The organism is Sporanaerobacter acetigenes DSM 13106 (assembly GCF_900130025.1).
Taxonomy (GTDB): Bacteria; Bacillota; Clostridia; order Tissierellales; family Sporanaerobacteraceae; genus Sporanaerobacter; species Sporanaerobacter acetigenes.
The window spans coordinates 251,496-309,166 of the sequence record NZ_FQXR01000004.1; the positions used below are offsets into that span (position 1 = coordinate 251,496).

At 31.2% G+C, this 57,671-nt stretch carries 62 protein-coding genes, 4 tRNA genes and 1 other annotated feature (2 of these 67 cut by a window edge); of the genes, 12 read left to right on the plus strand and 54 right to left on the minus strand.

The features are described from left to right. The 5 genes from feoB (BUA21_RS05185) to BUA21_RS05205 form a co-directional block, all read left to right on the plus strand. A protein-coding gene (gene feoB / locus BUA21_RS05185) for a ferrous iron transport protein B (protein ID WP_072743728.1) crosses the window boundary here: on the plus strand, positions 1 to 888 show its final stretch. Its footprint begins 1,125 nt before the window's first position; only the last 888 of its 2,013 coding nucleotides appear in the window; the start codon falls outside the window, past its left edge; its stop codon occupies positions 886 to 888. A 204-nt stretch (positions 889 to 1,092) separates the two neighbouring features. Beyond that, positions 1,093 to 1,317, plus strand: a complete 225-nt coding sequence (locus BUA21_RS05190) for a FeoA family protein (protein ID WP_072743729.1) — start codon at positions 1,093 to 1,095, stop codon at positions 1,315 to 1,317. 15 nt (positions 1,318 to 1,332) lie between these two features. Further along, positions 1,333 to 3,342, plus strand: coding sequence for a ferrous iron transport protein B (gene feoB, locus BUA21_RS05195; RefSeq protein ID WP_072743730.1), 2,010 nt, complete (start codon positions 1,333 to 1,335; stop codon positions 3,340 to 3,342). A gap of 16 nt (positions 3,343 to 3,358) precedes the next feature. Then, positions 3,359 to 3,616 (plus strand): FeoC-like transcriptional regulator, encoded by a 258-nt coding sequence (locus BUA21_RS05200; protein WP_072743731.1) that lies wholly within the window; start codon positions 3,359 to 3,361, stop codon positions 3,614 to 3,616. Between the two features lie 462 nt (positions 3,617 to 4,078). Continuing rightward, positions 4,079 to 5,533, plus strand: coding sequence for a nicotinate phosphoribosyltransferase (locus BUA21_RS05205; protein ID WP_072743732.1), 1,455 nt, complete (start codon positions 4,079 to 4,081; stop codon positions 5,531 to 5,533). Between the two features lie 21 nt (positions 5,534 to 5,554). On the opposite strand, the gene BUA21_RS05210 is transcribed toward BUA21_RS05205, so the two are convergent. From BUA21_RS05210 to cobT, 23 genes are all read right to left on the minus strand, one after another. After that, positions 5,555 to 6,781 carry a hypothetical protein gene (locus BUA21_RS05210; protein ID WP_072743733.1) on the minus strand — a complete coding sequence of 409 codons (1,227 nt, stop codon included), beginning with the start codon at positions 6,779 to 6,781 and terminating at the stop codon, positions 5,555 to 5,557. Next, entirely contained in the window at positions 6,782 to 7,894 is a 1,113-nt protein-coding gene (locus tag BUA21_RS05215; protein WP_072743735.1) for a DUF58 domain-containing protein, read from the minus strand. It lies immediately after the preceding gene. A gap of 2 nt (positions 7,895 to 7,896) precedes the next feature. Then, positions 7,897 to 8,841, minus strand: a complete 945-nt coding sequence (locus tag BUA21_RS05220; RefSeq protein ID WP_084604162.1) for an AAA family ATPase — start codon at positions 8,839 to 8,841, stop codon at positions 7,897 to 7,899. Between the two features lie 80 nt (positions 8,842 to 8,921). Continuing rightward, complete coding sequence (locus tag BUA21_RS05225; protein ID WP_072743736.1) at positions 8,922 to 9,539, minus strand: V-type ATP synthase subunit D; 618 nt, start codon at positions 9,537 to 9,539, stop codon at positions 8,922 to 8,924. An 8-nt stretch (positions 9,540 to 9,547) separates the two neighbouring features. Continuing rightward, complete coding sequence (locus tag BUA21_RS05230) at positions 9,548 to 10,927, minus strand: V-type ATP synthase subunit B (RefSeq protein WP_072743738.1); 1,380 nt, start codon at positions 10,925 to 10,927, stop codon at positions 9,548 to 9,550. A 14-nt stretch (positions 10,928 to 10,941) separates the two neighbouring features. Beyond that, positions 10,942 to 12,702 carry a V-type ATP synthase subunit A gene (locus tag BUA21_RS05235; RefSeq protein WP_072743832.1) on the minus strand — a complete coding sequence of 587 codons (1,761 nt, stop codon included), beginning with the start codon at positions 12,700 to 12,702 and terminating at the stop codon, positions 10,942 to 10,944. A 4-nt stretch (positions 12,703 to 12,706) separates the two neighbouring features. After that, complete coding sequence (locus BUA21_RS05240) at positions 12,707 to 13,336, minus strand: V-type ATP synthase subunit E (protein WP_072743740.1); 630 nt, start codon at positions 13,334 to 13,336, stop codon at positions 12,707 to 12,709. 11 nt (positions 13,337 to 13,347) lie between these two features. Continuing rightward, positions 13,348 to 13,653, minus strand: a complete 306-nt coding sequence (locus BUA21_RS05245; protein WP_072743742.1) for a V-type ATP synthase subunit F — start codon at positions 13,651 to 13,653, stop codon at positions 13,348 to 13,350. Between the two features lie 2 nt (positions 13,654 to 13,655). Further along, positions 13,656 to 14,078: an ATP synthase subunit C gene (locus BUA21_RS05250; protein WP_072743833.1), complete on the minus strand. Its 423-nt coding sequence runs from the start codon at positions 14,076 to 14,078 to the stop codon at positions 13,656 to 13,658. Between the two features lie 14 nt (positions 14,079 to 14,092). Continuing rightward, on the minus strand, positions 14,093 to 16,045 hold the full coding sequence (locus BUA21_RS05255) for a V-type ATP synthase subunit I (RefSeq protein WP_072743744.1): 1,953 nt from the start codon (positions 16,043 to 16,045) through the stop codon (positions 14,093 to 14,095). Beyond that, complete coding sequence (locus BUA21_RS05260) at positions 16,045 to 17,103, minus strand: V-type ATPase subunit (RefSeq protein WP_072743746.1); 1,059 nt, start codon at positions 17,101 to 17,103, stop codon at positions 16,045 to 16,047. Before BUA21_RS05260 ends, BUA21_RS05255 begins: the two co-directional genes overlap by 1 nt. 12 nt (positions 17,104 to 17,115) lie before the next feature. Then, complete coding sequence (locus BUA21_RS05265; protein ID WP_072743748.1) at positions 17,116 to 17,433, minus strand: hypothetical protein; 318 nt, start codon at positions 17,431 to 17,433, stop codon at positions 17,116 to 17,118. Positions 17,434 to 17,649: 216 nt separating this feature from the next. Continuing rightward, on the minus strand, positions 17,650 to 18,219 hold the full coding sequence (locus tag BUA21_RS05270; RefSeq protein ID WP_072743749.1) for an indolepyruvate oxidoreductase subunit beta: 570 nt from the start codon (positions 18,217 to 18,219) through the stop codon (positions 17,650 to 17,652). 1 nt (position 18,220) lies between these two features. Next, on the minus strand, positions 18,221 to 19,984 hold the full coding sequence (gene iorA / locus BUA21_RS05275) for an indolepyruvate ferredoxin oxidoreductase subunit alpha (protein ID WP_072743750.1): 1,764 nt from the start codon (positions 19,982 to 19,984) through the stop codon (positions 18,221 to 18,223). A 197-nt stretch (positions 19,985 to 20,181) separates the two neighbouring features. Next, positions 20,182 to 20,649: an Hsp20/alpha crystallin family protein gene (locus tag BUA21_RS05280; RefSeq protein ID WP_072743751.1), complete on the minus strand. Its 468-nt coding sequence runs from the start codon at positions 20,647 to 20,649 to the stop codon at positions 20,182 to 20,184. A 187-nt stretch (positions 20,650 to 20,836) separates the two neighbouring features. Beyond that, the gene (locus tag BUA21_RS05285; RefSeq protein ID WP_072743752.1) at positions 20,837 to 21,190 is read right to left on the minus strand and encodes a DUF1622 domain-containing protein; all 354 of its coding nucleotides are present in this window, start codon (positions 21,188 to 21,190) and stop codon (positions 20,837 to 20,839) included. Positions 21,191 to 21,276: 86 nt separating this feature from the next. After that, positions 21,277 to 21,351: transfer RNA gene (locus tag BUA21_RS05290), tRNA-Glu, on the minus strand. A gap of 13 nt (positions 21,352 to 21,364) precedes the next feature. Next, positions 21,365 to 21,438 (minus strand) — tRNA-Gln (locus tag BUA21_RS05295). A gap of 100 nt (positions 21,439 to 21,538) precedes the next feature. Next, complete coding sequence (gene gltX / locus BUA21_RS05300) at positions 21,539 to 23,011, minus strand: glutamate--tRNA ligase (RefSeq protein ID WP_199228851.1); 1,473 nt, start codon at positions 23,009 to 23,011, stop codon at positions 21,539 to 21,541. Between the two features lie 32 nt (positions 23,012 to 23,043). Then, positions 23,044 to 23,607 (minus strand): alpha-ribazole phosphatase, encoded by a 564-nt coding sequence (cobC, locus tag BUA21_RS05305; protein WP_072743754.1) that lies wholly within the window; start codon positions 23,605 to 23,607, stop codon positions 23,044 to 23,046. Next, positions 23,598 to 24,335: an adenosylcobinamide-GDP ribazoletransferase gene (cobS, locus tag BUA21_RS05310; RefSeq protein ID WP_072743755.1), complete on the minus strand. Its 738-nt coding sequence runs from the start codon at positions 24,333 to 24,335 to the stop codon at positions 23,598 to 23,600. Before cobS ends, cobC begins: the two co-directional genes overlap by 10 nt. Further along, a complete protein-coding gene (gene cobU / locus BUA21_RS05315) occupies positions 24,332 to 24,868 on the minus strand; it encodes a bifunctional adenosylcobinamide kinase/adenosylcobinamide-phosphate guanylyltransferase (RefSeq protein WP_072743756.1) in 537 nt (178 codons plus the stop codon). Before cobU ends, cobS begins: the two co-directional genes overlap by 4 nt. A gap of 4 nt (positions 24,869 to 24,872) precedes the next feature. After that, complete coding sequence (gene cobT / locus BUA21_RS05320; RefSeq protein ID WP_072743757.1) at positions 24,873 to 25,940, minus strand: nicotinate-nucleotide--dimethylbenzimidazole phosphoribosyltransferase; 1,068 nt, start codon at positions 25,938 to 25,940, stop codon at positions 24,873 to 24,875. Between the two features lie 176 nt (positions 25,941 to 26,116). Here cobT and BUA21_RS05325 point away from each other — a divergent pair, with 176 nt between their 5' ends. From BUA21_RS05325 to BUA21_RS05335, 3 genes are read left to right on the plus strand one after another with little or no spacing between them, the layout of a single operon-like run. After that, positions 26,117 to 26,998, plus strand: a complete 882-nt coding sequence (locus BUA21_RS05325) for a DUF5685 family protein (RefSeq protein WP_200796518.1) — start codon at positions 26,117 to 26,119, stop codon at positions 26,996 to 26,998. Beyond that, positions 26,995 to 27,555 carry a J domain-containing protein gene (locus tag BUA21_RS15205; protein ID WP_072743759.1) on the plus strand — a complete coding sequence of 187 codons (561 nt, stop codon included), beginning with the start codon at positions 26,995 to 26,997 and terminating at the stop codon, positions 27,553 to 27,555. Before BUA21_RS05325 ends, BUA21_RS15205 begins: the two co-directional genes overlap by 4 nt. Further along, positions 27,546 to 28,049 (plus strand): hypothetical protein, encoded by a 504-nt coding sequence (locus BUA21_RS05335; protein WP_072743760.1) that lies wholly within the window; start codon positions 27,546 to 27,548, stop codon positions 28,047 to 28,049. Before BUA21_RS15205 ends, BUA21_RS05335 begins: the two co-directional genes overlap by 10 nt. Before the next feature lie 9 nt (positions 28,050 to 28,058). Here the strand turns inward: BUA21_RS05335 and BUA21_RS05340 are convergent, their stop codons facing one another. Then, on the minus strand, positions 28,059 to 29,438 hold the full coding sequence (locus tag BUA21_RS05340; protein ID WP_072743761.1) for a sodium-dependent transporter: 1,380 nt from the start codon (positions 29,436 to 29,438) through the stop codon (positions 28,059 to 28,061). A 283-nt stretch (positions 29,439 to 29,721) separates the two neighbouring features. On the opposite strand from BUA21_RS05340, the gene BUA21_RS05345 reads away from it, so the two are divergent. Beyond that, positions 29,722 to 30,642: a DUF2935 domain-containing protein gene (locus tag BUA21_RS05345; protein WP_072743762.1), complete on the plus strand. Its 921-nt coding sequence runs from the start codon at positions 29,722 to 29,724 to the stop codon at positions 30,640 to 30,642. Between the two features lie 43 nt (positions 30,643 to 30,685). Here the strand turns inward: BUA21_RS05345 and BUA21_RS05350 are convergent. The 27 genes from BUA21_RS05350 to yedF form a co-directional block, all read right to left on the minus strand. Further along, positions 30,686 to 30,777, minus strand: a tRNA-Ser gene (locus BUA21_RS05350). Between the two features lie 5 nt (positions 30,778 to 30,782). Beyond that, positions 30,783 to 31,241 (minus strand): tRNA adenosine(34) deaminase TadA, encoded by a 459-nt coding sequence (gene tadA, locus BUA21_RS05355; protein WP_327198036.1) that lies wholly within the window; start codon positions 31,239 to 31,241, stop codon positions 30,783 to 30,785. Between the two features lie 14 nt (positions 31,242 to 31,255). Further along, positions 31,256 to 31,332: transfer RNA gene (locus BUA21_RS05360), tRNA-Arg, on the minus strand. A gap of 49 nt (positions 31,333 to 31,381) precedes the next feature. Further along, positions 31,382 to 32,542, minus strand: coding sequence for a D-alanyl-D-alanine carboxypeptidase family protein (locus BUA21_RS05365; RefSeq protein ID WP_072743764.1), 1,161 nt, complete (start codon positions 32,540 to 32,542; stop codon positions 31,382 to 31,384). Positions 32,543 to 32,773: 231 nt separating this feature from the next. After that, positions 32,774 to 34,273 carry a M1 family metallopeptidase gene (locus BUA21_RS05370; protein ID WP_234973680.1) on the minus strand — a complete coding sequence of 500 codons (1,500 nt, stop codon included), beginning with the start codon at positions 34,271 to 34,273 and terminating at the stop codon, positions 32,774 to 32,776. Positions 34,274 to 34,377: 104 nt separating this feature from the next. After that, positions 34,378 to 35,652 carry a serine--tRNA ligase gene (serS, locus tag BUA21_RS05375; RefSeq protein ID WP_072743765.1) on the minus strand — a complete coding sequence of 425 codons (1,275 nt, stop codon included), beginning with the start codon at positions 35,650 to 35,652 and terminating at the stop codon, positions 34,378 to 34,380. A gap of 51 nt (positions 35,653 to 35,703) precedes the next feature. After that, positions 35,704 to 35,872: a binding site (T-box leader), on the minus strand. Between the two features lie 48 nt (positions 35,873 to 35,920). Continuing rightward, positions 35,921 to 36,949, minus strand: coding sequence for a PTS transporter subunit IIC (locus tag BUA21_RS05380; protein WP_072743766.1), 1,029 nt, complete (start codon positions 36,947 to 36,949; stop codon positions 35,921 to 35,923). A 66-nt stretch (positions 36,950 to 37,015) separates the two neighbouring features. Further along, positions 37,016 to 37,537 (minus strand): transcription repressor NadR, encoded by a 522-nt coding sequence (locus tag BUA21_RS05385; RefSeq protein ID WP_072743767.1) that lies wholly within the window; start codon positions 37,535 to 37,537, stop codon positions 37,016 to 37,018. Between the two features lies 1 nt (position 37,538). Beyond that, positions 37,539 to 38,528 (minus strand): ATP-binding protein, encoded by a 990-nt coding sequence (locus BUA21_RS05390; protein WP_072743768.1) that lies wholly within the window; start codon positions 38,526 to 38,528, stop codon positions 37,539 to 37,541. A gap of 2 nt (positions 38,529 to 38,530) precedes the next feature. After that, positions 38,531 to 39,631, minus strand: coding sequence for a DnaD domain protein (locus BUA21_RS05395; RefSeq protein ID WP_072743769.1), 1,101 nt, complete (start codon positions 39,629 to 39,631; stop codon positions 38,531 to 38,533). A 33-nt stretch (positions 39,632 to 39,664) separates the two neighbouring features. Then, positions 39,665 to 40,873, minus strand: coding sequence for an HD-GYP domain-containing protein (locus BUA21_RS05400; protein ID WP_072743770.1), 1,209 nt, complete (start codon positions 40,871 to 40,873; stop codon positions 39,665 to 39,667). Beyond that, positions 40,863 to 41,480: a GNAT family N-acetyltransferase gene (locus BUA21_RS05405; RefSeq protein WP_158281599.1), complete on the minus strand. Its 618-nt coding sequence runs from the start codon at positions 41,478 to 41,480 to the stop codon at positions 40,863 to 40,865. The genes BUA21_RS05400 and BUA21_RS05405 overlap by 11 nt, the downstream gene beginning before the upstream one ends. A 55-nt stretch (positions 41,481 to 41,535) precedes the next feature. Continuing rightward, on the minus strand, positions 41,536 to 42,747 hold the full coding sequence (locus BUA21_RS05410) for an FprA family A-type flavoprotein (protein WP_072743772.1): 1,212 nt from the start codon (positions 42,745 to 42,747) through the stop codon (positions 41,536 to 41,538). A 58-nt stretch (positions 42,748 to 42,805) separates the two neighbouring features. Beyond that, entirely contained in the window at positions 42,806 to 44,152 is a 1,347-nt protein-coding gene (gene dnaB / locus BUA21_RS05415) for a replicative DNA helicase (protein WP_199228855.1), read from the minus strand. 4 nt (positions 44,153 to 44,156) lie between these two features. Beyond that, on the minus strand, positions 44,157 to 44,606 hold the full coding sequence (gene rplI, locus BUA21_RS05420; protein WP_072743773.1) for a 50S ribosomal protein L9: 450 nt from the start codon (positions 44,604 to 44,606) through the stop codon (positions 44,157 to 44,159). Beyond that, positions 44,603 to 46,606 (minus strand): DHH family phosphoesterase, encoded by a 2,004-nt coding sequence (locus BUA21_RS05425; protein ID WP_072743774.1) that lies wholly within the window; start codon positions 46,604 to 46,606, stop codon positions 44,603 to 44,605. Before BUA21_RS05425 ends, rplI begins: the two co-directional genes overlap by 4 nt. 19 nt (positions 46,607 to 46,625) lie before the next feature. Then, positions 46,626 to 47,576: a YybS family protein gene (locus tag BUA21_RS05430; RefSeq protein WP_072743775.1), complete on the minus strand. Its 951-nt coding sequence runs from the start codon at positions 47,574 to 47,576 to the stop codon at positions 46,626 to 46,628. An 11-nt stretch (positions 47,577 to 47,587) separates the two neighbouring features. After that, complete coding sequence (locus BUA21_RS05435) at positions 47,588 to 47,908, minus strand: MazG-like family protein (RefSeq protein WP_072743776.1); 321 nt, start codon at positions 47,906 to 47,908, stop codon at positions 47,588 to 47,590. A gap of 124 nt (positions 47,909 to 48,032) precedes the next feature. Beyond that, positions 48,033 to 48,548 (minus strand): ECF transporter S component, encoded by a 516-nt coding sequence (locus tag BUA21_RS05440; RefSeq protein WP_084604165.1) that lies wholly within the window; start codon positions 48,546 to 48,548, stop codon positions 48,033 to 48,035. A gap of 81 nt (positions 48,549 to 48,629) precedes the next feature. Then, positions 48,630 to 48,857: a 30S ribosomal protein S18 gene (gene rpsR / locus BUA21_RS05445; protein ID WP_072743777.1), complete on the minus strand. Its 228-nt coding sequence runs from the start codon at positions 48,855 to 48,857 to the stop codon at positions 48,630 to 48,632. Positions 48,858 to 48,872: 15 nt separating this feature from the next. Then, the gene (locus BUA21_RS05450; RefSeq protein ID WP_072743778.1) at positions 48,873 to 49,304 is read right to left on the minus strand and encodes a single-stranded DNA-binding protein; all 432 of its coding nucleotides are present in this window, start codon (positions 49,302 to 49,304) and stop codon (positions 48,873 to 48,875) included. A gap of 20 nt (positions 49,305 to 49,324) precedes the next feature. Then, complete coding sequence (gene rpsF / locus BUA21_RS05455) at positions 49,325 to 49,609, minus strand: 30S ribosomal protein S6 (protein ID WP_072743779.1); 285 nt, start codon at positions 49,607 to 49,609, stop codon at positions 49,325 to 49,327. Positions 49,610 to 49,750: 141 nt separating this feature from the next. Beyond that, positions 49,751 to 50,932 carry an aminotransferase-like domain-containing protein gene (locus tag BUA21_RS05460; RefSeq protein ID WP_072743780.1) on the minus strand — a complete coding sequence of 394 codons (1,182 nt, stop codon included), beginning with the start codon at positions 50,930 to 50,932 and terminating at the stop codon, positions 49,751 to 49,753. 156 nt (positions 50,933 to 51,088) lie between these two features. Continuing rightward, complete coding sequence (locus BUA21_RS05465) at positions 51,089 to 51,301, minus strand: DUF951 domain-containing protein (protein ID WP_072743781.1); 213 nt, start codon at positions 51,299 to 51,301, stop codon at positions 51,089 to 51,091. Between the two features lie 12 nt (positions 51,302 to 51,313). After that, a complete protein-coding gene (locus BUA21_RS05470) occupies positions 51,314 to 52,165 on the minus strand; it encodes a mechanosensitive ion channel family protein (protein WP_072743782.1) in 852 nt (283 codons plus the stop codon). Positions 52,166 to 52,179: 14 nt separating this feature from the next. Beyond that, positions 52,180 to 52,446: a DUF3343 domain-containing protein gene (locus BUA21_RS05475; RefSeq protein WP_072743783.1), complete on the minus strand. Its 267-nt coding sequence runs from the start codon at positions 52,444 to 52,446 to the stop codon at positions 52,180 to 52,182. Positions 52,447 to 52,458: 12 nt separating this feature from the next. Next, entirely contained in the window at positions 52,459 to 53,055 is a 597-nt protein-coding gene (gene yedF / locus BUA21_RS05480; protein ID WP_072743784.1) for a sulfurtransferase-like selenium metabolism protein YedF, read from the minus strand. 296 nt (positions 53,056 to 53,351) lie between these two features. Between yedF and BUA21_RS05485 the strand changes: the two genes are divergently transcribed. The 3 genes from BUA21_RS05485 to BUA21_RS05495 are packed head-to-tail and all read left to right on the plus strand — an operon-like array spanning position 53,352 to position 55,348. Further along, positions 53,352 to 53,723 carry a DUF2089 domain-containing protein gene (locus BUA21_RS05485; RefSeq protein ID WP_072743785.1) on the plus strand — a complete coding sequence of 124 codons (372 nt, stop codon included), beginning with the start codon at positions 53,352 to 53,354 and terminating at the stop codon, positions 53,721 to 53,723. A gap of 12 nt (positions 53,724 to 53,735) precedes the next feature. Continuing rightward, complete coding sequence (locus BUA21_RS05490) at positions 53,736 to 54,956, plus strand: DUF4097 family beta strand repeat-containing protein (RefSeq protein ID WP_072743786.1); 1,221 nt, start codon at positions 53,736 to 53,738, stop codon at positions 54,954 to 54,956. Between the two features lie 11 nt (positions 54,957 to 54,967). Beyond that, positions 54,968 to 55,348 (plus strand): SHOCT-like domain-containing protein, encoded by a 381-nt coding sequence (locus BUA21_RS05495; RefSeq protein ID WP_072743787.1) that lies wholly within the window; start codon positions 54,968 to 54,970, stop codon positions 55,346 to 55,348. Positions 55,349 to 55,369: 21 nt separating this feature from the next. On the opposite strand, the gene BUA21_RS05500 is transcribed toward BUA21_RS05495, so the two are convergent. The 3 genes in view from BUA21_RS05500 to BUA21_RS05510 are tightly spaced (at most 15 nt apart) and all read right to left on the minus strand, a layout consistent with a single transcriptional unit that may run on beyond the window. Beyond that, positions 55,370 to 55,999: a hypothetical protein gene (locus tag BUA21_RS05500; RefSeq protein WP_072743788.1), complete on the minus strand. Its 630-nt coding sequence runs from the start codon at positions 55,997 to 55,999 to the stop codon at positions 55,370 to 55,372. A 13-nt stretch (positions 56,000 to 56,012) separates the two neighbouring features. Beyond that, positions 56,013 to 56,609 carry a CvpA family protein gene (locus BUA21_RS05505; RefSeq protein ID WP_072743789.1) on the minus strand — a complete coding sequence of 199 codons (597 nt, stop codon included), beginning with the start codon at positions 56,607 to 56,609 and terminating at the stop codon, positions 56,013 to 56,015. Positions 56,610 to 56,624: 15 nt separating this feature from the next. Further along, a protein-coding gene (locus BUA21_RS05510) for a DUF5711 family protein (protein WP_072743790.1) crosses the window boundary here: on the minus strand, positions 56,625 to 57,671 show its 3' portion. It continues 12 nt past the right edge of the window; the window shows 1,047 of its 1,059 coding nt (coding positions 13–1,059); the start codon falls outside the window, past its right edge; it ends in the stop codon at positions 56,625 to 56,627.

Genomic DNA, 57,671 nt, shown 5'->3' on the forward strand with positions numbered 1-57,671 from the left:
GCAAGGGCTGCTTATGTTATGGATAGAATCATGAGAGCCTTAGGACTACATGGAAAAACTTTTATTTCAATGTTAGTTGGTGCTGGATGTAATGTCCCAGGAATCATGGCTACAAGAACTCTTGATAGCAAAAAAGATAGGATGATTGCAATACTTATAAATCCCTTTATATCTTGTGGAGCTAGACTTCCAATATATTTAGTATTTATATCTGCTTTCTTCCCTAAACACAAGGCACTTGTATTGTTCTCAATATACGTCATAGGTTTCTTGATTGCCATACTTATGGGTAAAATTTTCAGTAAAACACTATTTAAAGGTGAATCTTCTTACTTTGTAATGGAGCTTCCTCCTTATAGAGTTCCAACAGTAAAAGGCGTACTTATACACATGTGGGATAAAGTAGGTTCTTTCTTGAAGAGGGCTGGAACAATAATATTTGCCGTTGTAACTGCCCTTTGGGTGTTGTCTGTATTACCTTTCGGTGTAGAACCTTATAGTGATGCAAGTATACTAGGCAAAATAGGCAATTTTATAGCACCTATATTTAAACCTGCTGGATTTGGAACTTGGCAAGCTTCCGTAGGATTGTTTGCAGGTATAGTTGCAAAAGAAGCTGTAGTAGCTACATTGGGTATGGTATATGCTGGTGTGGAAGAAGGGGCAAAACTCATAACTGCTGTACAAGGAGCTTTTACGCCATTGAGTGCTTTCTCCTTCATGATTATGACTCTTCTATATACACCATGTGCTGCAGTCATTGGTACAATAAGAAAAGAAACCAATTCAAGAAAGTGGGCCCTCTTCGCAGCAGTTTATACTTTTCTAGTAGGATGGATAGCAGCAGTTTTAATTTATCAAATTGGAAGATTGTTTGGATTTAGTTAAAAATTTTATTGATTTTAAAAGCATCCTTTTAAAAGGATGCTTTTGTTTTTTCAAGTTTTTCAACAAAACTATTGATTTTTAATTGATTATGTAATATGATTATATTGATAATGATTATCAGTTTCATATTTGTAATTATATTTCATTTAACCCAATGAATTTAAATATTTCTAATATGTTTTTCAATGTAGGGGAGGAATAGACATGGAAAATGCATCTTTAACTCAATTAAATCCTGGTGACAGTTGTACAATCAAAAAGATATATGCAGGAAATTATGCTACTAAACGTCTATATGAAATGGGTTTAAACACAGGAGCTGAACTCAAAGTCATAAAAAATGATACTGGACCTGTAATAGTTTCCTTATTTGGAAATAAAATTGCTGTAGGTCGTGGGTTGGCAGAAAAAATAATGATTGCTATTTGATTTAGGAGGGATATCTTGGACACATTAGCTTTGGTAGGTAATCCAAATAGCGGTAAAACCACGGTCTTCAATGCTCTCACAGGATCAAACCAGCATGTAGGCAACTGGCCCGGTGTTACTGTAGAAAAAAAAGAAGGAAAAATTAAATTTAATGAAAAAACATACAATGTAGTAGATTTACCTGGAACTTATAGCCTTGGAGCTTTTTCAGAAGATGAAATAGTTGCAAGAGATTTTGTTCTTAAAGGCAATCCAGATGTAGTCATAAATGTAGTAGATGCAACAAATATCGAAAGAAATCTATATTTAACTACTCAACTATTAGAAATGAATGCTAAAGTAGTTGTTGCGCTAAACATGATAGATGAAGCAGAGAAAAGAAATATCAATTTCGATATTGAGGCTCTTTCAAAAGAACTAGGTGCCCCTATTATTCCAACTATTGCTTCCAAAAGAAAAGGTATTGATGAATTAATTAAAAAGTCCATTGAATTAATTGATAAAGATATAGAACCTAAAGCTAAAATAAGCTATGGAGAAGATATCGACAGAGAAATAAAAAATTTAGAAAAACTTTTAAATGATAAGAATTTTGAATATCCTTCCAGATGGATTGCTATAAAACTTCTAGAAGGAGATAAATATTTATATGAGCTATTAAGTAATGATAAGTCCTTAAATTCCTCTGATGAATTTAAGGATACTATTGGTAAAATAAAGGACAATATAGATGATTATGAATTGAAAATTGTAGATAAAAGATATGAATTTGTAAACAATGTAGTGAGAAAAGCTGTAAAAAGACCCGAAGAAGCTGTAGAAACTAAGACAGATAAAATAGATAAAATCGTTACAAACAAATGGCTGGGCCTCCCTATTTTCGCATTAATCATGCTACTAGTATTTCAGTTGACTTTTGCTATAGGACAAGATTTGCTTGGAGGACTTATGTCTGATGCCGTTGGTGCTCTAGGTGAAGTCATAAAAAATTCCCTTGTTAAAGCCAATTCTCCAGAATGGCTCATTTCTTTTGTTTCCGAGGGAGTCATAGGTGGAGTTGGAGCAGTTTTGGAATTCATTCCATTGATAGTGGTTTTATATATGCTCATGGGAGTATTGGAAGACAGCGGATATATGGCTAGAGCTGCTTATGTGATGGACAATATCATGAGGGCACTTGGTCTTCAAGGCAAAACTTTTATTTCCATGATAGTAGGTTTTGGTTGCAATGTGCCTGGAATCATGGCTACAAGAACTTTAGACAATAAAAAAGACAGAATGATTGCCATTCTTATAAATTCCTTTATGTCTTGTGGTGCTAGAATTCCCGTTTATTTAATATTTATCGCTGCCTTTTTCCCAAACAAAGGTGGATTAGTTTTGTTTTCACTTTATTTTTTGGGAATACTTGTAGCATTACTTATGGGTAAAATTTTCAGCAAAACTTTATTTAAAGGTGAAGCATCTTACTTTATCATGGAACTTCCCCCTTATAGATTACCTTCTTTTAGAAATGTATTAAGAAATATGTGGGACAATGTATCAGGATTTCTAAAAAGAGCTGGAACTACTATATTTGCCGTAGTAACAATACTTTGGATTCTAGCAGTTCTACCTCTTGGAGTTGAGCCTTATAGTAAAAATAGTATACTAGGACAAATAGGTCTTTTTATTGCACCAATATTTAGACCTGCTGGGTTTGGAACTTGGCAAGCAGCTGTAGGATTGTTTGCAGGACTAGCAGCTAAAGAAGCTGTCATAGCTACTCTTGGTATGGTGTATACCGGCGTAGGAGAAGGTACAGCCCTTGTATCAGCAATACAAAATGCTTTTACTCCTCTATCCGCAGTGTCTTTTATGGTCATGACTTTACTTTACACACCTTGTGCAGCTACTATAGCTACTATAAAAAAAGAGACCAATTCAAGAAAATGGGCCCTATTTGTTGCCCTATATACCTTTCTAGTAGGATGGACAGGAGCAGTTCTTGTTTATCAAATAGGTACACTATTGGGATTTAGCTAATAAAGGAGCTGATATTATGTTGCTTGAAACACTAAGAGAAATAAAAAATCAACCTATATTTTCAAAAAAATCCTTAGCTGATAAATTAAACATCAGTGAAGACATGGTAGGAAACGCTTTAGAACAATTAAAAAGAATGGGCTATATTGAAGAAGAAAAGCCAAATGCTCATTGCAGTGGAAATTGTAAGTTTTGTAGTTTCAACTGTAGCAGTTCTTCACTCAATACTATGACTATAACACCAAAAGGAGAAAAACTGCTTTCCTCCAATTGATTTTATTGTAGAGAATAGCTAAACAGCTATTCTCTTTCCGTTTTTGAAATTGTTTGAAAAATATTTAAAATTTTCTGAAAAAGGTCTTTACATTTGCTTTAGTATGGTATATAATTAAAGCAAATAGAACTAGTGGATTTATCCCAACCATTGTTTGTTCATTCAAGTTCACAATTTATTTCTGTCGTTGGTAGTAGTTCGATTTTTAAGCATTATGTCCATTTTCAAATGGTTTTAACCTAAAAATAAATTGCAAAAGGGAGAGTTGATAAGAAGTTTGGAAAGTATAGCTTTTGGTTTTTTAAATGGTTGGGATAATTTCTATAGGTTCTATTCTAAATAACAGGTGGCTTCAATAAGACAATATTGAGGTCACCTGTTTTATATATCAATTGTATTGAAATTTTTCACAATTAGAAATATAATGAATGTAATATTATAATTATAAAAGGAGAATTCACAATGACCAATATTGATTGGAAAGACAAAAAGAATTTGTCCATGCTGGCTGACTTTTATGAATTCACTATGGCAAACGGTTACCTTGAATGTGGAATGAAAGACAGAATAGCCTATTTTGACATGTTTTTCAGAGACATCCCAGATGATGGCGGTTTTGCAATAATGGCTGGAGTAGAGCAACTAATTGAATACTTAAAAAATTTAAGATTTGATGAAGATGATATTGAGTATTTTAAGAGCAAGGGCATATTTAGTGAAGATTTTCTAGAGTATTTGAAAAATTTCAAATTTGAATGTGATGTGTGGGCTATTCCTGAAGGAACTCCTATTTTCCCTCAAGAACCTATAGTTACAGTAAGAGGCCCCATCATTCAGGCGCAGATAATAGAAACTATGGTGCTATTGACTATTAATCACCAAAGTCTTATTGCAACAAAGGCTAATAGAATAGTTAGAGCTGCCAATGGAAGAGCTGTAATGGAATTTGGTTCTCGTAGAGCGCAAGGATATGAAGGTGCTATTTTAGGAGCTAGAGCAGCTTATATAGGAGGTTGCGTAGGCACAGCTTGTACTATTGTAGATAGAGATTTTGATGTTCCAGCACTGGGAACTATGGCGCACAGTTGGATTCAAGTATTTCCTTCTGAACTAGATGCTTTTAAAGCTTATGCAAGACTTTATCCCGATAATTGTGTATTGTTAGTAGACACATACAATGTATTAAAATCAGGAATTCCAAATGCAATAAAGACATTCAATGAAGAGCTTATCCCAAAAGGATTTAGACCAAAGGGAGTTCGTATAGATAGTGGAGATATAGCTTATCTGTCAAAGAAAGCTAGAAAAATGTTAGATGAAGCAGGTTTTGAAGATTGTTCCATTGTAGCCAGCAATGCTCTTGATGAATATGTCATAAGGGATTTATTAAACCAAGGAGCAAAAATAGACTCCTTTGGAGTAGGTGAAAGGCTCATCACAGCTAAATCTGAACCAGTATTTGGCGGAGTATATAAATTAGCTGCTATTGAAGAAAACGGGCAAATTGTACCTAAGATTAAGGTAAGTGAAAATGTAGAAAAAATAACTGTACCAGGATTCAAACAAGTGCAAAGATTGTATGACAAAAAAACTGGCAAAGCCATTGCTGATGTAGTGACTTTACATGATGAGGAAATTGACAATTCAAAACCCTATGAAATATTCCATCCTCTATATACATGGAAGCGAAAAACAGTTACAAATTTTTATTCAAGAAAACTATTAGTTCAGATTTTTGACAAAGGAGAACCTGTATATACAAATCCAAATATAAACGAAGTAAAAAGTTATTGTAGTGAACAAATAGATAGTTTATGGGAAGAAGTCACTCGTTTAGAAAGTCCTCACAATTATTTTGTAGATTTGTCCAAACCTTTATGGACAATCAAACATAATTTGTTAGAAGAACACAAATAAAGCACCGCCTTGCGGTGCTTTTCATATTTTCTTATAATTTTCTTTAAATTCCTTTACTATATCTTTACTGACTTCTACTTCTCCATATCTTACATCTATATAGGTATTTCTCAAATTTTCAAGGGATTCATGAGCATAATAGGTTTCAGCTTTTTTATTTATTTCCTTAGTAGTATCATGACTTTCTACAGCAATATCATCTTTTAAGCATTTATTCAAAAATTTTCCATAATAATATCTTATAGCTTCTTTCTCATTTTTAGGTCTAAATATACTTTTTTTCTTTTTGCTTTTCTTCTTTTCTCCAATATACTCTCTTTCCTCTGTATATTCTTCCTCTATGATATTTTTAGACATATTTCTCTTAAATACTCTCCATATTATATACAGTATCAAAGCTATAAACAATATTTTAAATATCCAGTCTATTATTGCTAAGAATACAGGAGAAATTTCACCTTGATTTGTTTTCATAAATTCTTCTAAAGTTTCCTCAGGAGGTTTTTGTTCCCGCATTTCAAATTTGCCATTCCTTAAAAGCTTTTGAAATATCCTTGTCAAAAACATAGCCATATATCCTGCAGCAATAAAAACCCAATAAAACAATTTAAATATCATATCTACTAAAAAGTCATATGTAATTTTCAAGCCATGTAATATTCCATTTAAAACTTTCTCTGTGCTCAATATGAAGGAAAACACTATTATAAAAACTGAATATTTCATGTTTTGTCTATTTATTTTTTCCATATCCTTATTATGCTCCAAATGTCTCAAACTTCTAATCAATACGACTCCAGTCATAAAGTATATAACCATGAAAAAACCTGATACTCTATTTATAAAAGAATAAGTCATTGTCACCAGAGATAATGCAATTATGGCAGTAAAAACCCCAATTCCCCTTTTGAAATTTAATTTTATAGAAGAAGATGAGGATAAATCTTTATATTCATACAGATAAAAACCCATAGCAATAGATGTAAGTATTGTGAATATTATAGAACCTTCATTCTTGTAAAATAGAGGAATGGGCAACATAATAAAAATAACTAAAAAATAAAACTTCTTCTGTTCCTTTAATTTGCATCCTATATATGTCACAAATACAGTCCATATATACATGAGCATATAATTAAAAAGAGCATTGGAATTCTCCACAAGAGTGCTATAAGGCAAAAAATATGTAATTATAGCAAATACAAAAGAAATATTCATTATGATTTCTAAAATTTTAAATCCTAACATCTATTTTCTCCTCACATACTTGATAATAGACTCACTTAAACAATCCAAATTTTCTTCCTCTAAAGAAATTATAATCAATCTATTTACTTGTCTATTGAGGCTTTCTATTGGCTCTATATATGATTTAAATACTCTTGGAGTGACAATTACATAGGTAGTATATTTTTCACTTCTATTCATAATGTTTTCAACCAGTTCTTCTAAGGGTACTGTTATACTGTAAGAAACTCTCCCCAACATTTCCAACAAATATTGCAAATGACTTGTGCCTACTCCCGGATATGTTATGTTTTCTCCATTATAAAAACCATATATTTGAGAATTAGTAGTAAATCCATAAGGTATTTTAGCTTCTTCAATTTCTTCAAGTATTCCTCTAGACAGTGATATACACTCTTCTATACCCTCTTTGTCTATAAAAGACCAGAAAGGTTTATGAGATTCTGTATTTAAAATAAACACTAAACTATTGTCTGTAGTAAAATCAAAATTTTTAACCATGAGTTTCCCATATTTAATAGACGAATTCCAATGTATATGTTTTTGAGGTTCTCTTCCAGTGTATTCTCTAATTCCTAGAGTCATCAATGGATCATCAATTATCCATCTTCTAACGGAAATATCCCCCATATAATTCCCATAAGGAACCAAAGAATCTTCTAAATAAAGAGGTTTTGGAAGAACTACCAACTCCTGCAGGTATTCCACTTCCTTGTCTTTACTTTCAAAACCTATAAAATCTCCTAAAGACAAAGAAGCGTTTCTAAACATATATACACCACGTTGTGTCGATAGCATAGTATAAGTCTTCTTTACTCTTTGATAAGGCATAAGAAAAAAGTCTACTGTATGAGCTACATATCCTGGTGTTTCTGTAGAATTGGTCTTGAACTTAAAGCAAAAACTTTCAGGAAACCTTTCATTTACCTGTAAGAATGTAACTGGAAGTCTCTTGTTGTTTTCCACTATTGTAGTTATATCAAATTCTTCATCTATTTCTACATTTTTCTTAGATATTTCTCTTTTATAATTGATTTTATCAAATCCATATTTTATAGTTAACTTATTTAATGAAAAAGTCAAAACTACCAATATAATATAAAACCAAATCATGATTAAATCTCCTCTGTAGGGACATTTATCTTTCCAAGTATATCTTTTATCACTTTTTCTCCATCTTCCATTCTACTTATTCCTTTTACAAGTATTCTATGGTTGAATACATGAGGTGCCATTTTCTTTATATCTTCTGGAATTATATAGTCCCTTCCATTTATAGCTGCATAAGATTGACAAGCTTTGTATAGTGCTATTGTTCCTCTTGGACTTACTCCAAGCTGAATTTTTGCATCATTTCTAGTAGACTCTACTATATCCATGATATAGTTTAAAACATCCTCTGTGATGGTTACTTTGCTATAATTTTCTAAAATATATTCGAGCTCTTCTTCTTGAACCACTTTAGAAAGACTATCTACAATATTAGATGAAGTATTTTTATATATAACTTGCTTTTCTTCTTCTCTAGTGGGATATCCCATACTTATTCTCATGAAAAATCTGTCCAATTGAGCTTCTGGAAGCGGAAAAGTTCCATAAGATTCTATTGGATTTTGAGTAGCCAATACCATAAAAGGAATGTTTAACTTTCTAGTTTCCCCATCCACCGTTATTTGTTTTTCTTCCATGGCCTCTAGTAAACTTGATTGAGTTCTTGGAGTAGCCCTATTTATTTCATCCGCCAATACTATGTTTGCAAACAATGGTCCTTCTCTGTATTCAAATTCATTTATCTTTTGATTGTAGAAATTTATCCCTGTAAGATCTGATGGAAGCAAATCTGGAGTAAATTGAATTCTTTTGAAAGGTAATCCCAATGTCTTTGAAAAAGATTTGACAAGCATGGTCTTTCCTACTCCAGGAATATCTTCTAGTAGTACATGACCTCCTGATATAAGAGATACTATCAAAAGTTCAATGACATCACTTTTCCCTACTATTACTTTTGAAACATTTTCTATTACTTTTTCTTTGAAATTCACAAAAACACTTGTATCCACACAACCACCCCTAAATGCAATAATATATATATAAATTCGACAAGGGAAAATTTTTTCCTTGTCGAATTTATTAAATTTTCTTAATATTTTTTCTCTTTCACTTTCTTCATTCTGAAAAAGTCTTCTCTTTCTTTTTCTTCCAATACTTCTTGTATGAATTTTATCTCTCTTGTATATTTAGGAATTTGAATTTTCTCCAGGGCATTGGCTCTTTTTTGAGTTTTTTTTATTTCCACAGCCAATTTATAAACTGAGTTTTCTATTTCTGCCAATCTATAAACTAAATATCTTATTTTTATAAAATTTAGTACTGCCATATCAAATGTTGGATTTGTTCTAAAAAATCCATACTCTGTGAAAAATGGCCTCTCTTCATATTTTATATAAGGAATTTCCACTCCCATGACACTTTTAAACAGTATTTCAAATTCCTCTTCTTTTTCTAAAGACATAGCTATTTCTTCTACAGTTTCTGATCCCATAGTTATATTCGTATATTTGAGCCTGTCATATGCTTCTTTGAATCCTTCACTTATTTCTTCTTGCACTTTATTTGCTTCATCAATTAAAGCCATCATTTCTCTTATGAGAACAGTCCTTTTTTTGTCTAAAAGATCATAGCCTTTCTTGGAAAATTCAAGGAAATTTTTAGCTTTCATTAGATTAGCTTTTGTAGGAGTCATTTTATATACAGCCATAGTATCACCTATTTCTCCAGATATTTTTCTATAAATTTTAAATCCAATCTATCTAATTCTTCTTGAGGAAGTATTTTTAGCATCTTCCATCCTAGATTCAAAGTATCTATTATATCTCTGTTTTCATTAAATCCTTGAGTTATAAATACCTCTTCAAATTGCCTTCCAAATTCTAAATATTTTTTATCGCTATCCGATAGATCATCTTCTCCTATGATTTGAGCAAGTGATCTTACTTCTTGAACCTTTGAATAAGATGAAAAAAGTTGATTTGCTACATCCGGATGATCTTCCCTCGTAAATCCTTCCCCTATTCCATCTTTCATAAGTCTTGAAAGGGAAGGCAAAACGTTTATAGGAGGATAAATGTTTTTTTGAAATAGTTCTCTTGAAAGAACTATTTGTCCCTCTGTTATATATCCTGTCAAATCTGGTATAGGATGAGTAATATCATCATTAGGCATAGTAAGAATTGGTATAAGAGTTATGGAACCTTCCTTGTTTTTCAACATCCCTGCTCTTTCATATAGACTGGCCAAATCTGAATAAAGATATCCTGGATATCCTCTTCTACTTGGAACTTCTTCTCTCAAAGATGAAATCTCTCTTAAAGCTTCTCCATAACTTGTAATATCCGTCATTATGACTAGGACGTGCATATTTTCTTCAAAAGCCAAATATTCAGCTGCAGTCAATGCACATCTAGGAGAAATAATTCTCTCCATAATAGGATCATCAGCATAGTTTATATACATAACTACCCTATCTAACACATGAGATTTCTTAAATGTCTCACTGAAGAAATGAGCTTCATCATGTTTAACCCCCATGGCAGCAAATACTATGCAGAAATTTGCCTTTCCTCCATCTTTTGATTTTATCTTTGCCTGTCTTACAATTTGTGATGCCAATTCATTGTGAGGAAGCCCGCTTCCTGAAAAAATAGGAAGCTTCTGCCCTCTTATCAATGTTATAAGACCATCTATAGACGAAATTCCTGTCTGTATATAGTCCCTTGGATATTCCCTTGCTACTGGATTTATAGGTCTTCCATTTACATTAAAAGTTTTCTTTGAATATATTTCTCCTCCACCATCAATGGGCCTTCCAACTCCATTAAAGGTTCTTCCTAAAACGTCCTTTGACAAAGGTATTTCAAAAGGCTTACCTTGAAAACTAACTTTAGTACCATGTGTAGACATTCCTACAGTAGAACCAAAAACTTGAATTATAACACTTTCATTTTCAATTTTTACAACCCTGCCTAATTTTTTGTTTCCTCTTTCATCTTTTACTTCTACTACTTCTCCATATCCAACATCATGAATATTTGAAAGTTCTATTAAAGCTCCTTTTAACTTATCTAATTGTAAATACTCTTTTCTCATATATATCTACCTCTCTATTTAGAGTATTTTTCCTCTAATATATCATAATAATTATCTATTTTATTGTTAAGAACTTTTATTCCATCTAAATCATCATTTGGAATATTATATTTCATCTTTATAACTTCTTCAAAAAGTTCATTATCTTTAACTTGAGAAACAGGGATTCCCTTTTTTATACAGGCAAAACCTCTTTCATAAAGGTGATCTATGAGTTTTAACATTTCAAATTGTTTTTTTAGCGGAACAAAGGTATCTTCCTTGTGAAAAGCATTTTGCTGTAAAAATCCAATCTTTATTACTTTGGCAATTTCAAGTACAAGTCTCTGCTCATCTGGAAGTACATCTTCCCCTACCAGTAAAACCAAATCCTTTAATTTATTTTCTTCATATAATAATTTCAACATTTTGCCACGTAAATCCACTACATCTTCTTCCAGTTCTCTTTCATAAAAATCTCTAAGAACTTCTACATATCCACTGTAGCTTGTAAGCCAATTTATAGCAGGATAGTGTCTTGAATAAGCCAGTTCTCTATCAAGGGCTAAAAATACATTGACAAATCTTTTAGTATTTTCCGTCACTGGTTCTGAAAAATCTCCTCCTGCTGGAGATACAGCTCCTATAATAGTTACAGAACCTTCTTTCCCATTCAATGCAGTCACATATCCTGCTCTTTCATAAAATTCAGCAAGTTTTGTAGGAAGATAAGCAGGATATCCTTCTTCTGCCGGCATTTCTTCAAGTCTACCTGATATTTCCCTTAATGCTTCAGCCCATCTAGATGTTGAATCTGCCATTATAGCCACATGATATCCCATATCCCTAAAATATTCAGCTATAGTTATACCTGTATAAATACTAGCTTCTCTTGCAGCTACAGGCATATTGGATGTATTTGCTATCAAAACAGTTCTTTCCATAATAGACTTATTGGTTTTAGGATCTATAAGTTTTGGAAAATCTTCAAGAACTTCTGTCATCTCATTTCCTCTTTCCCCACAGCCAATATAAACTATAATATCTGCGTCAGACCATTTTGCCAATTGATGTTGAGTCATAGTTTTTCCTGTACCAAATCCTCCTGGAATAGCTGCTGTTCCGCCTTTAGCTATAGGAAAAAACACATCTAATACTCTTTGACCAGTGACAAGTAATCTATCTATAGGAAGTCTTTCCTTTACTGGTCGTGGACTCCTTACTGGCCATTCTTGATACATGTGAAGTGAGTGCCTATCCCCATTTTCTCCTTCAACTACCGCCAACTCTTCTTCTATAGAATACATTCCACTTTTCTTCACTTGAACGATTTTCCCACCAATTCCAACAGGAACCATTACTTTATGAGTAATAAGGGAAGTTTCTTCTACAGTAGCAAAGACTTCCCCTTCTTTCACAAAATCTCCTATATCAATTAAAATATTCGTAGACCACAATTTTTCTTCATCAAGAGAAATAAGACCAATTCCTTCTGGTATAAAACTTCCAAACTCATCATTCATCTTTTTTAGAGGTCTTTCTATACCATCAAATATATTTTGAAGAATTCCTGGACCTAATTTCAAGCTCAAAGGCTTCCCTGTAGAATATATAGTCTCTCCTTTTTTTAACCCTTCGGTTTCCTCATACACCTGTATGATGCCGTGATTTCCTTCTATTGAAATAACTTCACCTATAAGCTTTTTTTCCCCAACCAATACCATTTCTCTCATCTTAAATCCCGACATCTCTTCTCCTCTGATGACAGGACCATTTATCATATTCACCTTACCCATTATATCAGTCAAGTATATCACCTGCTTTTTCTAATGTCTCATACAACTTTTCTCCAACCAAGTATTTATTTTCTTCTATCTTTATCTTAAAAGTCTCATCTATTAAATAAGTTTTATCTTCATCAAAAATCAGAAATCCCCCAACTATATTTTCATTTGCTTCTTTAAATGTAATCTTTATATTTAACTTATTTGCCAAGTTTATGATACTATCACCATACTTTTTATTGTCTTCTAACTTTAAATAAAGTACTATATTTTTTCCTTCTACTTCATTCAATATACTTTCCAATTCTCTCAACAAGTAATTTTCATACTCTTTAGAACAAACAAAAACCTTGCTTTTTTCTTTTATACTTAAAAGTAGATCCTCTAGTAATTCTTCTTTTTTTCTAAATATCTTCTGCCTAGTTTCTACTATGGCTTGAGATATTTTTTGTTCCTTCATAATTTTCCCACTTTTTTTCTTTTTCTCAATCATTTCATCTCTTTTAAGAGAAACTTTATTTTTATGCTCATCTAAAGCAATTTTATTTTTTTCTTCGATTTCATCAAGAATCTTTTCAAAACTTTCTTTTTCTCTTTCCAAAACCATTTTATAAAATATATTTAACTTATCTTCTACTGTAATCAAAGTTCATCACCTCAAATTTTAATACCTATGGATTCTCTTATATATTTAGTGATAAAATCTTTTTCCCTAATTCCATGTCTATCCGGGATAGTCACTATAAGTGGAATACTTTCTTTTAATTTTATCTTGAACACTTCTTCTTTGACTTCGTTTAACACATTTTCTGTTAAAAGTATTATGCCTATTTCCTTATTTGCTGTTACCTTTTGTAGTTCTCTTAATATATCTTCTCTTTCTTTTGCCACAACTCCAGCTATTCCAGCTAATCTCATACCTACTAGAGTATCTTTGCTATCACTTATCAAAAAAGACTTCATGACTATAATCTCCCCAATATAAGTATTGAAACTATAAGACCATATATAGCAATACCTTCAGCTAATCCGACAAATATAAGGGTTTTCCCCAATATTTGAGGCTCTTCGGAGACTGCTCCCAATGCTGATGAACCTACTACACCTACTGCATAACCTGCACCAATAGTTGCTAATCCTGTTGAAAGGGCAGCCGCTATAAATCCTAATCCTGAAGCAGCTTGTGGACTAGCAATTTCTGCCCGTGAAAAATTTGGGACTAGTAGAATTATAGCCGAAACTAATAGCGGTATAAAAGCGTATAAATTAAACCTAAGTACCTTTTTAAGCTTTTTCTTATTTGTATCTGTCCCCTTATCTAAAAAATATACTCCCGCTCCAATAGTCATTAAAACCAAAATTATAGTTGATACCATTATAAAATTCATTTTTTCTCCTCCTATCATTGAAATCTTATTGGCTTAAATTCAATACCTTCCCCTTCATAATACCTGCTAAACAATTCATAATATTCAAGTCTCAATCCTTGAATAAAAACTATCAATCCTTCAAGACCAATTATGATGACATTTCCTAAAAGTAAAACTATTATATTGCCTACCTGTGTTCCTATCATTTTGCCTATAGTCTGAAAAGCTATAAATAGCCCTACGTGAGTAAGAGCAAATGCTCCAACCCTTATGAAGGAAACTGTACCACTAAGCATACTTAAAAGAGTTTCCAGTATAGAAAAACCACTTTCAATATAATAGCTTGAAACATCTTCATCATAAAGAGGTCTTTTCTTCAAAAGAATATTAGAAAGAGGTTCTTTAAAAACCATAAGCCCTATAAAAACTACAGACAATATGCCTCCAAGTTTCCTAGGAATAATCGTTTTATTTAAAAGTTTTCCTCCTAAAAGGGAAAGTAACAATATATAAAACGCAAAACCTACAACTCCATTTTTACCAAATAATCCCTCTTTCAAATTCTTTCTCTTTATACTATTTAAAATACTGTATACATAACTTATAAATATAAGAAATATTCCTATAATTACTGCACTTTTCAAAATTGTATTTATGTTTTCAAAAGGTCGAATTAAAAGGGCCGGAATCACGTTTTCAAATCCAAAAAACGCCCCATAAAGTACTCCAAAAATCATTGAACTTAATCCAAGTCTTATAAGTATCTGCCCAAATACTTTCTTGTCTTGTTTCTTTGAAAGTAAAAGCCCGCCAATCAACAATATCATTCCCTGACCTAAATCTCCAAACATAGCACCAAATAAAAACATATAAGTAATACTTAAAAACGGTGTTGGATCCAATTCATTATAGGATGGTATCCCATACATATTCACTAATGTTTCAAATGGTTTAAATAATTTGTTGTTTCTCAACTTCGTAGGAGTTTTCATCTTATGCATTCCATTTTCTGCATTAAATATAACTAACAATCCTTCATAATTAGATAAAATATCTTCTATTTCATTCCTATCCACATCTGGAATCCAAGCAGAAAGATAAAAGAAATTGTTAGAGCAGGCCATCTGTTCTTTAGCTTGTTTTATTTTTTCTGCTACATAAACTTTCCCTAAAAAACACTCAACCTCTTCTAAAGAATCCTTCTTAAATTTGTTCAAAAAATCTTCTAATTCCTTCATCCTATTTGCAATTTCGCTTCTTTTTCTTTCAATACTTTTTAATATTTCTTCTGGGGTCCCTGAAAAATATTCAGGAATATCTATATTTTTAAAATTTAAAGATCTTAAAACCCTCTCACATTCTTCTCTTACATTATTAGGATATATGATTAAATAAACTTCTCCATTTTCACTACTACCTGTATGAAATACTGCTGCTAATATATTTTCATAATTTTTTCTAAGTTTTAACCTGTCTTCTTTAGAAAGCACACCGAAAGTATAGCTAAAATATTCCAATTTTCTCAAATCTTCAATATTTACATTTACATCTTTTATATAAATAAAATTTTTATAAAATTCATCTATATGATTTATTTCCTCTTTTGCAGAATTGAATTCCCCGTAGAGCTTTGTCAATTTATCATATATAGTGTGAAAAGACTCAATTGATTCGTCTAAATTATATTTTTCATTCAAACAATTCATATTTGGAAGTAATTTCTCACCATATATGCTCTTCAGTTCATTTATTTTCTCTGAGCAATCTTCACAATACTCTCTATTTGTAAAAGATGTAATAGAATTTAATTCTATAGCCTTTTCTACATTCTTAGCCTCTACATTGAACATAAAACTGTTTTCTTCTATTTGTTTTAGAGAGTTTACAAGGCTTACTTTCCCTGAAAGAATCAAATCTTTTACCACATTGTCAACTTCATTTATATTTCCTACAACATTCAGCATAGACATTTTTTCAACTGCCATTAGATATCACTTCCTTCGATTTTCCTTACAAGATACTTTTTCCCCTCATCTAAATTAAGTCCATATCTTATAGCTTCTATGGTTGAATAAAGATCCCTTATTTCATATTCTAAAAGATGAATATAGGCCATAGACACTGTAATATTCATTTTCCCCTTCCTATATAGTTCTATAAACTGAAAATAAATATATCTTTCAATTCTTCTTTCCATGAACAAATCTACATCTTGTTCAGTATCAAATAAAAAATTGTATTTTGAATTGAGCACTTTTTCTACAAATTCATCTTCCTCAGAATAGCAATATTCTTTTATATCACTGTAATTGTATTCATGACCACCTTCAATAGTATAATTTATCAGTTCTTCTGGAACTAATTGATAATATTTAATTCCCCTGTATATCCATTCTAAATTAAGTAAATCAATATTTTTCCCAAGAAAGTCTTGAAACAGTTTCAAATCTTCTTCATCTAATTTTAATCCTTGCTTCTTGATAATTTCAAAATAAAGCCTATCTAAATTCATCTCCATATAAAACAATAGTCTTCTATTTTCCTCATTTAAATAAGGCTTTAATATTTGATAATATGGTGTATCATTTAAGTTTTCAACAAACTCTTCAATATTTTTAGAATTAGATAATTTTTTATAATCCAAAGTTCCATGTTTCACAGGATATGCAGTGTGATCTACTATATTTTCTATATCTTCACCTCTTGAAATAACCCTTAAATAGATTTTCAAGTCCTCTATGTCGTATCTCATGAATATTACTTTAAATAGCCTTTTATATTCTCCAGTAAAATAATGAAAAAGCTTTTCATATTGAAAAATCATATACTTTTTAATCAACTGCTCTAATTCTCTTCTATGAATATTCTTTATATTTACATCTTCTAAAATCATTTTATAATTTGTATGCTCTTTTAAGTAAGAAGCAATTTCTTCTATAGATTTGCATCTAAAGAGATTTATAAAATCTTCATCTGTAAGAAGATTTCTGCTTAGTGCTCTTATTTTAGTATTTATTGCTGCAAATCTTCTTTCATTTCCCATAATTTCAACTCCTTACTTTCTAATAGCAAATATTTGTGTAAAAAGTTCCTCTTCTAATTTCCCTTTTTCATTTTCATAAATCTTTTCAATTTCCTCACATATAGAGTCTCCCTTGTCTACAATCTTTTTTACTTCTACTTCGCCTTCATCTGCAATACTTTTATAAATATACTCGCTTTCTTTTTTAGCATTTTCTATAATGTCTACTTCTATATTAGTCATTTCTTCTTTTAATTTTTTCTCATTTTCCTTTTTTATCTCTTCTGTCTTTTTTTTAATTTTTAAAGCATCTTTATCAATTTTAATTATCCTATTTATTATGTTTTCCACTTTCATCACCTCACGAATAACTAATTATACTCTTAATATAATTGTTGTAAAATTACATTTTATGTATTAATTAACCTCTATAAAGGATTTTATACCAATTAATCTTATTCTTTGAAATAAAATATATATTATTGCAATAAATCTTCAATTATCAAAATGAATTGCAATTTCTTATTTTTAGAAAAAAAAATACCCTCTTTCGAGGGTATTTCAAAACTAAAGATTCATTCCGTTTTCAAATGCTTTGATATTTATCTCATGAACTCTTTCAGGTAAATTTTCTTTAATAAGTTTTATCCAGTCTATGTTTTCAAGTTCCAAGGCCTTTACAAGACAACCTAGCATTACAATATTTTGAGTTTTTATTTCTCCTAAATCTTCTGCTACCTTTCTTGCATTGACAACTTTTACATTTTCAACTTCCTTTTCCAATGCTTCTATGACCCCATCTGGATATTTTTCTTTGCCAGTAAGCACTGGCAGTGGATACATTTCTACGTCATTAACTATAAGTCTTCCACCTTTTTTTAGTTGATTTAAATATCTTGCAGCTTCTACCTTTTCAAAGGCTATCATGACATCTGCTTCGCCTTCTCCGATAGATGGTGAATATACTTTTTCCCCAAATCTTATTTGAGTAGTTACACTTCCTCCTCTTTGAGCCATACCATGAATTTCTGACATTTTCACATCATAGCCTTCATTTATCAGACCTTGAGAAAGAATTTTTGATACCAATATAGTTCCTTGCCCACCAACTCCTACCAACAATAAACTCTTAACCATATTATTCACCTACCCTTTCTATAGCATCAAATGGACAAACTTGCTTACAAATAGTACATCCATTGCAAAGGGATTTGTCTATGCTCACTACATTGTCCTTCACAGATATAGCTGGACAACCGATCTTTAGACAAGTCTTACACTTTTTACATTTTTCTTGATTTACTTCACAATACATATCTTTTCTTCTTCTTTGAACTTCCTTGATAAGTGCACAAGGTTGTTTTGTAATGATAACAAAAGGTTCTGTAGCCTCATAAGCATCCTTTACAGCAGCATTTGTTTGTTCTAAATTGTAAGGATCTACCACCCTTATGTTCTCTTCTTTTATACCTACAGCTTTAACTATGGATTCAATATCTACTATTTGAGTAGGATCTCCCATCAAAGTCTTTCCTGTTCCTGGATTTTGTTGGTGTCCAGTCATAGCTGTAATTCTATTGTCAAGTATTACCATTACCATGTTTGTCTTGTTATAAACTGCATTTACAAGACCAGTCATTCCTGAATGGAAGAAAGTTGAATCTCCGACAAATCCAAATACCTTTTTATCTCTTCCTGCTATCTTAAAGGCCTTCTCAAATCCCAATCCTGCACTTATTCCTGCACCCATACAGATAACTGTATCTCCAACATTTAATGGTGGTGCCATACCAAGAGTATAGCAGCCTATATCACTTGTAACTACTACATCCTTAAGTTTGCTTACAGCATAGAACATTCCCCTGTGAGGACATCCAGCACAAAGAGCAGGTGGTCTAGAAGGAACTTGTACATCTGCATGATAAGTTTCTCTTTTCTCTTCTTTAACTAGTGCCTTTCTAATAATATCTGGGCTCAATTCCCAACATATTGGAATAAAGTCTTTTCCTATACACTCTATTCCAAGTGCTTTTACAGTATTTTCAATATATGGTTCGTTTTCTTCTATTACATATAATTTATCTACAGCTTTTGCAAATTTAACTATCATTTCCTCTGGAAGTGGATAACTAAATCCTATCTTTAGATAAGATGCATTGTCTCCAAATACTTCTTTTGCGTGCAAATAGGAAATTCCACTTGTTATAATTCCTATTTTTTTATCTCCCCATTCAATTCTATTTAAAGGAGTATTGTTTGAATACTGTCTCAATCTTGGAAGTCTTTCAGTTTCTATCTCCATATGTTTTGTTTTAGAGTTTGCAGGTACCATGATATATTTCTTTATATTTTTTACATATTCTTTAACTTCTACTTCTTGTCTTTCGCCAAGTTCTACCAATCCCTTGCTATGACATACCCTAGTAGTCACTCTAAATAATACTGGCGTATCAAAAGTCTCGCTTATTTCAAAAGCATATTTCATAAAATCTTTACACTCTTGACTGTCTGATGGCTCTAACATAGCTACTTTTGCATGAGGAGCATATAATCTATTGTCTTGTTCATTTTGAGAGCTATGAAGTCCTGGTTCGTCTGCAGTCACTACAACAAGGCCTCCATTTACTCCTTCATAAGCCATTGTGAAAAGTGGATCTGCTGCTACATTTAGTCCTACATGTTTCATAGTCACCATTGACCTAGCTCCGCCTATCGAAGCACCACTTGCTACTTCTAATGCTACTTTTTCATTCGTCGACCATTCTGAGTATATTTCTTTGTATGTGGAAACGTTTTCTAATATTTCAGTACTAGGAGTTCCTGGATAAGCACAAGCTACTTGGCACCCTGCTTCATAGGCACCTCTTGCAATAGCTTCATTGCCTGTTAAAAGCTTTTTCATATACTTTCCCCCTATCTATATATATACTTCTTATTCTATTATAACAAATATAACTTAAGAATTGAAAAAATATGAAGAATATTTAACATAGTTGTAAAACATAATAAAAAAGGCTTCTAATAGAAAATTAGAACTTTCCTATGAACTATAGAACATTGAATAAATAAAAGGTAGGTGTTTATGCACCTACCCTTTATTTATTCAATGGGGATTTGATTGTTTTTAGGTGAACTATGTTCTGCTTTAGGTAATTTTACAGTAAGAATTCCATCTTCAAATTTAGCCTTTACATTGTCTTGTTCTATATCATCTACATAAAAACTTCTACACATACTGCCAAAATGTCTTTCTCTTCTAATATAGTTTTCTTTTTTCTCTTCTACTTCTTCTTTCCTTTCTACTGAAATTGTCAACATGTCATCTTTAAGTTCTAGTTTTATATCTTCTTTGCTTACTCCTGGAAGTTCTGCTTCCAATATATATTCATTGTCATTTTCAGCTATGTCTACCCTAATTCCACTATTATCCATAGGGAAATACTTTGGAAACCCTGAATCAGTGTAAAAATCCCCTAACATCACATCAAACATTTTGTCAAAATTCCAAGGTTCCCTAATCATATCTAAATCTCTTCTGCCTCTTCTATATGGAGTCAAGCCAAACATAGTATCGCCTCCTAATATTTTTTATTTATTTGACTTTGACTTTCTTTGACCTTCTATTTATACTTTATCATCTACTTTTTATATATTCAAGTATTGATAAAAGGTGATTTTATGTGATGATGCCTATTAACCAAATTTATTTGAATATTTCTCCATTTTTCTCATTCTTTCTTCACATATCTGCTTTTTAATTATGTTCTTTTACTTGCTCACCCTCATCTTTCATTCCCGTTTTGATTTCCCAATGTATTACGAAAGTTAAAATAACTCTTAATATAACTACAGCTGAAAGTATTATAAATTCATCAATAGTCCTTACTATGACTGTTTTTAAAATTTCTGCAGCCAATTTAAATTCCAAACTTAGAGCTAGAGCTTTTGCCAATTCAATTTTTAACTTTTCATCGCTAAAATTAAATCCACCTTTAATAAAAGCTATAAAAGTCTTTATTGTTGACAAAACTATTATAAATACTCCTATTGACTCTAATATTCCAGTTATATAAGGAATTATCTTTTCTAGAAACATTTCTATCTCCATTATTTTCCCCCTTGTCTCTGTATGAAGTTATACTATTTAAGTGTAACTTTAAAGTAAAATTAAAAGCACCTAAAAAGTGCTTTTTATGGTAGCCCCAAGGAGAATCGAACTCCTGATTCTGCCGTGAGAGGGCAGCGTCTTAACCGCTTGACCATGGGGCCACGTATATTTAAATGGCTCCGGGACTAGGACTCGAACCTAGACAATGTGATCCAGAGTCACATGTGCTACCATTACACAATCCCGGATCGACATCCGACAAAGTATATTATACAACTTATTTTTAAATATATCAACCATGATTTTTGGTGAAAATGTTCCCAATGAATAAAACTCCCTAGAGGAGTTTTATTCATCTATATTACTTATATATTCTATTGCCTTATCCATTCTTTTTATGCATTCTTCCCTGCCCAATATAGAAATGATATCAAATAATCCAGGGCCTACAGTTTTTCCTGACAGTGCAAGTCTAGTAGGATGAATTATATCTCCACCCTTTATTCCAAGCTCATCAATTAAATCTCTATACTCTTTTTCTACTGTCTCCACATCAAAAGCTGGAGCATTTCTAAGGGTTTCCCTACCCTCTTCTAGAAGTTCTACTACTCCTTCTTTTTTAAATCTCTTTTTTACGCCTTTTTCATCATATTCTTCAATATCCTTGAAAAAATAAGTACTAGCTTCAGCTATTTCAGGAAGCAATTTTACCTTTTCCCTAACTGCCTCAACTACTCTCTTCATATATTCGTATTTTTCTTCTACTTCATCTTCCTCTATTAGTCCTTTTTCTATAAAATATGGAATAGATTCTCTCACAATATAATCTAAATTAAGCTCCCTTAAATATTGGCTATTCATCCAAGTAAGCTTATCTACATCATATATCGCTGCAGTTTTTGAAACTTTATCAAGTTGAAATTTTTTCAATGTATCCTCTACAGAAAATATTTCTTCATCTTCTCCAGGAGACCAGCCCAATAGAGTTAAATAATTGACTATTGCTTCTTTTAGATATCCTCTTTCTCTAAACTCCTCTACACTTGTAGCTCCATGCCTTTTACTTAATTTACTTCTATCTGGAGCAAGGATCATGGAAATATGAGCAAATTGTGGTATTTCATATCCCAAAGCTCTATATATATGGAGTTGTTTTGGTGTATTGGATAAATGTTCTTCTGCCCTTATGACATAATTTATCTTCATCATATGATCATCTACTGCACAAGCAAGATTGTATGTAGGCATTCCATTTGACTTCATGATTATATAGTCATCTAATTGAGTATTGTCAACACAAACCTTTCCTCTAATTAAATCTTCTACTTCAGTAGTTCCTTCCCAAGGAATCTTTATCCTTATGACATAAGGCTTTCCTTCTTTCAAATTTTTCTCTACTTCTTCCTTTGAAAGATGGCTACATTTTCCTGAATACCTAAACGGAAGCTTTTTCTCCTTTTGTTCTTCTCTTTCTTTTTGAATATCCTCTTCCGTACAAAAACAATAATATGCTTTCCCTTCTTCTACAAGTCTCATTATCTCTTTAGTATACAATTCTCTTCTCTCTGATTGAAAATATGGTCCATAATCTCCTCCAATTCCTGGACCTTCATCCCAATCCATCCCAAGCCATTTCATACTGGATATTATTTGAGATACTGAATCTTCCTTAAGTCTCTCTGTGTCTGTATCTTCTATTCTCAAAATAAACTTTCCATTATTTTTCTTTGCAAAATAATAATTAAATAGAGCTGTTCTTGCACCTCCTATATGTAAATATCCTGTAGGACTTGGTGCAAATCTAACTCTTACATCCTCCATAATAAAGCTCCTTTCAAATAAACTAATAAGTTTTATTTATTCACATTCTTTATATACTTATAACCTTCATCAACAGATATAGTTGTAAGACTGCCATTATTTACTTTAAATCTATAAAAATATTCTACATTGTCAAATACCCAGCATAGAGCACATCTTATGACTCCTTCATGAGTTATAACCAATGTATTTTTATCCTTCGACACAATATCTTCTAAAAAGTTTGATGTCCGATTATAAAGATCCATCAAACTTTCCCCGTTTGGTATTCTGTAATATATATAGTCATTTGTCCACGCATAGGTTTCTTCAGGATAATTTCTTTTTATTTCCTCATAAGTTTTTCCTTCAAATATACCAAAATCTATTTCTTGTATTCTTTTATCTAAATCGCCTTTTAATCCTAGCAATGCCGCAGTTTCCATTGTTCTCATTAATGGGCTTGTATATACCTTTTCAAAAGAAATACTTTGTATGGGTTCTTTTGCCTTAAATATCTGTTCTCTTCCCATTTGAGACAATGAAGTATCAGAACTTCCATATACACCCCTTTTATTTTCTCTTGTTTCTCCATGGCGAATAAATATTATATCCACAACATTACCCCCATAAAAACTAATAAAGACACTATTTCTGTAAGTTCTATACTAGCTCCATATACATCTCCTGTAAAACCACCAATAGTTTTGTAAGTCTTCAAAGTTATCAAACAAGCTCCAAGCAACGAAAATCCCAATGGTATAAGATACAGCGGATTTATAAAAAAAATAACTAAACCATATATTATAGTTCCCGTCAATGCATATTTTTTAGGTTTGCTTTTAGCAAACATGTCTCCTATTCCACCAGGTCTAGCTATCTTGGTGAAAGACATGAGAACAGCTGCTATAAGTCTTCCATTTCCACAAGAAAGAGCAAGTACGAGAGGAACATTTTTACTTATATTGGATAAAAGTATGTATTTTAAAAGTATATCTAATATTATGGCTACTACACCATAAGTACCAGCTCTACTGTCTTTCATTATTTCAAGTATTCTATCCTTGTCCCTGGCAGAAAAGAATCCATCAAAAGTATCCCCCAATCCATCTAGATGAAGTCCCCCGGTGACAATTATAATAGTGGTTATAGCTAAAAAAGAGGCTATATCAGTATTTATATAGGAAAACAGATAGTATACAAGTCCTGCCAGCCCTCCAATAATCATTCCAGTCAATGGGAAAAAAAGTGTACTTTTAGATAAGTTCTCGCCATTGAAATCTATAGGTATATTTATAGGTATTCTTGAAAGAAATTGAATGGAAAGTATAAGTCCTTTTATCATTTTATCTTCATCGGTATGCCACAACATACCAAATATACTTCATGAGAAATTTGAGCTATTCTCTGATTTACTCTTCCTTGAATATCTCTAAACACTCTACCTATATGATTTTCTGGCACTAGCGAATCCCCAACTTCATTGGTCACCATGACAAGATTGTATCCTCTTTTGTTTATTTCATCTATAAGGGCTTTCAATTCATTGTAAACAGCATCTTCTACAGTTTTCTGAAGTTCTATGGATATTCTCTCTTTATCCTTTGTCATGTCATACATAATATTTGACGTGAGAACAGTTATACAATCTAGTAAATAATACCTTTCTTCTCCCAATGCACTTTGTAAGTCATAGTTTCCTTCAAAAGTTCTCCAAATACTTGGCCTGGAGTCTCTATGGAGCTTTATTCTATCTTCCATTTCCCTATCAGTTATTTTAGATGTAGCAATGTATACTACATCTTTTTTCCCTTCATATATTTTTTCAGCAAAGGAGCTTTTTCCGCTCCTTGCTCCGCCTGTCACTAAAACAATCATTTCATCACCTTATATCTATTAATGTATCCCCATCAAGAGTAGCTTCATCAAATGTAGCCATATGATCCATCACATATAGTGCTGAGTCTATTACTTGAAAAGCTAAAGGACATCCTGAACCTTCACCAAGTCTCATTTCTAAATCAAGCATAGGTTTAACGCCGATTTCCTTTGCCATATACAAAGCTCCTGGTTCTTTTGAAAGATGAGATGGAAATACATATTCTTTAACTAATGGATTCAATCTTACAGCACAAAGAGCTGCTGCAGAAGAAATAAACCCGTCTATAACTATTGGTTTTCTATTTTTAGCTGCGGAAAGAAAACAACCGCACATTCCAGCTATATCAAAGCCGCCTACTTTAGATATAACATCAATTGGGTCTTCACTATTTGGTTTATTCACTTCAATAGCCTTTTTTACACAATTTATCTTATTTTCATATTGTTCTTCTGTAAGTCCTGCTCCCTTTCCACAAGTAATCTTTGGATCAAGACCTGAAAAAACACTCAATACCGCACCACTAGTAGTAGTATTTCCTATACCCATTTCTCCTGTTCCAAGTATACTATATCCTTCACTGTAAAGTTTATCCGCAACTTCTATTCCCACTTCTATAGCTTTTATAGCTTCTTCACGAGTCATACTGGACCCTTTTGTCATATTCTTAGTTCCATAGTTGACTTTTCTATTAAGAATTTTGGGATTGTCTATTTCTCCATTAACCCCAATATCCACTATCGTCACATCTGAATTTGCCAATTTAGAAAGAACAGATACCCCTGTAAGACCTTTTGTCAAATTTTCAGTAAGAATCTTTGTAAAGATTTGTGGAGGAGCACTTACTCCTTCTTCTACTACTCCATTGTCTGCACACATGATGACTATATTTCTTTTTTCAATACTATTGTGAGGCTTTCCTGTGATACCAGCCATCTTTATAACTATATCTTCCAATACTCCTAGACTACCTATAGGTTTTGCTAAACTATCCAATCTTTCACTAGCCAATTTTTTTGCCTTTTCATCTGGCGGTGTTATAGCTTTTAAAGTTTCTTTAAAAAGTTCCATTTTATCCCTCCATTATTGTTATTCGTAATCATACACAATAGTAGATACTACAACGGATTGTCAACAATTATTATATTCTTCTTATGTAGTCTAGTCAAACAGTTTATACCAGATGAGAATTACAGATTTCATTGAAACGACAATGCCTTTATGATATATTAAAACTAAAATATAGTATGGAGAAAAATATGTTTGGATATGTAATACCATGCAAAATGGAATTAAAAATTAAAGATTATGAAAAAATAAAGGCTTATTATTGTGGATTATGTAGAGCTATAAAATATAACTTTGGAAACATACCAAGACTTACAATAAACTATGATATGACTTTTTTAGCCATATTTTTAGATGCACTAGATAGTCATAAAAATGAATATATAAGTAGCAATTGTATTCTTCATCCATTTAAAAAAAGAAACTTCATTGTCAACAGTTCTCCATTAGAATATGCAGCATTTATGAATGTGATATTGGCTTATCATAAGCTGCTGGATGATGTAGATGATGACAATTCTTTTAAAAGTAAAATTTTTTCAGCTTTAATAAAAAGATATTTTAAAGAAATTCCCAAAGAATATCTAAAAATAGAAGAGCATATGGTAAAACAACTAGAAAAACTATATTCTTTAGAAAAATCGGGAAATATAGATAATTTAGATGAACTCAGTCATCCTTTTGGAGAACTTACAGCTGATAGTATACTTAATTACTGCAATGATGAAAAAAACAAAGAAAGCTTGTATTATTTGGGATATAATTTAGGAAAATGGATTTATATAATAGATGCTTTTGATGATTTAGAAAAAGATTTAAAACACAACAAATTTAATGGTATAAATGCCGCTTTAAATAAAGACAATTTACCTTATAATGAATTTAGGGAATCTGTTCAAAACAGAATAAACTTTATTTTGACTTCTTATGCCAGAGAATGTTCGGAAATATTAAATTCACTGCCCATAGAAAAAAATTATGATATTCTATACAATATATTCAACTATGGATTGCTAGAAAAAATGGAATTTGTATTTAAAAAGGAGGAATCTGCCAAATGAAGGACCCATATGAAGTACTTGGTGTAAATAGAAATGCATCTCAAGAAGAAATAAAAAAAGCTTATAGAAAACTTGCCAGTGAATATCATCCAGATAAATATATAGATAATCCTCTTAGGGATTTGGCAGAAGAAAAAATGATAGAAATCAACGAAGCCTATGAATATCTCATGAAAAACAATGGAAAATATATTTCTGAAGAAGAACTATTACATAATGTGAGAATTGATATTCAAAGGGGAAATTTCTCTGAAGCTGAAAGAAAATTAAGTTCAATAAATAATAAATCAGCAGAATGGTTTTTCTTAATGGGAATCATAAATCAACAAAAAGGTTGGTATGATAGAGCTTATGATTGTTTTCAAAGAGCTCATTCCATGGAACCTGACAATAGTGAATACAATCAGGCTTTCAATGCATTGAATAGAAAAAATGACAATTATAGAGAACCTTATAGAAAAGATAAGGATCATGATCTTTGTCAAATTTGCACAACTCTATACTGTTTAGATTGTCTATGTGAATCTATGGGAGGCGACTTTATACCATGTTGCTAAACAAAAGCAAAGCTGTTGCATATGGAGGAATATTGACTGCTTTGGGAGTCATATTTATATATTTAGGAACTATTCTCGCCTATAACAAATTAGCCATGCTTTTTTTTGCTTCTCTTATGATACCTATAGGAATACTTCTTATAGGAACTAAGTATGGTATATACATATATATTTCCACTTTAATATTATCTCTTTTGCTTGTAGGATTCAGAGAAATAACACTATCTTATATGATTTTTTTTGGCCCATACGGAATTATAAAGAACTATATAGAAAAAATAGGCAAAACTCCTTTTGAAATAATTCTAAAACTTTTATATTTTAATTTAGCATTATTTATATCCTACAAGATATATGGGCTTTTTATTTCTACTCCTATAAATATGCAAATGCCTATAATGCAAATATTTATCTTTATTCAACTTGTCTTTTTAGTTTTAGACTATGCTATGACACTATTTATATATAAGTTTAGAAAAAAATATAAGACCTAATACTAGGCCTTATATCACTCCTATTCCAGCTAAAAATACTATGATTATTGCAATAGGTGCAATAAACTTTATCATAAATTTGAAAATTCCCATATATCCTGCATTTATAGTGCCTTCATTAGTCAATTGATTTTTTATAATTTTCTTGTCCAATTTCCATCCTACAAACAAGCTAGTTATAAATGCTGCAATAGTCAAAAAATAATTAGCTGTCAAATAATCTAAAAAGTCAAAGAAATTTTTACCAAAGAATACTTCCCCTGATAATGGCCCATTGGAAAGAGAGGCAAACACTCCTAATACTGTTATAAGAAGCGTACAAATAGCTACCGCTTTCTTTCTATCCATATTGAATTTCTCTATTGTATAAGATACAACAACTTCTAACAAAGACATAGTACTTGTAAGTGCTGCTAAACCTAGCAACAAGAAGAATAATATTGAAAAAGCATATCCTCCTGGCATTTGAGCAAATACATTTGGTAATGTAATAAATACTAATCCAGGTCCACTATTTGGTGCAATTCCAAAAGCAAAAACTACTGGAAATATTGCTATACCAGCAAGTAATGCAATCAAAGTATCTGATATTGCTACCTTTATAGACGTTTTCCCAAGCCCTTCTTCCTTAGGAATATATGAACCATATGTGATCATAATACCCATTCCTAAACTTAATGAGAAAAATGAATGCCCCAAAGCAGCAAGTATAGCTTCTCCTGTAATCTTTGAAAAATCAGGTTTAAATAAAAAGTCAAGTCCCGCTTTTCCTCCTGAAAGAGTAACTGCTCTTATATCCAATATAATAACTATGACTAACAATAGAGGAACTAATAATTTGGAATATTTCTCTATCCCTTTTTCTACTCCTGTGGCTACTACTATGCCTGTTATTGCCATAAATATAACTTGCCATATAACAGGTCTAATAGGATTAGTTACAAAATCGGAAAACATTTTCCCGATTTCTTCAGCTCCAAGCCCTGCAAATTGATTCCCAAAGGATTTCACAATATATTCCAATGTCCACCCAGCTATAACTCCATAAAATGCAAGAATCATAAATGCAGCCAATACACCTAATACACCACTAATATACCATTTAGAACCAGGCACTAATTCTTTAAAAGAATTTATAGCATCCTTTTTACTTTGTCTGCCAACTAAAAACTCTGCCAACATTATTGGGATACCTATAGCTGCTACACATATTAAATAAACTAAAATAAATGCAGCTCCACCATATTTTCCTGTAATATAAGGAAACCTCCATATATTACCTAATCCCACTGCTGAACCTATTGCTGCTGCCAAAAGGCCAAAACTGCTTTTAAAACTTTCTCGTTCTCCCGAACTTTGATTGATGCTTTTTGCATTCTCACTGCTCATTCTTAAGCCCCCCTTGTGTGTATCATTAAATCTCAATATAATAGGTTTTTGCCCAAATGTCAAGGAATTTTCTGAATTATCTAAAAATTAACGAAGTTTCTTTACAAACTTTCATTTTTCTCGTGGAACTAATCTCATAAAATAGCTGTTCTACATTTTTTCTATTCTTCTCCACTCCCAAATATCAATGTTTTTTGTTAATTCATTGACTAGTCTTTACAAATCACCTTTTTACCTCATTTCCAATATAATATATTAATTGATATGTAAAGGAGGATTTGCCTTGTTGACACGAGAAGAGTACATTTCATATTCTTTAGAGTATAATATGTTCTTTTCAAGAATTATGAAAGAACATCTCATTTTTGTAGAATCAGCCCTACCTATTGTAAATAGTGGTTTGATACTTGAAGTAGATAGATTTAAAGAAACTTTAGAAGATTTTTTGATGGAAACTATTCTCTTATCTAATGGCATAATGGATGAAAAAGTCATTTCTTCAAATGAATTAGTTACTCCATATACCCTAAAAGCTGAAATGATTACAGAATATTATACAGGAATATGCATAAATACTGACATCACAAAACTTCAGACAAATTTAGTTCCAAAGCCTTGCCCAATATATCCTGAGGGACTTTATGAAAATATACATTTACTAAATATAAAAGGAATAAATTTAATGAATAACTTAATTAGCATTAAGGAAGACCTTTATAAAAGTGTATTAGAATGTAAAGTATACATCTGGTTATATCCTCATCTATTAAAACATGTCATTGAAGAAGCAGAAATTTATTTAAAAATTCTTGAAGGACTTGAAAATTTAGATGAAAATGTTATAAAAGATGAGTTAGTGAAAAGAGAAGTCTTCTGGAATGAAATAATGAAAGAGCATTCTGAATTCATAAGAGGACTACTTGACCCTACCGAAAAGATTCTAATTGATACAGCTGACGAATTTGCTGAATTGTTTGAGAAATTGGAAGAAGAAGCTAAAGAAGTGCTAGAAAAAAAACTTCCTCCAGGAGAAATAACTAAAAAAAGCAAAAAAGCTACAGAGGATATAATAGAGTTTAAAACATCCGCAGTAAAAGGTTTGACAAATTGCAAGATAAAAGCCATCATACTTCCCCTGTTGGCTGACCATGTATTGAGAGAAGCAAATCACTATTTAAGACTTTTAAAAACAACTTGCATATAATAATTTATAAAAAGTGTCTTCAAAAATGAAGACACTTTTTATTTGGCGGAGAGAGAGGGATTCGAACCCTCGGCACAGCATAAACTGTGCAATGGTTTTCGAGACCACCACCTTCAACCTCTCGGACATCTCTCCAGAGTTTATTTTCGTCTTAAATTCTTAAAAAATTTTTTCATAATACTCGAGCATCCATCTTCCAATACACCAAAAGTCACATCTACACTATGATTAAAGCTTGGTTGATTGACTAAATCTACTACTGTACCACAGCATCCCATTTTATAGTCCCTTGCTCCTATGACTAATCTTTCTATCCTAGAATTAAGTATTGCTCCTGTACACATGGGACAAGGCTCTAGGGTCACATACATAGTACAATTTATAAGTCTCCAACCACCTAAATATTCACTAGCCTTTTTTATGGCAATGATTTCAGCATGGGCAGTGGGATCTTTTAGAGTTTCTCTCATATTGTATCCTGTTGCTATAACTTTTCCATCATGAACAACAATAGCACCTACCGGTACTTCCAAGGTGCTATAAGCCTTATATGCTTCTTCTAATGCAATGCTCATATATACTTCATCCATAACATTCACCAAAATTTAAAAAATGGTGCACCCGAGAGGAATCGAACCCCCGACACACGCCTTAGGAGGGCGCTGCTCTATCCTACTGAGCTACGGATGCACATATTAGACAACTATATATTTTAAATGATTTCCATCAAAAAGTCAACTTATGCATTCAACAACAGTTGTTTTATGTATCTCCATATTCTCAAAAAAATATTAGCTTTTTTTATTTTTTCTTTAACAACTACATTGTATTCACCAATTGTGTCCTCGTTGTCATATACAACTAATTTTCCTATACTTTCTCCCTTTTCTACAGGTAGTGAAATGTTTTCATCAAGAATTAATTCTTCTCCAATACTATCTCCAGCTTTTACAATTGAATAAATGTCCTTTTCAGGATATACCTCTACTCTTTCTTTTTTTGCATTGGAAATTTCAACAGTATCCAAGGGAACATCTTGTGAAAAAATACATTTATTTGTATAATTGGAAATTCCATATTCTAAAAATTCTTTACTTATATCTCTTCGCTTTTCTTCACTTTTAGTTCCCATAACTACGCCAATGACTCTAAAATCTTTCTCATTATAATCATTAGCTGCTATATCCATTGTGGAAACCAAACAATATCCAGCTTTGTTTGTAAATCCTGTTTTTAATCCATCTACTCCATTTATTTCTCCTAATAGAGGATTAGTATTTTCATTTATGAATTCTCTATCATATATATCCATACAAGGTTTCTTAGTTATTTGAAGAATTTCAGGATATTTTTTTAATATATGTCTTGAAAGAGTAAATATGTCCCTAGTACTCATCATATTTTGTCTATTTCCTTCAGGAAGTCCTGTAGAATTTAAATACACTGTATTTAAAAGACCAATTTCTTTTGCCTTGTCATTCATCATATTTACAAAGGTATTTACATCTCCTGCTACATATTTGGCCAATGCATGAGCTGAATCATTGGCAGAAACTATAAGTAAACTTTCAATAAGTGTACTTATAGGGAAAATTTCTCCTTCTTTTAAATTAAAACTGGAACCTTTCACTTCAGAAACATCTTTATCTATATAGACTAAATCATCTAGTGAACGATCTCCCTTTCCCATTTCATCCATGACCACAAGATAAGTCATAAGTTTTGTGATGCTAGCAACTTCAAGAGGCTTATCTATATTATATTCTTCAAGTATTGTACCGTTTTCAAAATCTCCCAAAAGATATGCTGATACTTCTCCTTCTATTCCTACAGATTGTCCAAAAGATACAGAGCTAAATGCTAATATAAATATAAGTAAAAAAATTATTTTTTTCTTCATATTCATTCCCCCATTTTTTTGTAACAAATTTAAATCAAGGTCTATATAATGTATTAGGCAAGATTAAAAGCTTAATAAGGAGGTTTTATTTATGGCAGATGCAAATCGTTGGGGTTGCTATGATGATACAAGTTTGCTATTCTTCTTCCTTCTACTAGTTATCCTATTTGGTGGATGTGGTTGGGGTTGTAGAAGATAGCTGTGAAAGAAGTGGGGGACTTTTCCTCCACTTCAATTCCTTCCGTAAAACCATTTATTTGCTCTGTCTTCAAAACTTTTCCCCGTGACTTCTTCACAAACTTTTATGAAATCTTCTGATTTTGCATTTAAAAATCTATATTCATGATAATACTTATTTAGTATATCATATAAAACTTCTTTCCCAAAATCATCTTTTATTTCATCTAAAAACATAGCACCCTTTGAATAAACCAAAGGTCCATAGTCTGCCCAACTTTCAAATTCACTCAAAGGTTTTAACATGACTTCATCAAAATCATACAATTCTTTTCCATAAGTATAAGTATCTTCTACAGTTTGTTCATAAAAATTTTCGCCTGTTTCTTCTCCATATATTTCACTTACATATACAGTTTCAGAATAAGTAGCCAAAGATTCATCCAACCAAGCTTCATCTATTTCGTCATTTCCTACAACGCCATACCACCATTGATGAGCTGTTTCATGTACTATTACATTTTCTAAGTCATACTTTGAATAATTGTTATAGAATTGTTTACCTATAAACACTATCCCTGGATATTCCATGCCTCCAGAAAAATTGGTAGCTACTACACTATACTGTCCATAAGGATATTTGCCAAATATTCTATTAAAAGTTTTGATTGAATTTTCTACTGTCTTATATGCAAAATCATTTATACTTGGATAGTCTTCTAAAAAATAGGCTTTTACTTGAGTACCTTCCACTTCTCCTTCTAAAACCTTGAACTTATTGCTAGCTACCCAAGCAAAATCTCTTATGAGTTTTCCTTCAATATCCCAAATTTTTTTATCTCCCTTAACTTTCTCTTTCAATATATTTCCACTTGATGCAATTATAATATCTTTAGGAGCTATAATTTTCACTTTATAATTGCTGGTATCACTATAAAAAGGATCTCCCAATCTATAATACGGATCCGTATTCCAGCCATCTTCATCATAAACACATACTATAGGATACCAATTTCCCAAATTAAATGTATTTTCTACATACCCAAATCTATCTTGAGCTGGTGGAAGCTGTACCTCATATTCTAAATATATCTCTGTTTTTTTCCCTGCCTTTAGGGGAGACTTTAATTTTATATGTAAAACAGTATCTCCCTCGCCACCTATATCATAATCAATTTTTCTTTTATCTACTTCTAAATTGTCTATATCTATAAATCCAGGCTTAAAATCATCTGGATAAGTCATTTCAAGAGCATCCCCAAAAAATGGAGCCGTTTCTTTTGTCTTAAAAGCATTTGGATATAGATGAATAAATATTTCTGACAATTCTCCTCCAGTATTGTTTACATAATTAATCCACTGTTTTCCTGAATAAGTTTTTTCTTTAGTATCCAACTCCACTTCTATTCTATAGTCATTTAAACTATCCAATTTAAGCCCATTGTAATCCTCTGTAATCAATGTAGGACAATTTTTCCCACAGCTAGATAATACCAATGAAAAAACTAGTAAAAGCAAAATAAAAATAGATTTTCTTTTTCTCAAAATATCCACCCCCTGATAGATATAACTATTCTCTAAAACTAAAAAAAATCCTTCAAAAACTTAATATGAGTCAGGAATAATATATATTATTCCTGACTCATATTCCATCAAATTTATTTACTTATCTTTTCTAATCCTTTCATATAAGGTTTAAGTGCTTCTGGAATAAGTATGGAACCATCTTCCTGTTGATAATTTTCAACTAATGCTGCACAAGTTCTTCCAACTGCCAATCCAGAACCATTTAGTGTATGAACATATTCAAGCTTTCCATTGTCATTTCTTCTATATCTAATATTTGCTCTTCTAGCTTGGAAATCTTCAAAATTACTGCAAGAAGAAATTTCTACATATCTATTGTAGCTTGGCATCCAAACTTCAATATCATAAGTCATAGCAGATGAAAAACCTAAATCTCCTGTACATAACATAACTACTCTATAAGGAATTCCTAATCTTTTTAAAACTTCTTCAGCATCATTTGTCAACTTCTCAAGTTCATCATAAGAATTTTCAGGCTTAACAAATTTAACCAACTCTACTTTGTCAAATTGATGATTTCTTATGAGCCCTCTTGTATCCCTTCCAGCGGAACCTGCTTCCTGTCTGAAGCATGGCGTATAAGCTGTATAAAATATAGGAAGCATTTCTTCTTCAAGTATTTCATCTCTATGAAGATTTGTCACTGGCACTTCTGCTGTAGGCACTAAAAAATAGTCTTTGCTTGGTATCGAGAAGGCATCTTCCTCAAATTTAGGCAATTGACCAGTTCCTGTCATACTGTCTCTATTCACCATAAAAGGTGGTGCAATTTCTACATAGTCCTGATCTATAGTGTGCAAATCAAGCATAAAGTTTGTAAGTGCTCTTTCAAGTAGAGCTCCCTTATTTTTAAATATGCTAAATCTTGCTCCTGTAATCTTTGCAGCCCTTTCAAAGTCAAATATACCTAAATCCACCCCTAAATCCCAATGTGCCTTAGGTTCAAAGGAAAAGGCGGTTGGTTCACCCCATTTTCTCAATTCTATATTTTCTTCATCACTTTTTCCTACAGCTACTTTTTCATTTGGTATATTTGGAATTCTCAAAATAGCATTCCTAAGTTCCTTATCTATTTCTTTTACTTCTGCATCCATATCTTTTATTTTGTCAGATAAGTTTCTCATTTCCAAAACTAAATCAGAAGTATCCTTTCCCTCTTTTTTCATTTTGGGAATATCTTTAGATACTTGATTTTGCTTTGCTTTCATCTCTTCAACCTGTACAAGTAAATTTCTTCTCTTTTCATCTAATTCAAGAACCTTGTCAATATCATATTCTCCACTTCTTTTCCCAATTTGTTCTTTTACCCAATCTGGATTGTTTCTTATCTTTTTGATATCTAACATTTTCATCCCTCCCATTCGTTTTTAGAAATAAAAAAACTCTCAATCCCAGTATATAGGGACGAGAGTTTGTATCCCGCGTTGCCACCCTAGTTAGCTAAAAAGCTCACTCAACAACATTTTGCTCTGGGATGGATTCAATAAATCTCCTCACCAATTTCCACCAACCATTGGCTCTCTTAAGAGGCTGAAATTATTTACTATTTCCCATCAATGCAAACTATTGAAATTTAAAGGATATTATATCATAAACAATTAAAAAATGCAAGTATTATATTTTCATATCTCCTTCCTTTATACACCCTTTTTTTCTCATCCATTCAGAAACAATAAAAGAAATAATTCCAGGTAATATAAAATGCAACAACAAAATATATATAAATACTCTTGGACTAGAACCCATAGTATCTATAGTTGCAAATTGGCCTACTAACCCGCTAGTTCCCATACCTGCCCCAATGGGGTTCCCTTCCATTTTGAATATAGTAGTAGAAATGGGTCCAAGTATTGCTGAAGTGGCTACTGCTGGAATCCAAATCTTTGGATTTCTAATGGTATTTGGTATTTGTAACATTGATGTACCTATTCCTTGAGCTATAAATCCACCAAAACCATTGTCTCTATAAGAAGCTATAGCAAAACCTATCATGTGAGCAGCACATCCCACAGTGCTAGCTCCAGCAGCTAAACCACTAAGTCCTAATGATATAGCTATTGCAGCACTACTTATAGGAAGTGTAAGTGCTATACCCATAAGCACGGATACCAATATTCCCATAGGAATTGGTTTTAATTCTGTAGCTAAATTTATCATATTTCCTATAAATGCCATAAGTCCACTAACTGCAGGTGCAATATAATGTCCTACCAACCCACCTACTATTATTGTTCCAAGAGGAACCAATACTATATCTACTTTTGTCTTTCCCTGCACAAGTTTAGAAAACTCTGCACCAATTAGGGATGCGACAAAAGCTCCTACTGGCTCACCAATTTTAATCATTGCATTTCCACCATCAAAATATATAGTTCCTGCACCAATAGCTCCTGTCACTACTGATGCAAAAATACCCAATGGAGATGCTCCTAAGCTATAGGCAACACCTGCTCCTATAGCTGGTCCCATCATATATTGAGCAAATTGACCAAATTCAACTATAACTTGAATTTTAAAAAGAGTTCCTATTTGTTTAATAATAAGTCCGATAATTAAAGAAGAAAACAGACCCAAGGCCATTCCGTTGAAAACTTTTATGAAATATTCTTTAACACTATTTTTATTTGTCTCTTTAGTTTCCATTTTAAACACCTCTTGATTGTATTTACAGTTGTCTTGTCACCCGTATATACAAAATATAACACTTTATCATTCACTAATCAAGTATTTTTTATTCTTTAATTTTTGTACTATTTTTTCAAAAGTTTTTTCATCATCTATTTCTATGGAATGTATATGAACTCCATCAGTTAGTGAAGACAAGGGTTCTGCTTTGGTATCTTTTAAGTTTTTTATAAATTCGTCTACTTCAAGTCTTGAACTAATCATAAGGGGACTTTTTATTTCTCCATACAAAGGGTGTTCAACAATCACATCCAACACTTTGCCTCCAGCATCTACAATAGTATATAATTCATCTTCAATTTCACTGCATCCTGAATGTTTACATACTATGGTTTTTATCATCTTTTTTCCTTCTTCATTCCCAAATATAATATATCCTTGAGGTGTTGCTACAATATCTGAACCACTTGCCCTCAATATAGCTATGTCCTGGACTATTACCTGCCTACTAACCCCCATTTTTTTTGCTAGTTCTGTCCCTTTTACTGGTTTTTTAGAATTTTTAAGTACTTTAAGTACTTCCTTTCTTCTTTCTTCTGAATCCACATTATTTCCCCCTTTCCCATCTCAAATCTGGTCCATAAAATTTTAATGGTATGAATTTTTCAAGTATCCTTGAAAAAACCCTATCTGTATAGATATCAGATATTTCTTTTGGAGTAAGATTTGTTGAAATAATGGTTTTTTTCCCTTCTATAAGCCTAGTATTTATTATATTAAATATTTCTGCATTGGTAAAAGTATTAGCAACTTCCGTTCCTAAATCATCTACAATGAGAAGATCTGTTTTAAATAACAATTCATAATCCATATCATCAAATTCTTTTATATTTCTCCTAAATTTATGGTCTTCTATTATCTCTAATATTGTAAAAGCTGTTTGATATACAACTATTTTATTGTTTTCTAGTAGAGCATCTGCTATGCAATTACATAAAAAAGTTTTCCCAAGGCCTGTAGAACCATAAAATAATAAATTTTCTCCATTTTTTTCATCAAAGTTGTTTACAAAACCTACAGAAATATCAGAAATATATTTCATATTTTCTCTAGGAGTTAACTTTTCATCTTCAAAAGGCAAATTAGGAAAAATATTTATGTCAAAGGTTTTAAAGTTTTCTTTTTTAAGAACATTTTCGATATTGGACATTTTATAAGCTCTATTTACTAACGCCTGCTTTAAACAACTACACTTTTCTCCATTTTCGAGATAACCTGTATCTTTACATCTATTGCATTCATAGTTTATATTTAAGTATTCAATTGGTATATTATTTTCTGTTAAAAGAATAGCTTTTTTCATCTTCAACTTTTCCATTCTTTTTTTTATTTCCTCTACCTTTTTTTCATAGCTTTCAGGGTCTTCTAAAATAGCTTTAGAAATAAGTATCCCAGTCTTAGATATTTCCATATCTATTTCTTTTATTTCAGGCACTTTTAAATAGACCTCTTCTTGTCTTATCTTTTGATCATAAAGGGCCTTGTCTCTTCTTTTTTCATATTCACTTAATATTGAATTTAAAACTTCCTTATTCATAGTTATTCTCCTTTAGCTTTAGAGTAATATTCTTCTCTTTTTCTTCTTGCAATTTCTTCTAATTCATCAGAGGTATATTTTGATGATCTCTGCTCAAAATTATGAAATCTAGTCTTTACTGGCTTACTTGTAGCTTTAGAATATTCTCTATTCTCATTAGGATGAATTTTTTCAGGTTTCTTATCTTTTTCTTCAATTTCATCGACATTTTTTATGTCTTTAGTATACCAAGAAGACAATATTCCATCTATGTAATTGATACTTGGATTGGAAGTTTTATTGGTGTTTTCACAAGCTTTGAGAACTATATCTAAGGAAAAGCCATATTCGTCGAACCATTTATCTATAACTTTCATTTGACCTTCCGTAGGAGATTTCTTGCCATAACCTAAGTATTCCATTATTCTCATATATCTATAGTACTTTTCATCATTTTTCTTCATCTCTTGTTGCAATGCTTCCACATTGGTTATCCCAGAATCATACCAGTTCCTGATTATTCCCTCTACATAATTTATCCTTCTTATACCCTTTTTCTCTATTGCATAAAAAAATGCTTTAACTATCATATCAGGGTCCATATTGTAATTATACATCCATTCAAGGACTTTTTTCTTTTCATTTGGAACTAATTGTCTTCTCATAGTATAGTCAATAGAATTGAACATTTTATTTATAGTTTCAATTCTATTGGCTTCTATCAAATCTTTCTCTGAACAGACATATCCTTTAGAAACTGCTTCCTCATTCATGACAAAAGAAATCTTTTTATAATTGTTCTTTATACATAGTTGTTTAAGACTTAAAAATTTAACTTCATAGTCATATTCATTTCCATCTTCTTTTGAGATCTTTTCTATTATACCTTTGTCCTCCCAAAAGTCCCATGCATGTAATACATCTGATAGGGGAATATTTAAATGTTTGGCAATAGTTTCATTATTTACTTCAATGTTTGAATCTCTATCATGAGCAAATTTAAATCCAAGAAGATAAACTTTTACATAGGTACCATCTGCCATAGGCATGAAATCATTTATAAATATATTTTCAATTGGAGTATCCCCCAAGTCAATCTCTGTGGTTTCCAATACAAAACTCACAGTCTTCACCTACCTTTATAAAATTTAGATTTTCTACAGAACTATTTTTTTGAAATCTAGCAAAAGATTATAATCTATGTAATTCTTTTTTGCCATACCCATCATTATATCTATAGCACTTTTAGGCTTCATACCCCTTCTATAAGGCCTGTCTTCAGTCAAAGCTTGATATATATCAGCAAGTGCAATCACTTGATCTTCTTTGGTTATACTCCTGTAGTCCAATTTTTCAGGATACCCTTTCCCATTTAATTTTTCATGATGATTACCAGCCCATTCAGCAATATCTTCAATTCCCTCAACTTGTTTAAGTATCAACTTTGTATAATAAGGATGAGCCTTAATTATTTGAAATTCTTTTTCTGAAAGTTTACCCGGTTTTTCAAGAATACTGTTCGGAACATCAAGCTTACCTATATCATGAAGATTGGCAGCTATCTCTAATTTTTGGACCATCAATGGATTATATCCTAAATAACTAGCAAATTTATTTGTTATTTTAGCAATTCCTTGGGAGTGCTCATAGGTAAAAGGGCTTTTACTGTCGATAAGTATTGAGAATGCTTGGGAAATTCTTTTCAAATCATAAATATCTATAGTAGTATTTTTATCTGGTTCAATTATATTTAATGCTCCTCTAATATTTTGAGGCTGTAAATCAAACCAAAATTTATCCCTTTCTACAATAGAAAGAAAAGTATCACATATTTCTTCATTAAACATTTTATTTTTATAGGTATTTATCCATTCCTTAACCGATTTTAATTCTAAATTTTGTCCCACTTCTTCATATTTTCTCAAAAAGAACAGTTCAAAATAATCTGCCAAGTGGATGATTTGAGCTGGCAATGGTATATCATCACCTCTTAGCCCATAAACTCCACTTCCATCCCATTCTTCATGATGATACAATATATAGTCTATAATATCTGAAGATAGTGGCAATTTACTGACTACTTCTCCTCCTAAACTACAATGATCTTTTTTCAAAACATCATTAAAATGAATTTCTGTTACACTATATTTAGACATTTGTCCTGCCATCCCAATATCATGTATGAGAGATGCATAATATGTATTTACAATTTCTTCTTCATTAAGTTCCATTTCTTTTGCAATAGTATATGCAATATAAGCTGTCCTTCTAGAGTGCCCAAAATATCTATTCTCTGCTATGTCTAATGCTAGAGAAAGGCTAGATAATAGCTGTCCTAATTTTATGTCTAATGTATTACTTTTCAATTTCTGCCTCCATTTTTGTGAATATTTTTCTGTCTATTTTCATCTTATAAATATAATTATATATCCTTCCATGTCTAAAAACAAAAGAATCTATTTCTTCTACAAAATAAGGATTATTTGTATCTATAGATTGATCTGGATATCTATTTAGATATTTACTTACCTTTTCAAATCCACATTTTTTATAACATTGTATAGCTCTCTTGTTGAAACCAGCTACTTCTAAGTATAAAACATTCATTTTTAAATCATCAAAAAAATATTTTAAAAAAGCTTTTATTGCTTCTGTTCCATATCCTTTGTTCATATAATTGGGATCAAATACTATTCCTAATGTAGCTTCTTTCTTTAACCTTTTTATATGCTTTATTCCCAAATATCCAATGAGCTTTCCGTATTCATTATATACAGAAAAGTATTTCTTGCTTTTACCAAAGGTCTTTGATTCATACCATTCTACAATTTCTTCTTCATCAACATATGGAAAGTTATAATCTTCTAAAAGGGGATTTTCATGTTTTCCCCAATTCATCATTAAATATACATCTTCTATCCTAAGTGGCAATATAGTGACTCTATTTCCTTTAATGCCCCTTTCTAGTTCCATACACATATTTCCCACCTTTATAGAAACAATACTTCGAGGAAAAACCTCGAAGCATTTATTTACTCTTTTCTAACAATTTTTCACCAAATCCTCTACCATATTCTATGGCCCTTTCAAAAGCTTTATCATAAGGTACAAAATTTACCTTTAGTCCCTCATCATCATATAATTTCAATTTAAGATTTTTCAAATTGTCCTGTATTATCTTTACTCCTTCTCCACTCCAACCATATGAACCAAAAGCTCCTGAAAGTTTTCCCCTATTAGTTATAGGGTTGATTACAGCAAATAGTGAATATATCGGTAGCAGTATGTTTTGATTTATGGTAGTTGAACCAATAATTATACCTGTACTCTTTTCTATTTTTTCTGCCACTTCTCCTAAATCAGCCATCTCTACATCCATTACTTCCACATCAATATCCCCAGCCAATTTTATTCCTTCTGCAATTTTTTCTGTAATTTTTCTTGTATTTCCATAAGCAGATACATAAGGAATAAATACACTGTGTTTAGTTGGTTTATCATCTGCCTTTTTAGCCAAAGTCAAAGAGCGGTCTACATATTTTCGCCAATTAGATCTAAGTATTGGCCCATGTCCTGGACATATAGTATCTATATCAAGTTCACTGATTTTATCAATGGCCTTTATCATATATCCACTAAAAGGCTCTAATATAACTTGAAAATAATAGTCAAAGGCATCATCAAAATTATCTACAAGATCATCATACATTTTTTCATCACAAAAATGACATCCAAAAGAATCGCAAGTAAATAATATTTTTTCTTCTTCAAGATAAGTATACATACTATCTGGCCAATGTAAAAAAGGTGCAGAAATAAATGTCAATGTTTTGTTCCCTAAATCCAAAGTATCTCCATCATTAACTATCATATACTCAAATTCTTCATCTATCATATGTTTTAAAAAGTTTATAGCTGACTTACTTCCTACAACTGTTGCATTTGTTGCTATTTTAAGCAAATGCCTCAAACTTCCCACATGATCAGGTTCGGTATGGTCTACAATAATATATTCTATTTCATCAGGATTTACTACACTTTTTATTTTTTCAATGTATTGATCTTTAAAATTTTCTTTTGCTGTCTCTACTATTGCCTTTTTTTCTGCATCTATAAAATAGGAATTATAAGTAGTACCATACTTTGTCTCCATGACTACATCAAAAGTTATTAAACCTGGATCAAGTATACCTATCCACTTAACTGATTCACTTACTGGTAAAACCTTTTTATTATCCATAACAATCCCTCCCGTTTTTTCGCCATATTATAATTACCCAATTTGCGTCAGTTTAAAATTATTCTCTATATTTTTCTAGATTGACAAATTTAGTGAATTGTCCCATCCACAACAATTCTACTGTACCAGTAGGACCATTTCTATGTTTTGCAATGATTACTTCTCCTACATTCTTTTTATCTGTATCTTGATTGTAGTATTCATCTCTATATAAGAACATAACTATATCTGCATCTTGCTCTATAGCCCCAGACTCCCTCAAATCAGAAAGAATCGGTCTATGATCAGATCTCAATTCTGGAGCACGAGAAAGTTGAGAAAGGGCCAATACAGGGCATTCCATTTCTTTGGCCAAAGCTTTCAATCCCCTTGAAATCGAAGATATTTCTTGCTGTCTACTTTCACTTGGAGAATCAGATTGCATAAGTTGCAGATAGTCTACAACTACTAAATCCAATCCTTTTTCTATCTTCAATTTTCTACATTTTGCCTTCATTTCCATAAGAGAAATACCTGCAGTATCATCAATATATATATCGGTTCCTGAAAGAGGACCCATAGCTTGAACTATTTTTACCCATTCATCTTCATTTAATCTGCCGCTTATTATCTTCTGTAAATCTACATGAGAAACACTGCTGAGCATTCTCTGAACCAATTGTTCTTTTGACATTTCAAGGCTAAATATTGCAACATGAGCATTTCCCTTTAGTGCACTATTTAATGCAATATTTAATCCCAAAGCTGTCTTTCCCATAGAAGGTCTTGCTGCTAATAGTATTAAATCTGATTTTTGAAGGCCTGAAAGTTTTTCATCAATATCTAAAAATCCCGTAGTAAGACCTGTAAGTCCACCTTCATTCATAGACATTTCTTCAATTCTAGAAAAACTATCCAGTAAAACTTCTTTTATTGGTGAAAAACCTTCATTATTTCTGCCTTGAGTTATATCAAATATGTTTTTTTCTGCCCTTTCAATAATACTATTGACTTCTTCAGTATCTTCAAAACTTTTAGCTATTATTTCATCACAAGATTTTATGAGTCTTCTTAAAATAGACTTTTCTTCTACTATATCACAATAGTATTTCACATTGGCTGTAGTAGCCACACTCCCTGAAAGGCTTGTTAAATAGTTAATTCCTCCCACATTTTCTAGAGTTCCTCTTTTTTTTAATTCTTCAGAAAGAGTAATAAGGTCTACTGGTTCATTTCTATTATATAATTCCAAAATAGTCTCATAAATTTCCTTATTTGCTTCCTTATAAAAATCTTCCGGTCTAATAGTTTCAACAGCTGTATTTATAGCTTCTTTGTCAATAATCATAGCTCCCAACACAGACTGCTCTGCTTCAAGACTATGGGGAGGTATTCTCCCTAAAGTTTGAACATCTATTTCAATCACCTCTCTAGTTCTCTTCTACCACTTTCACTCTAAGTTTAGCCACCACTTCTGGATAAATTTTTACTTCTACAATAGTTGTCCCAATAGTTTTTATATTTTCATCAAGAACAATTTTTCTCTTGTCAATCTTAACTTTGTACTGTTTTTGAAGAGCTTCTGCTATATCTTTTGAAGTTATGGAACCAAATAGTCTTCCTCCATCTCCAGCTTTTCCTTTAATTTCAACAATACTTTCATCTAATTTTTTCTTAAGTTCTAAAGCCTTATTGTATTCTTCTTCTTTCTTAATAGCTTCTGATTTCTTTTTTTCTTTAAGCACTTTTAAATTTCCTTCTGTAGCTTCTATGGCAAGGTTCTTTGGAAACAAAAAATTTCTAGCATAACCATCTTTGGCATTAACTAAATCACCTTTTTTACCTAATCCTTTTACATCCCCTAACAATATCACTTTCATTTATCTTCACCTTCCTTTAAATATTCATCTATAGCTTTCTTAAGCATTTCTTCACTTTCATCCATATTCACATTCTCAAGCTGTACACCAGCACTAGTTAAATGTCCTCCTCCACCTAATTTCTCCAATATCAATTGAACAGAAATATCTCCTAAAGATCTGCCACTTATATGAATTTTTCCATCAGTTAAAGCCAATACAAAAGAAGCTGAAACTCCATTTATATTTAAAAGCTCATTGGCAGCTTGAGCTGCAATAAGAATAGAATCTTCTGTTTCCTCTGAAAGTCTTGATATAGCTATTTTGTCATATACAACTTTTGCATTTTTAACTACTTCTGCCTTTAACAAAAAAGTATTATAATCATCTCTAAACAATTGTCTCACAGAAGTAGTATCCGCCCCTGCTCTTTTTAAAAAAGAAGCAGCTTCAAAAGTACGTACTCCTGTTTGAAAAGTAAAGTTTTTAGTATCTACACTTATACCTGCAAGAAGAGCATCCGCTTCAAAGTTTGTCAGTTCCATCTTATCTGACATATAATATAGTATTTCAGTGACCAATTCACAAGTTGATGATGCATAGGGTTCCAAATAAGTAAGTACTGGATCTTCTATAAATTCTGCTCCTCTTCTATGGTGATCTATGAGGACCACTTTATCTATTATTTTTAACAATTCTGGAGCTTCTGTAAAACTTGGCTTATGATTGTCAACAACTACCAACAAATTAGATTTACTAGCTTTATTCATAGCTTCCTCAGGTGTCACAATTGAATCCAAAATTTCTGCTTGATCTTTTTTCATTCTATCATAAATATTTTTTATAGATGGATTGGAATCCTTAAGTACTATATATCCCTTTTTATTTCTATTTTTAACAGCCCTTAGTATCCCAATACTTGCACCAAAACAATCCATATCTGCATTTTTGTGCCCCATTATAAACACAACTTCAGACTGATCTATTAGTTGTCTCAATGCATGAGATATAACTCTTGACTTAACTTTATTTCTCTTTTCAACAGCTTTAGTTTTTCCACCATAAAAACTCAATCTATCAATTTTTTTGACAACTGCTTGATCTCCTCCTCTACCCAATGCAATATCTATAGCAGCTTTTGCGTATTCATAGCTCTGATTAGGATTTTTCCCATTTACGCCTACTCCCATACTCAAAGTAATGGGAATTTTGTTTCCCAAATCTATTTCTCGTATTCTATCTAAAATATCAAATTTTTTGCTTTCCAAATACTCTAAATAGGCATTTTCAAAAATTATTATATATTTATCATTTTCATATTTTCTTACAAATCCATTCATGCTTGAAACATAAGAATTAATTTTCTTATCTATTTCTGCAAATACAATAGGTCTATTTACTTCATCAGTATTTCCTTTTACTTCATCATAATTATCCACTTGAGCCACACAAACTATGAGCTTTTCATCGTTATACCTTTCTTTCAATAAAGAAAAGCTAGTATTATCAATCCAATAAAGCATGGCAATTGTATCATTTGAATTTATAGTTTTTTTAGAGTCAACTATATTATAATAGATCTTATAATAACTTTCTTTAAAATTTATTTCAACAAATCCAGTATCTCCCTGAAATATTTCCTCTATTTTCATTCCTGGTACAAGAGCAACTATATTTTTATCTAAAATATCTTTTTCTTCCATCATGCTCAAAAACCTTGTATTGTACCATCTAATATTTCCATCCTTGCCTATCATAGTTAGAGGTATAGGCATATTGAAAATAGCTTCTTTGGTCACAGAATCAAATTCTTCTGCTAGACCTTCAATATATCTTGTCCATTCTTCTTTTTTCACATGAGTATTCTTCCAATAATAATAAATAAGATATATTAGTACAAGTACACCAACAAAACCTATTATTGGATTATAAAAAAACAATACAATTACAAATATAGCTATTATCCACAGATATATTTTATCATTTGGTGCAATAAATCTGGAATATTTATTTTCTTTCATTTTTATCCTCCTAAAGGATTTATATTTCCTTTTTAATTCCTCTAAAATTAAATATAATATCTAAAAATCCAACCATAGAAATAATTGCACTTAAAGGAAAACTCAATATCAAAAGTACTATAAAAATTACTTTGCCAACTTGATTTAATCTACTTTTATTTATCAAGAAAATCAAAACAGCTAAACCTTGTAAGAAAAAAGCAAAGGAGATTAAGGCACTTACATTGATAAATATTGTCTCATAATAAAATACTTTTAACTGTTTTAACAAAAATACTCCAAGATAAATAACTATAACTCCTAAAATAAAATTGCTTGGCAATTTGAAATAAGAAAATCTAGGTACAAATACTATACCATATCTCAACTTCCTCAAAATAAATATCGACAATATAGAATTTAAATATGCTGTCAGCAATGAAAAAATTATTACAGCAGAAGGTATGACTAAAACCATATATTCATACGCATTTTCCAAAATATCTTTAGTTTGATACATCTCATAATTGGAAAGCCCTGTTTCTTTCAGCATATCCAATTGAGTTTTTAGTACTAAAGAAAATGATTTTTCAATTTGATCTATAAAACTTATGTTGAAAAACCTTTTAACTAGAACTATAGCTATAACATAAGAAACAAGAGAGGTGATTGTTGAATATAAAATAAGTTCCTGAGATTTTCCCCTCTTTTTTATCACATAATTTATTACAATACTTAAAGGCACAAAAGCAATAAATATAAAAAACGCAGTATATTTATCTACAACTAAACCTACAACAAGAATAGATATTAAAATACTCACTATATTGTATTCTATTCCATGTCTAACCCCCAATATTATAAAAAAAGCTGGAAAAACAATGCTGATTACAGGGACAAAGTTTATACCTAATAGTATATATATTGTACCTAATAGAATCATCAAAAGCGATTTCAAGAAAGCTCTTGTCTTTTCATTTTTTAAATTCAAACTTTTCACTCCTATCTTCTTGTATTATAATATTCATGTAGCTCACTTAAATCCCCATACCATTTTTCTACTTGATGCTCTTCTATCAGCCCTAATTTTATTTTATCTTCTACCTTTAAGTCAATACTTTCATAGCTAAGTCCTAATCGTTTACCCAACAAATAGGTAAGCAATATAATATTAGATATTAAATCTAACATATCTTCCTTGGTATTTTTTATTCCACTTTGCAATAATTGAAAAAGACCGGCCACAGAAGAAAGTAATTCACATTTAAGCCATTCCACTATTTTTACATTTTTCATAATATCTATATCTTTACCGTCTCTCATATTTCCTCACCCTTTATATTATTTCTCCAAAAAACTAAAAAACCCTTCTAAAAATAAGTCTTATTAAAATAATACAAGCTATTGAATAGTATGTCAAACCAAAAAACACCTTCAGAAGAAGGTGTTAGGAGTGAAGAAACATAGATTTTGGAAGAAATCTTTTCACTATAATTGCCAAGACTCCTCCAACTAATGCTGTATAAAGCTGTGGAAGTGAAAAAGCCGCTATTATCTTTGGAGGCACTTTTGCAAATAACACCACAATATATCTAACTGAAATAGTCAAAAATGCATATTTTATAAGACTTGCAAATATTATTGCATAAATATCTCCAACCCTTTTAATTCTATTTTTAAAAAAATTAAAGAAAGTTACATAAAGTACATTTCCAATCATTATAAATGGAACTATTGGAAAAAATGGAGTTATTCCAAAAGCAAAAGCTAAAAGTGGTGTCAAACATCCTACTATAATTCCAGAACCTACACTTACTAAATATACACTCATGATAAGTACAAAGTTTATAAGTGGCCCTACCAGAGGCTGCCCTACTCCTCTTAAAGTCATTTGAAGAACTAGCGCTATAGCTAAAAGAATAGCCGTTCTAGTGATGAATTCTGTAGTCATTTTTTTATCCATAATATACCCCCTTTCTATAATATTATTATATACCCTTTTCAAGACATGTATAATAAAAAGAGAGGAAATTCCTCTCTTTTTTTAGTCTGCACTATATGGCAACAATGCTACTTGTCTTGCTCTCTTTATAGCTCTTGTAAGTTGTCTTTGGTGTTTTGCACAGTTTCCTGTAATTCTTCTTGGCAATATTTTGCCTCTTTCTGTGATATATTTTTTAAGTTTATTTATATCTTTGTAATCTATATCTTCAGCTTTGTCTGCACAAAAACTACAAACTCTTTTTCTTGATTTATATCTTTTTTGTACCATTCACTTTCCCTCCTTCTAGAATGGAATATCATCATCATCTACATTGTGAAAACCTTCGATACCTGAAAAATCAGAATTATCAGCATTAAAATCAGAATTCTTGTTATCTCCCCATTCTAAAAATTGAACCCGTTCTGCTACTACTTCTGTCACATACCTTCTAGTACCATCTTTTGCCTCGTAAGACCTTGACTGAAGTCTTCCTTGAATGGCTACAAGCCTTCCCTTAGCCAAATAATTTGCACAATTTTCAGCTTGTTTCCCCCAAACAACGATATTTATAAAATCTGCTGTTGGTTGTCCTTTTGCTTCCATTTCTTGTTTTTTTTCTTTAGGCAATTGTTTATCTACAGCAATACTAAAAGTAGATACAGGGGTTCCATTTACAGGAAGAAACCTAAGCTCCGGGTCTCTGGTAAGCCTACCAATTAAAATAACATTATTCACACATAACACCACCCTTTGCTTTATTCATCTTCTCTGATAATCATATGTCTCATAATACTGTCTGAGATTTTAGATATTCTGTCCATTTCCTTAACAGCTTCTGGTGTTGATTCAAAGTTTAGAATTACATAATAACCTTCAGTGTAATCATTGATTTCATATGCAAGTTTTCTACTTCCCCATTCATCAACATTTGTTATAGTGCCATCTGCTTCGATTATTCCTTTCAATCTGTCAAGGAGAGCATTCCTCTTTTCCTCTTCAAGTTCTGGTACAAAAATAAACACGGCTTCATATTTTCTCATATTTTCACCTCCTTATGGACTAACGGCTCTATTTCCCATAGAGCAAGGATAAACATACTTTATGAATTATATCACTACTCAGTTTATTTTTCAAGGACAATTCAAAAATCCCCTATAAAATTTTATAGGGGATTTAAAAATTTACATCATATCCTTTATAGCTTTTCCAAGTCTCTTTATTCCTTCTACTATTTTTTCTTCACTCATATTAGAATAATTTAATCTAAATGTATTTTCATTGCCACCATTTGGGAAGAAGGAACCTCCCGGTACAAATGCTACATTCTTTTCAAGAGCTTTTACAGCTAATTCCCTTGCATTTATATGTTCAGGAAGTATAACCCAAGTGAAAAGTCCACCTTCTGGATTTGTAAATTTAACTTCAGCTGGGAACTCTTCTTTCATAGTATTTATCATTAAATCTTTTCTCTTCTTGTAAACACTTCTAAGTTTCTCAATATGAGCTTCTATATCATAATCTTCCATAAATCTTGCAACTTGCATTTGTGAAATAGTGCTTGCTTGCAAGTCTGAACCTTGTTTTGCAAGAATGTATTTATTTAGTACTCCTTCTTCTGCACATACCCATCCTAGTCTCAATCCTGGACAGAATATTTTAGAAAAAGTACCTAAAAATATAACTCTTCCTTCTGTGTCATAATGCTTAATTGCAGGCAAAAATTCGCCTTCATATCTAAGCTCTCCATAAGGATTATCTTCTATTATAGCTATATTGTATTGATTTGCCAATTCTACAATTCTCTTTCTTCTTTCTTCCGACCAAGTTCTTCCTGATGGGTTTTGGAAATCTGGTATTACATATACAAATTTTACATTATCATTGTTTTTAAGTATTTCTTCCAAATCTTCCATGACCATTCCATGCTCATCTGTAGGCACTTCGATAAATTTTGGTTCATAGGCTTTAAATGCATTTATTGCTCCTAAGTAGCTAGGACTTTCACACAATACTACATCTCCTGGGTTTACAAAGATTTTTCCAGAAAAATCCAGTCCTTGTTGAGAGCCACTAATAACTAGTATGTTTTCTACCTTTGCATCTACTCCAACTTTTGCCATTCTCTTAGTTATTTGTTCTCTAAGTGGTTTATATCCTTCTGTTGGTCCATATTGTAATGCTTTAGTCCCTTGTTCGTCTAATACTTCTACAGATATTTTCTTCATTTCCTCTACCGGAAACAACTCTGGAGCTGGAAGCCCTCCAGCAAAAGAAATTACCTCTGGCTTTTCAGTAAGTTTCAACAATTCACGAATTTCAGAGGCTTTAATATTGTCCATACGCTTTGCATAATTTAAACCCACAAAAAGCACCCCCTAATTTTTTAAAAACGTTTTCCTAAAAGGTTATACCTAACCCTTATAAATAGTTTACTATTTTATAAGGATTTTGTCTAATATATATTGACTTATATTTAGATAAGTGGTTCTAATGTGGTTATTTAGTAGGATTCATTCTTGTTAAGCTTTATTAACACTTTCCCATTTTTCATCTACTAATATTTTTCTAACTCTTTTTTCAAAATCAATTCGTGGAATCCATATTTGTCTTCCACAGCCTGTACACTTGAGTTTAAAATCCACTCCTGTTCTTAATATCTCCCATTTATTTTCTCCACAGGGATGGGCTTTTTTTAAAGCCACTATATCACCTATATTGTACTTTATAGCCATATTATCTCTCCTTTAGACTTTTTCATTCATAACTATTTTTTTAGGATAAGGTATATCTATATTTTCTTTACGGAAAGCTTCTATAATCTTTTTCCTAATTGTTCTTTCTATTCTCCACTGCTCCATAGGCTCAGTTTTTGCAACAACCATCAATACTATATCATACTCTCCAAGCTTTGATACTCCAAGCACTGTAGGTCCTTCTAATATAGCCTTTTCAGTATTTTTAATTTCCAGCGAAACATCTTCCAATACCTTTAGAGCCCTATCTATATCCTCTTCATAAGAAATACTCACTTCAACTAAGGCTCTCATAGAACCTCTCACTCTGTTTGTAACTACCTCTATTTTATTATTAGGAATTATATAAAGCTCTCCAGAAAATCCCCGAATTTTCGTAACCCTAAGGCCCATTTCCTCTACAATTCCTTCATATTCATCTATCTTTACATAATCTCCTACAGAAAATTGATCCTCAAATAGAATAAAAAATCCTGTCAGTACATCCTTCACAAGTCCTTGAGCTCCAAAACCTATAGCCAATCCTCCTATACCAGCTGTAGCCAGTATAGAAGTAGCTTTTATCCCAAATAGTTCTAAAGAAGGAACTAATGCTATAAAATAAAATACATATTTATTTACATTTTTTAGTATGGTTGCAAGGGTATTTGCCTTCTTCTCATCAATTCCAAATTTAAGTTTTCTTCTTCTTTCTAAGGATCTGTTAATTATAGCATTTACTATCCGAATTCCTAATCTTGCAAGCAAAAATATAATTGCTATTTTAACTAGTTTCCCCAGTATATTTAACTCTTTATTTTCTTTTATAAACACATCTTGCAAAAATTGAAAAACCCCTTGCATACCATTCTCTCCTATTAATTAATCTTTTCTATATGATTTTTTGAATTTATTTTAGACAATTTATATATGCCTTTTATGGCCAATTCATTTTCTACCATAGCTTTTTTCACTTTATCCATATCATCTAAGTTGAAACGTATGGAAAGTCCACAACTAGATGTAATCTCCCTGGGTGTAGGTATGGTTTTAAATTTTAGACCTATATTTTCTAAAGTTTTTTCTCCTTTTATAGCATGATGAGTCGATTCAAAAGTTACAATACCATAATCTTTATATTCCATTATAACATACTCCTATCCTATAATTACAGTCTTTGTAGGATTTTTTAATTTCTCCAAAATACTATACATATTGGTTACGCTTCCCACACTCAATTTATCTTTTATTTCATAGAAATCAAGACAGGTACCACAGGAAAGTATTTCTATTCCTTCCTCTTCCAATTTTTTTAAATCCTCCAATACTGGAGAACCTTCACAAGTCAAATGAACTCCTCCATTATAAAACACCAAAGTAGAAGGATATGGTGTAGACTCTGTAAGCGTGTACATAAAACTCTTTATAAGAATCTTACCCAATTCTTCAGAACCACCACCCATAGTGTCGGAACTAAAAGCAATAGTCATATCCTTAAAAGTATCTGGCACACATACATTTGCTTCTTCGCTTACTTGTCCCTTATTTATATGGATATAATACTCATTTTCACCATTTTTGTCTACGCTATACTCATATCCTGAACTTTTAGCCAATTTTGAAACATTTTCTTTAGCCACTTCATTGTCTACAATAGTAGTCACAATACCTTCACTTATTTCATCAAGAGCTTTTTTAGTCATGATAACTGGTCTTGGACAAGCTTGTCCTCTAGCATCTACTTCTTTTTTCATTTCAATTCCTCCTAATCGTTAAACTAAATATATTATACTAGTTATTTGCCATTTTAAATCAAATTATAGATATAATCTATAATTATTTATATTGTTATAAATATTATCTATAGGATCATGCTAAAACCAGACCAAGAAAAAATATACTTTAATATTTTTAATTCATATATTAAAATATTTAATTTTTCGATTAAATATTTTAAGAATACTGTTGACTTTTATTTTTTTCTAGACTAATATATATATAAAGAATGGAAAGTTCTAAATTTTATATAAATAATTAGGCAGGTGATATGATGAACAATGAAGTAATAGGAAAATGTCCCGTATGTGGAAATGAAATGGAAGTAACTAAATTAAGTTGCAATAGCTGTGGAACTAGTATAGAAGGCCATTTTTCATTGTGCAAATTTTGCAAACTTTCAGACGAACAAAAGGATTTTGTAGAAGTATTTATAAAGAACAGAGGAAATATAAAAGAAATAGAAAAAGAACTTGGTATATCCTATCCTACAGTAAGGAACAAACTAGAAAGTGTAATTGAGGCACTAGGTTATAGTCCTAAATACAATGTTCCAAATATAAACAAAAAAGAAATTTTAGAAAAACTTAGCAATGGAGAAATCACTTCCGAAGAAGCTATAAATCTTTTGAAAGGTGAAGAATAGGAGGGTTTTAAATTGAAAGAAGAAAGAATGATGATTTTAACAATGCTTGAAGAAGGAAAAATTTCAAGTGAAGAAGCTCTAAAATTGTTAGAAGCTCTAGATGACAATGATGAGGAAGATTTCATTCCTAAAGAAGATAAAGTAGATGATAAAAAAGTAGATATGGATAAAATGGGGAAAACCATTAAAGAACAAGGCAAAAAGATGGAGCAATTTGGAAATGACATGAGCAACAAAATATCTAATTTATTTGGTGGAATAAAAGAAAAAAGTTCATCCATTAATTTTTTGGGAAACTACGAAACTGTAAATACCACTTTGGAAAAAGACATTTCCCATATAGAAAAACCCAATATTGATATAAAAAGTATAAATGGAAACATCTCTTTAAAACCTTGGGATAAAGAAAGCATACTAGTCAAAGTAGCTTGTAGCTACAAAAAAGGAACAATGGATAAAAATGATACTTTCTATGATTTTTACGAGGAAGATGACAATATAGTATTTAAACCAGCCTATACAAACAATATAGGAATAAAATTAGAAGTTTTAGTTCCTAATAGAGAATATGAGAAAATTATTTTAAATACATCTAATGATAAAATTGAAATAAAGGACCTAAATGTAGACAATTTAATTTGTGATACTACAAATGCATCTATAGCTGTAAGCGGTCTAAACGGAAACAATATAAAATTGGTCACTAAGAATGGTAAAATCTCACTAGAAAATATAAATTCTCCTATAATAATGGCCAATAGCACAAATTCCAGTGTAAGTTTAGATAAAATAAGAAGTGAAAAAATATTTGTATACACTAAAAATGGAAGAATATACTTAAAAGATATAGAATCTGACTCTATAGAAGGAATTACTTCTAATGCAAGCATTGAGGTTAAAAATCCAATAGGAAAAAATGTAAAATTAGTAACATCTAATGGAAAAATAATATGTGACGAGTTTTCTGCAAAAGATATGGAAAAATTGGAACTTACTACTTCCAATGCTTCAATAAATACTCATTTTAATGAATTCGACAATATACTTTATTTTGACTTTGAAACATCCCTTGGAAATATAAATTTAGAAATACCAAATCTTGTATACAAAGTAAATCAGCAAAACAAATTGGGAACTAGAAAGATAATAGCTCATAGCATTGAGTACGAAGAAGAAGAACCACATTTCAAATTTATAGCCTCAACTTCAAATGGTTCTATAAGAGTTAACTAAGGGGGGATTCTATGAAAAATGATTTTAGAGAAGAAAAAATGCAAATTCTTAAAATGGTTGAAGAAGGCAAAATCACTATAGAAGAAGGAGTAAATCTTCTAAATGCACTAGAAACAGAAACAACCCGAAACACAAATAAAAACAATGCAAGATGGTTAAAAATAAGAGTCCATGATCCAGATGAGGATTCTAATGTAAATGTAACTCTACCTATTTCCTTCGTAAATTTAGGAATGAAACTAGCTTATAAGTTTTCGCCTGAATTAAAAGATACTGGGCTCGATGAATCAGATTTTAAAGACATATACGAAGCAATAAAAAACGGAGCAGAAGGAAAAATTGTAGATATCAAAGGAGAAGATGGAGAAACAGTTGAAATAACCGTAGAATAAGTCCCGCCAATAGCGGGACTTTTATTTATTTAATTTATTCATATTATACACTATTCTTATTCCTATAATTACCAAAAGAATAGGCCATAGATAAGAAATAAACTTCCAGAACTTAAATTGTACTACAGTCTTTGAAGAAAGTAAAAACAACAAAGATAGTACAATCATTATGATAGATAAAGTTCTTGGCCAAGTAACACCATATTTTCTATAATCTACACCATATATAATATAAAATGCCAATGCTAAAAACAAGAAAAGTACCCAAAACGTATCTCCATAATACAATTCATCAATAAGAGTATATGTACCTATAGCTGGAAGAATACATCCAAATACAAGATATCCTTTAGTTCTGTATTTGGAATACATAAATAGCGAAATAATTCCAATAATCCACAAGAACACAAACCCCTTAATATTTACATTTGTAAAAGTATAATCATCTATCAAGGAAACTATAGCTATGGCTAACAAAACTAATCCTGATGCCAAATAACCCATTTGCCTTTTATAAATATACGCTCCAAGAAATGCTATAGCTAGTATCAAAAGAACCCAATTAAATGTAAGAACATTTAAATTTAAAAGAAAGAACATCACCCCTATAAATATTAAAATAATCCCTAAAGTATAATCCTTCCTTTCCATACTCTACCTCCTCTTAGATATAATTTTTTATTTTAAATAAGTCAAATTTTAAGCTAGTGTTGCTGAAATAAGTAAACAACAAGGAATTTTCTATTGCCTTTGAAATAAATCCTTGAGGAAATATAATTTGAATAGGCGAGAGCAGTGCAAGCACTATGTATATTACAAGTATTCCCTTTATTGCTCCAAATAAAAATCCCCCTATTCTATTTAATTGCTTTAATATCGGCGCTTTAAATAAAAACGACAATAGTTTTTCCAAAAGACCTAAAAGCCATCTAAATACAAAATAAGTAATCAAAATGCATAAAATATTGATTAAAACATTTATCATTCCACTAGATAGTAGTTGAGGCAAAAAATTTGCATCATTCTTGATTTTCCTATAAAAAATAGCTTTAAAAAGTCCTATAATCACAGCTTTAAATCCATTATACAACACTTCAGTATTAATTATATACCCATATACAACATCATAATACATTTTTGTCAAATAAATCGACAGCAAAATTTTTATTAATCCAAATATGGACTTTACTAATCCTTGACTAGTATCTTTTACAATATTCAATACTAATATAAGTATAATTAAAAAATCTATCCAATTCATATCTCCCACCATTTTCTATTGTTTTTCTATTGTCTTCATTAAATAAGTCTTTTCAGCTGTAACAAGCATTATATTTGAATTGTCTATAATCACTTTCTCACCATCTTCAATATTATAATTTAAAATTTCTTTTCCTTTCTTAAATCCTAATACATTTTTATCCCCTACCAATATAAGCATTCCGTTGTATGAATATATTTTTTTATAATCACCATCTAAAGCCATTTCTTCTTGAATTTCCCCACTATCATCAAAAATTTTTAAGCTTTTCCCTCCAAGAACATATATATTCATTTTTTCGCCATTATCCACATATATATCTTTTAAATTTTCTATCTTTTGATTCCATACCACAGTTTGACTATTTATTTTGTAAATAGCCTTATCTGTCATGGCTATGACAATATCTTTATCTATGAATTTAAGGAAAGTAACTATTTCATCATTAAATCCTACATTTGACAATATATCTCCTTTTGTATTGTAGAAAGATAAATTAGACTGAATGTTTCCATTTGCAGCTCTCAAAGAAGATATAACTACTTTTGATTTATCCATATTAGATTCAAAATTAAGTATCTTCTCTCCTGAAGGAATAGACCCTAATATATTTCCACTATTATCTATGAGAATTAATACTTCTTTGTTTTTATCTTTACATATTGCATATAAAGTTCCTTCTTTTTCTATTATTTTATCAACAGCTATCCCTAATTCTACCTTTTTCGTACTATTCCCATCAAAATCTAAAAAATATAATTCTCCAGTAGTTCCTTGACAAAAATATATAGTTTTTTCTCCTGGAAAAACTAATGGTCTTTCAATATTTAATCCTTTTTCCCATTTATTGGTTCCATCAGCATTCAATGTACTAATAGAATCATCCTTATATTTAACAATAATATCATCATAAGCTCTCACTTTTTCGCCTTCAGAAGTAGGAATTTGCTGAACAATTTCCAAAGTTTTTATAGTATCTTTAGGTATGATTTTATCTTTATATTTGGTAGAAAAAAATACAACTATTGAAAGTATAAATATTAGTATAAATATCTTAAAACC

What these genes read in the sequence shown, in the direction of transcription:
- BUA21_RS05465 (WP_072743781.1), bottom strand. Translation starts at nt 51,301, where the DNA reads ATGGCTATAAAGTACAATATAGGTGATATAGTGGCTTTAAAAAAAGCC.
- BUA21_RS05235 (WP_072743832.1), bottom strand. Translation starts at nt 12,702, where the DNA reads ATGGGTAAGGTGAATATGATAAATGGTCCTGTCATCAGAGGAGAAGAG.
- BUA21_RS05425 (WP_072743774.1), bottom strand. Translation starts at nt 46,606, where the DNA reads ATGAAAGAAAATAAATATTCCAGATTTATTGCACCAAATGATAAAATA.
- BUA21_RS05505 (WP_072743789.1), bottom strand. Translation starts at nt 56,609, where the DNA reads ATGAATTGGATAGATTTTTTAATTATACTTATATTAGTATTGAATATT.
- BUA21_RS05285 (WP_072743752.1), bottom strand. Translation starts at nt 21,190, where the DNA reads ATGGAGATAGAAATGTTTCTAGAAAAGATAATTCCTTATATAACTGGA.
- BUA21_RS05230 (WP_072743738.1), bottom strand. Translation starts at nt 10,927, where the DNA reads ATGAGAAAAGAGTATTTACAATTAGATAAGTTAAAAGGAGCTTTAATA.
- BUA21_RS15205 (WP_072743759.1), top strand. Translation starts at nt 26,995, where the DNA reads ATGAAGGACCCATATGAAGTACTTGGTGTAAATAGAAATGCATCTCAA.
- BUA21_RS05190 (WP_072743729.1), top strand. Translation starts at nt 1,093, where the DNA reads ATGGAAAATGCATCTTTAACTCAATTAAATCCTGGTGACAGTTGTACA.
- yedF (WP_072743784.1), bottom strand. Translation starts at nt 53,055, where the DNA reads ATGAAAAAAGAAGTAGATGCTAGAGGACAAGCTTGTCCAAGACCAGTT.
- BUA21_RS05210 (WP_072743733.1), bottom strand. Translation starts at nt 6,781, where the DNA reads ATGTTAGGATTTAAAATTTTAGAAATCATAATGAATATTTCTTTTGTA.
- BUA21_RS05485 (WP_072743785.1), top strand. Translation starts at nt 53,352, where the DNA reads ATGAACAATGAAGTAATAGGAAAATGTCCCGTATGTGGAAATGAAATG.
- BUA21_RS05270 (WP_072743749.1), bottom strand. Translation starts at nt 18,219, where the DNA reads ATGGTTAAGAGTTTATTGTTGGTAGGAGTTGGTGGGCAAGGAACTATA.
- BUA21_RS05260 (WP_072743746.1), bottom strand. Translation starts at nt 17,103, where the DNA reads ATGGGAAATGAAAGAAGATTTGCAGCAATAAATACTAAAATAAGAGCA.
- rpsF (WP_072743779.1), bottom strand. Translation starts at nt 49,609, where the DNA reads ATGAGAAAATATGAAGCCGTGTTTATTTTTGTACCAGAACTTGAAGAG.
- BUA21_RS05475 (WP_072743783.1), bottom strand. Translation starts at nt 52,446, where the DNA reads ATGGAATATAAAGATTATGGTATTGTAACTTTTGAATCGACTCATCAT.
- BUA21_RS05215 (WP_072743735.1), bottom strand. Translation starts at nt 7,894, where the DNA reads ATGATTTGGTTTTATATTATATTGGTAGTTTTGACTTTTTCATTAAAT.
- BUA21_RS05245 (WP_072743742.1), bottom strand. Translation starts at nt 13,653, where the DNA reads ATGAAGTCTTTTTTGATAAGTGATAGCAAAGATACTCTAGTAGGTATG.
- cobS (WP_072743755.1), bottom strand. Translation starts at nt 24,335, where the DNA reads ATGATAAAAGGACTTATACTTTCCATTCAATTTCTTTCAAGAATACCT.
- BUA21_RS05335 (WP_072743760.1), top strand. Translation starts at nt 27,546, where the DNA reads ATGTTGCTAAACAAAAGCAAAGCTGTTGCATATGGAGGAATATTGACT.
- BUA21_RS05440 (WP_084604165.1), bottom strand. Translation starts at nt 48,548, where the DNA reads ATGGATAAAAAAATGACTACAGAATTCATCACTAGAACGGCTATTCTT.
- BUA21_RS05200 (WP_072743731.1), top strand. Translation starts at nt 3,359, where the DNA reads ATGTTGCTTGAAACACTAAGAGAAATAAAAAATCAACCTATATTTTCA.
- BUA21_RS05365 (WP_072743764.1), bottom strand. Translation starts at nt 32,542, where the DNA reads ATGAAGAAAAAAATAATTTTTTTACTTATATTTATATTAGCATTTAGC.
- rpsR (WP_072743777.1), bottom strand. Translation starts at nt 48,857, where the DNA reads ATGGTACAAAAAAGATATAAATCAAGAAAAAGAGTTTGTAGTTTTTGT.
- BUA21_RS05340 (WP_072743761.1), bottom strand. Translation starts at nt 29,438, where the DNA reads ATGAGCAGTGAGAATGCAAAAAGCATCAATCAAAGTTCGGGAGAACGA.
- BUA21_RS05470 (WP_072743782.1), bottom strand. Translation starts at nt 52,165, where the DNA reads ATGCAAGGGGTTTTTCAATTTTTGCAAGATGTGTTTATAAAAGAAAAT.
- BUA21_RS05380 (WP_072743766.1), bottom strand. Translation starts at nt 36,949, where the DNA reads ATGGAAACTAAAGAGACAAATAAAAATAGTGTTAAAGAATATTTCATA.
- BUA21_RS05405 (WP_158281599.1), bottom strand. Translation starts at nt 41,480, where the DNA reads ATGGAACTAGAAAGGGGCATTAAAGGAAATAGAGTCACTATATTGCCA.
- gltX (WP_199228851.1), bottom strand. Translation starts at nt 23,011, where the DNA reads ATGGAGGATGTAAGAGTTAGATTTGCACCAAGTCCTACAGGATATTTA.
- BUA21_RS05435 (WP_072743776.1), bottom strand. Translation starts at nt 47,908, where the DNA reads ATGAGAGACGGTAAAGATATAGATATTATGAAAAATGTAAAAATAGTG.
- cobU (WP_072743756.1), bottom strand. Translation starts at nt 24,868, where the DNA reads ATGATTGTTTTAGTGACAGGCGGAGCAAGGAGCGGAAAAAGCTCCTTT.
- BUA21_RS05390 (WP_072743768.1), bottom strand. Translation starts at nt 38,528, where the DNA reads ATGAATAAGGAAGTTTTAAATTCAATATTAAGTGAATATGAAAAAAGA.
- serS (WP_072743765.1), bottom strand. Translation starts at nt 35,652, where the DNA reads ATGTTAGATATCAAAAAGATAAGAAACAATCCAGATTGGGTAAAAGAA.
- BUA21_RS05280 (WP_072743751.1), bottom strand. Translation starts at nt 20,649, where the DNA reads ATGTTTGGCTTGACTCCATATAGAAGAGGCAGAAGAGATTTAGATATG.
- iorA (WP_072743750.1), bottom strand. Translation starts at nt 19,984, where the DNA reads ATGAAAAAGCTTTTAACAGGCAATGAAGCTATTGCAAGAGGTGCCTAT.
- BUA21_RS05205 (WP_072743732.1), top strand. Translation starts at nt 4,079, where the DNA reads ATGACCAATATTGATTGGAAAGACAAAAAGAATTTGTCCATGCTGGCT.
- BUA21_RS05250 (WP_072743833.1), bottom strand. Translation starts at nt 14,078, where the DNA reads ATGAATTTTATAATGGTATCAACTATAATTTTGGTTTTAATGACTATT.
- cobT (WP_072743757.1), bottom strand. Translation starts at nt 25,940, where the DNA reads ATGGAACTTTTTAAAGAAACTTTAAAAGCTATAACACCGCCAGATGAA.
- BUA21_RS05255 (WP_072743744.1), bottom strand. Translation starts at nt 16,045, where the DNA reads ATGGCAGTTGAAAAAATGTCTATGCTGAATGTTGTAGGAAATATAAAT.
- rplI (WP_072743773.1), bottom strand. Translation starts at nt 44,606, where the DNA reads ATGAAAGTGATATTGTTAGGGGATGTAAAAGGATTAGGTAAAAAAGGT.
- BUA21_RS05495 (WP_072743787.1), top strand. Translation starts at nt 54,968, where the DNA reads ATGAAAAATGATTTTAGAGAAGAAAAAATGCAAATTCTTAAAATGGTT.
- BUA21_RS05225 (WP_072743736.1), bottom strand. Translation starts at nt 9,539, where the DNA reads ATGGCTGTATATAAAATGACTCCTACAAAAGCTAATCTAATGAAAGCT.
- BUA21_RS05325 (WP_200796518.1), top strand. Translation starts at nt 26,117, where the DNA reads ATGGAGAAAAATATGTTTGGATATGTAATACCATGCAAAATGGAATTA.
- BUA21_RS05500 (WP_072743788.1), bottom strand. Translation starts at nt 55,999, where the DNA reads ATGGAAAGGAAGGATTATACTTTAGGGATTATTTTAATATTTATAGGG.
- BUA21_RS05410 (WP_072743772.1), bottom strand. Translation starts at nt 42,747, where the DNA reads ATGGATAATAAAAAGGTTTTACCAGTAAGTGAATCAGTTAAGTGGATA.